We start from the raw sequence: 56,459 nt of genomic DNA on the forward strand, positions 1-56,459 counted from the left end.
GTCTCAGGCGCGGCGGCGCCGGCGGGAGCGGCGCTCGCCGCCCGGGTTTGCATCATCGCCGGTGCCGTCGCCGTCGGAGGTGAAGGGGCCCAGAACCTCAACGATCTGTTCCAGCGCCGGGCGGTCGCCGCGCGGACGGCTGTCGAGCGCTTCGCGCATGTGGCGCAGGTGGTCGGGCATGGTGCCGCAGCAGCCGCCGATGATCTTGGCGCCAGCGTTCCGGGCCATCACTGCATACTCGCCCATCAGTTCCGGGGTGCCGTCATAGTGGATGTGGCCGTCGACGTATTTCGGAATGCCGGCGTTGCCCTTGGAAATGATCGGGCGCTCGGTGCCTTGGGCGGCAAAACCCAGCACGGTGCGCAGGATGTCGGAGGCGCCGGTGCCGCAATTGGCGCCAAAGGCCAGCGGCGCGTTGTCGAACTCCTCCACCAGCTGCGCCAGATCTGACGAGGTCACACCCATCATTGTGCGGCCTGCGGTGTCAAAGCTCATGGTGCCGCACCAGGGCATATCCGCCAGTTTGAAGGCCTCAGCCGCGGCCCGGAATTCCTCCGGCGCGGAAATGGTTTCCAGCCACAGCACGTCGGCGCCGCCTTCCTTCAGGGCGTCGGCCTGCTCGTGGAACATCTCAACCGCGAGCGCATGGGACATGTCACCGACGGGTTCGAAGATTTCCCCGGTCGGGCCGACGGAGCCGGCCACGGCAATCTTGCGCTCTGCCTTGTCGGCCACCTCGCGGCCCAGTTCGGCTGCGGTGCGGTTCAGTTCGCGCACGCGGCCTTGCGCGTCGTGCAGCTTCAGACGTGCGGCGGTGCCGCCGAAGCTGTTGGTCAGGAACAGATCGCTGCCCGCATCGACGGAGCCCTGGTAGAGCGCCATGATCTTCTTGGGCTCATCCACGTTCCACAATTCCGGCGCGTCGCCGGACTGCAGCCCCATGGCAAACAGATTGGTGCCGGTCGCGCCATCCGCCAGCAGCACATCCCTGGTCTCCAGCAGCTGTTTGAAAGTATTTGTCATCAGTTTTGTCCCATGTCAGCGGGCCGCCCCGGCGGTGCGGACGGCAAAGTGGTCTGTTTCCCCTGTCTCACGCCCCGAGGGCAAGGGCAATTTCATTTTCTTCATCTTCATTATGAGTTCGCGCCGCGGAGGCCTGCTGCACCGGTGGCGGGCTGCGGTCCGCGCCCTAGGCTGTTCGGAAATCCGGCTCCGCGGCCAGAGGCAGGCCCGGGACCCCCCGCATCGCACTTGCCCCTTTCCAGGCCGGAAGGACGCAATTAATGCGCCACCCTAGGCGAGGGAAGACAGCCCCGATTGCGGCGGCAGCAGCTAGAAGCAGCCCGTGATGACTGCAAGCGCAGAGGCCGGCTGGGGCAGAAGGGCGGCCGTTCCGGGCGGCAGAGGAGATTGAAACCAGCATGACACTCCTGTGTGGCGCAACAGGCACCTCGCCCGGCAGGCTGGCGCATGCACTCGCCGGTTCGGTTAACCCGAAAATTCCAGAGTTGTCTGTCCGGCGGTGCCAGGCGGAAAGTGAACCAGGAGATCAGCACAGCACGCTCTTGCCACCGGCTGATGCCGCGCCAGGGTGCCAAACACAGGGCTAGCCGGGTTTCCGGCGGCCGGGCCTTGCGCCGCTGCAAAGCTGTTCAGTTGGATTCGCTGAGCATTTCTGCCTGCGCCTGCACCAGAAGCTCCTGCAGTTTCAGCCGTATCTGCTCCTCGCTGGCCCGGCTGCCCAGGTCGCCGGTAAGCTTGCGCACGACATCCTCATGGCTGGCTTCCTCCAGGTCCGCGGCAACAATGGACTGGGCGTAATCATTGGCCGAGGAGCCGGTTTTGCCCAGAAGCTCCGCCGCCCAAAGGCCCACCAGCTTGTTGCGGCGCGCCCGCGCTTTGAACTGCATTTCCTCATCATGCGCAAACTTGGCCTCAAAGGCCTGCTCGCGTTCGTCGAATGTTGTCATGGCTGATCCTCATTAACCTTGTGCACCTAAGATATGATAGGAGTATGATTGCCCCTCAGGGCAAGAAAAAACGGTTCCTGGCAAAGCCTTTGGGCGGTTTTGTCCTAGGCGTGGCAGCGGCTGGCCGTATCCGCTGTCCGTTCCGGAGGCTGGTGCCGCCGCTTCCGCGGCAGGGCAGCCCTGTGCAGCAAGCTTGCGGCTGAGAGCCCCTTGCACTATGAGAGCGGCACATCGCAGGGCCGGATTCCCGGCAATGACCCGAAAGGTTCCCAATGGCGCGCCGCAAGAAAATCTACGAAGGCAAGGCAAAGACACTGTATGAAGGCCCGGAACCGGGCACCATCGTGCAGTATTTCAAGGATGACGCCACCGCCTTCAACGCCGAAAAGCACGACGTGATCGAGGGTAAAGGGGTCCTGAACAACATCCTGAGCGAGTTCTTCATGCTGGGCCTGGCACAGATCGGCGTGCCGACCCATTTCCTGAAGCGGCTGAACATGCGAGAACAGCTGGTGCGCAGCTGCGAGATCATTCCGCTGGAAGTGATTGTGCGCAATTATGCGGCCGGCTCGATTTCCAAGCGCCTCGGGATCGACGAGGGCACCCAGCTGCCGCGACCGATTGTGGAATACTGCTACAAGGATGACTCCCTGGGCGACCCGCTGGTCACCGAAGAGCATATCGCCGCCTTCGGCTGGGCAAGCCAGCAGGACATGGACGACATCCTGAGCCTGGCGCTGCGCGTCAACGATTTCCTGTCCGGCGTGTTCCTGGCCGTGGGCATCCGTCTGGTCGACTTCAAGATCGAGATCGGCCGGATTTACGAGGGTGACTTCCAGCGCCTGGTGATCGCCGATGAAATCAGCCCGGACAGCTGCCGCCTGTGGGACATCAAGACCGGCCAGAAGCTGGACAAGGACGTGTTCCGGCGCGACCTGGGCAGCCTGACCGACGCCTACAGCGAAGTGGCGCGCCGTCTGGGTGTGATGCCGAACAACCCGCCTGCGCCGGGCAAGCCGACGCTGGTGAACTGACATAAGGACCCGCTGCGCCTGACCGCGCCGCGGGTCCTTGAGTATTTTTGCAAAGAAGAAGCCTGGATGGGGCTTCGCCATCGAAAACCTGAGGGATGATGCGATGAAGGCACGGGTGCATGTGATGCTGAAGAACGGGGTTCTGGATCCGCAGGGCGAGGCCGTGCGCCACGCGCTGGGAGCCTTGGGCTTTGAGAAGGTTGAAGGCGTGCGTCAGGGCAAGGTGATCGACCTGGATCTGGCCGAAGGCGCCACCGAGGCAGATGTGACCGCGATGTGCGAGAAGCTGCTGGCCAACACCGTGATCGAATCCTACAGCATCGAGATGCAGTGATGAAGGCGGCGGTAGTAGTCTTCCCCGGTTCGAACTGCGACCGCGATCTGGCGGTCGCGTTTGAGCAGGCCGGGTTCGATGTGTCGATGGTCTGGCACAAGGACAGCGCGCTGCCCGGCGGCGTCGATATCGTTGGGGTGCCGGGCGGCTTTTCCTATGGCGACTACCTGCGCTGCGGCGCCATTGCGGCGCAGTCGCCGATCTGCAAGGCGGTGATCGAACATGCCGACCGCGGCGGCTACGCCATCGGCGTCTGCAACGGCTTTCAGATCCTGACTGAGACCGGCGTGCTGCCGGGGGCGCTGCTGCGCAATGCAGGCCTGAAATACATCTGCCGCACTGTGAACCTGAAGGTCGCCACCTCCGATAGCGTCTTTACCCAGGGCTACAGCGCGGGCGATGTGATCGGGGTGCCGATCGCGCATCATGACGGCAACTATTTTGCCGACGCGGACACCGTCAAGGCGCTGCAGGACCAGGACCGTGTGGCCTTCACCTATGAAGATAACCCCAACGGCTCGGTCGCGGACATTGCTGGCATCCTTTCGGAAAACCGCCGTGTTCTCGGCATGATGCCGCACCCGGAACGGGCCGCGGATGAGGGCCATGGCGGCACCGATGGTGCGGCAGTGTTCCGCGCATTGGCGGGAATGGTCACCGCGGCGTGACTTGAGGATGCGGGGCGGCCGCAATAGGTATGAGTTATGACCGCCCCGCGCTCTGACACGACCAAAAGCAAAGCCAAGGCAGGTTCGCGCACGATTTCGTGGCGGGCGCGGCTGGCGCTTGTGCTGTTCATGGTGGTCGCGGCGGTCACCGTCTGGACCACCAACCGGGCGCTGACCCACCGGTTCACCGAAAGCACCCGCAACCGGGCGGAGCTGCGGCTGGCGCTTTATTCCGGCAACCTGCTCAGCGAGCTGCGCCAGCATGCCATCGTGCCGCAGCTTCTGGCGCGCGACCAGACCTTGATCTCGGCGCTTCAGTCCAGCGATTTCTCGCTGTCTACCCAGCGGCTTATCTCCTTTGTCGATGAGATCGGTGCGGCCTCGATCATGCTGCTGGCGCAGGACGGGCGCACGGTGGCGGCCACCGACCGCAACCGGCTGGGCTCTAACCACCGCAATGCAGCCTATTTTGTTGATGCGGTGCGGGCCAAGTCGACCGTATTCTCGGTCATCCCGCGCGAGGTGGGCGGCTACCGCTTTACCTACTCCCGCCGCATTATTGATGCGACCGGCGTTCTGGGCGCGATTGTGGTTGAGGTGGACCTGCAGAAATTCGAACGCGCCTGGGCGGGGATTTCCGACGCGGTGCTTGTGACCGACAGCACCGGCACCATCATCCTGGCCACCGAAGCGCGCTGGCGCGGCCTGAAGGAAGGCGATGCGCTGACGCTGCAGACGCCCGAAGGCGCGATCCAGCGGGCGATCCGCGCAACCACCGACTGGACCGCGCTGCCGCCCGATGCCTATCTGCAGGGCGAGGCGGTGATGCGGCTGGAAACGAGGGTGCCGTTCCAGGGCTGGCGGATGGCGTCCTTCACCACCTATTCGTCGGTGCGGGAGCGGGTAAATGCCGTGCTGGCGCTGGAAATCATGGGATTCGCGATCCTTTTGGCGCTCGCCTTCTATGCGCTGAGCCGCAAGACCGCGCTGCGGATGGCGCTGTTCCAGCGGGAGTCGGCAGAGCTTCGCGTATTGAACGCGCGCCTGCAGCGGGAAATCGCCGAGCGGGAACGGATGCAAAAGACCCTCGCCGTGGCCGAGCAGAGCCTGGCGCAAAGCTCCAAACTGGCTGCCCTGGGCGAGATGTCGGCCGCCGTCAGCCATGAGTTGAACCAGCCGCTGGCGGCGATGAAAACTTACCTGGCCGGCGCCCGCCTGCTGCTCAACCGCAACCGCCCGGATGAGGCGCTGGCCTCCTTCGGCCGCATCGACGACCTGATCGAGCGGATGGGCGCGATCACCCGCCAGCTCAAATCCTACGCGCGCAAGGGCGGCGACGCGTTCAGCCCTGTAAACTTGGGCGATGCGCTGGCCTCCAGCCTGTCGATGATGGAGCCGCAGCTGCGCCAGAGGCATGTGAAAATCACCCGGATTTTGCCCGAAGAACCTGTTATGGTGATGGGCGACCGGATGCGCCTGGAACAAGTTATGGTCAACCTCTTGCGCAACGCGCTGGACGCCACCAAATCCGTGGCGGACCCGGAGGTGGAAATCCTGCTGGCCGCCGGTGAGACGGCAACCCTGTCGGTGCGCGACAACGGGGTGGGAATCAAGGACTTCGACAACCTGTTCGAGCCTTTCTACACCACCAAGCAGCCCGGCGATGGGGTTGGTTTGGGTCTTGCCATCTCCTCGGGGATCGTCAACGACCTTGGGGGACGGCTGACCGCCCGCAACGGCCAGAGCGGCGGCGCGGTCTTTGAGATGCAATTGCCGGTCCTGGTGGACGGTATCGAAGCTGCTGAATAGGGCAGCCCGGAGTGATTAGGAGTGAACGCGCATGGCCCAGGCTATGAAAATCGCGATCGTCGATGATGAACAGGATATGCGGCAGTCGATCAGCCAGTGGCTGGCGCTGTCAGGGTATGACACAGAGACCTTCTCCAGCGCTGAGGAAGCGCTCAAGGTGCTGGGGCCGGATTACCCGGGGATCGTGATCTCCGACATTAAAATGCCGGGCATGGACGGCATGCAGTTCCTGAAAAAGCTGATGGGCACTGACAGCGCGCTGCCGGTGATTATGATCACCGGCCATGGCGATGTGCCGATGGCGGTTGAGGCGATGCGCGTCGGGGCCTTCGACTTCCTGGAAAAGCCCTTCAACCCGGACCGCATGTCGGAGCTGGCCAAGCGCGCCACCGGCGCCCGCCGCCTGACGCTCGACAACCGGGCGCTGCGGCGCGAGCTGTCGGACGGTTCGCAGATCATGAAGAAGCTGATCGGCCAAAGCCCGGTGATGGAGCGCCTGCGCGAGGATATTCTCGACCTCGGTCAGGCCGACGGCCATGTGCTGATCGACGGCGAGACCGGCACCGGCAAGACGCTGGTCGCCCATGCGCTGCATGCAGTCGGCAGCCGTGCGGGCAAGAAATTTGTGCTGGTCTCCTGTGCCGCTTTGGAAGAAGAGGCGCTGGCCAAACGCCTGTTCGGCCCGATGCAGCCAGAAGACAGCATGCTGCCTGCCATCGAGGAAGCCCGCGGCGGTACCCTGGTGCTGGAAGACATTGACGCGCTGTCGGAAACCCTGCAGGCCAAGCTCCTGAGCGTGATCAATGAGCAGGGGACGCCTGCCGAAACCCGGATCATCGCGATCTCCAACCTGCAGGAAGCCGGCAAGACCTGCGAAGACGCGCTGCGGCCGGACCTGTTCTACCGTCTGGCGGCGCTGCGCATCACCGTGCCGCCGCTGCGCCAGCGCGGCGAGGATATCCTGACGCTGTTCACCCGCCTCAGCGAGCAGTTTTCCGAGGAGTACGGCTGCGATGCGCCGCAGGTCAGCGCCCAGGAAGCGGCGCAGCTCTTGCAGGCGCCCTGGCCGGGCAACGTGCGCCAGCTGATCAACATCGCAGAACGCGCGGTGCTGCAGTCGCGCCGGGGCTCCGGCACCATCGCCTCGCTGCTGATGTCCGATCACGAGGAAATGCAGCCGGTGATGACCACCGAAGGCAAGCCGCTGAAAGAATATGTGGAAGCCTTTGAGCGCATGCTGATCGACAACACCATGCGCCGCCATAAGGGCTCCATTGCCAGCGTGATGGATGAACTGTGCCTGCCGCGCCGGACGCTGAACGAGAAAATGGCAAAATACGGCCTGCAGCGCTCGGATTACCTGGCCTAACCGCTCACCAGGGCCGTTTTCCAATGCGGGAAGCGGCCCGGAACACCTCTGTTTGTGGCGCCGGACTTCTAGCGGACCTCCGGCAGACCGCTGAATTTCAACGAAAAGTTAACCAATTTCCGGGTAACAGCAGGCGGATTTCATTTTCAGGTCCTGCCGTGACGAATGCCCATTGTCATTACCTATCCACAGGCCTTATGCTGTCCCAACGGGCTGGAAACCGGCAATTGCCTTCCCCCGTTCTGATGAGTTTCGCTGGCTTCGGCTTTTGTCCGGCACGACCCGAGAAAGCTGCAGCCAGACCGATTGGCCCCCTTGACTGAGGGGGCAGTTTAGCGCCCGAGCCGGAATTCAAGCCGGCGCAGGGATTATAGGGCAGGGAAGGCTACGGCCCGCCTGCCGGAGAAGAACCGCGATGACGCGCGTGAGAGCGAAGAGCACTGAGGCAGGAAGGCCGGGCACAGTCCCCGGGACCACCTGCTGCACCGCGCCGTCCCAGATCGCCCTGACAAGACACCACCCGAAACGCGCGCGGCCGCCTGGAAGCAGACAGCTTGCGGGCGCACAGGGCAGGTGCACCAAGGACACATGGCAAAGAAGATGCTTATTGACGCCACCCACGCGGAAGAAACCCGCGTTGTGGTGGTCGATGGAAACAAGGTTGAGGAGTTCGACTTTGAATCCGAAAACAAACGCCAGCTTGCTGGCAATATCTATCTCGCAAAGGTAACCCGGGTCGAACCGTCGCTTCAGGCGGCGTTTGTCGACTATGGCGGCAACCGCCACGGCTTCCTTGCGTTCTCGGAAATCCACCCGGATTATTACCAGATCCCCGTCGCGGACCGTGAGGCCCTGATGGAGGAAGAACGCGCCTATGCCGAGGCGATGCGCGCCCGCGACGAGGAAGAGGACGAAAAACCGTCCAAGCCGAAGCGCGCCCGCAAGTCCCGGTCTGCCGCCAAAGCGGCCAAGGCTGCTTCCGGTGACGCGGTGGAGACCAAGGAGGTTGACGCCTCGGAGGAAAAAACCGGTGAAATCGCCGGGATGGAAACCATCGACCTGAGCGACAGCGCCGAAGCCGCGGACGTGCCTGCGGAACTGGCCGAGGTGCCCGAAGGCTCCTCGCCGGTGGAACGTGTCGCGGAAACTCCGGTGGAAGAGCCGGAAGACGAAGGCGAAGCCCCGGCTGAGGCGGCGGCAGCGGAAGCTCCTGCCGAGGCAGGCGAAGAGACTGCGGCCGAGTCGGTTGAAGAGTCCGCTCCTGCTGAAGAGGCCGCCGCGGAAGAACCTGCAGAAGAGGCCGGTGACGCGCCTGCTGAAGCTGAAGCCGGAACGGGCGCAGAGGAAGCCAAGGCTGAAACCGCCAGCGATGACGCTGCCGGTGAGGAAGGCGAGGAAAACGGCGAACCCCGCCGGGCCGACGCCACATCCAAGGACGAGAACATCGAGTCCGTCGCTGACGAGGACGACAGCGAGGACATCCGCCCGCCGCGCAAGCCGCGCCCGCGCCGCTACAAGATCCAGGAAGTGATCAAGGTGCGCCAGGTGCTGCTGGTGCAGGTCGTCAAGGAAGAGCGCGGCAACAAGGGCGCGGCACTGACCACCTACCTGTCGCTGGCCGGCCGTTATTGCGTGCTGATGCCGAACACCGCCCGAGGCGGCGGCATCTCCCGCAAGATCACCAATGCTGCCGACCGCAAGAAGCTCAAGGACATTGCCTCCGAACTGGACGTGCCGACCGGCGCGGGCCTGATCGTGCGCACCGCCGGGGCCAAACGCACCAAGGCGGAGATCAAGCGCGATTACGAATACCTGCAGCGCCTGTGGGAACAGATCCGCGAGCTGACGCTGAAATCCATCGCGCCGGCCAAGATCTACGAAGAGGGCGACCTGATCAAACGCTCGATCCGCGACCTGTACAACCGCGAGATCGACGAGGTTCTGGTGGAAGGCGACCGCGGCTACCGCATCGCCAAGGACTTCATGAAGATGATCATGCCGTCCCACGCCAAGAACGTGAAGCATTACCAGGACGCGCTGCCGCTGTTCGCCCGCTACCAGGTCGAAAGCTACCTGGGCGGCATGTTCAACCCGGTGGTGCAGCTGAAGTCCGGCGGCTATATCGTGATCGGCGTGACCGAAGCGCTGGTGGCGATCGACGTGAACTCCGGCCGTGCGACCAAGGAAGCCTCGATCGAGGAAACCGCGCTCAAGACCAACCTGGAGGCTGCCGAAGAAGTGGCGCGCCAGCTGCGTCTGCGCGACCTTGCGGGCCTGATCGTGATTGACTTCATCGACATGGACGAGCGCAAGAACAACGCCGCCGTCGAAAAGCGCATGAAGGACAAGCTGAAGACAGACCGCGCCCGTATTCAGGTGGGCCGGATCTCGGGCTTCGGCCTGATGGAAATGTCGCGCCAGCGGCTGCGCCCCGGCATGATCGAGGCGACCACCGCGCCGTGTCCTCATTGCCATGGCACCGGCCTGATCCGTTCCGACGATTCGATGGCGCTGTCGATCCTGCGCCAGATTGAGGAAGAGGGCACCCGCCGCCGCTCCCGCGAGGTGCTGGTGCGCTGCCCGGTGTCCATTGCCAACTTCCTGATGAACCAGAAACGCGAGCATATCGCCCAGATCGAGGCGCGTTACGGCCTGTCCGTGCGCATCGAAGGCGACGCGCATCTGGTCAGCCCGGACTTTGTGCTGGAGAAGTTCAAGACCGCGTCCCGCACTGTGCCTGCGGCCACTGCTCCGGTTGTGTCGGTTGATACCTCGATCATGGATCAGGTGGACGCGGAGGAAGCCACGCAAGACGAGGACGAGGCACCTGCCGCCGCTGAGGCGCCTGAGACCGCCGAAGACACGGCACCGCAGGACGACAAGCCCAAGCGCAAGCGCCGCCGCCGCCGCCGCCGGAAGTCCGGCAACGGCGATCAGTCCCAGGCGGGCGAGAACGGAGAGGAGACGTCCGAAGATCAGGACCAGCCCAAGGAAGAGGCCGACGAAGCGCAGGAAGCTGCCTCTGAGGCGGAGGAGCCTGCCGCGGAAGAGGTGAAGGAGAAGAAACCGTCCCGCACCCGTACCCGGTCCCGTTCGCGCAAGCCGAAGGCCAAACAGGCCGAGGCGGACAGTGCCGAAGCGGACAATGCAGAGGCCGGTGCCGCTGTTGAGAGCTCCGATGCCGCTCAAGAGGATGCTCCGGCTGCGGCTGAAGTTGCCGAAGCGCCTGCCGCAGAAACAGCTGCGGACGTTCCGGCTGAGGAGACGGCAGAACACGCAGCTGCTGCGGTTGCGGACAGCGCGGGGGACACCGCCGCCGGGGACGCAGAACCTGCTGAGGCATCTGATCAGGCCGCTCCGGCAGAAGAACTGGCCGCTGCTGCAGACGCCGCGCCGTCTGAGGAGGCTGTGGAAGCGGTCGAAGAGCAGCCTGCTGAAGAAACCGCTGCAGAAGCCGCCGGGGAGCAGCCCGCTGTGAAAGAGGCAGCACAGCTGGAACCCGTTGCCGCGGAAGAGGAAAAGCAGCCGGAGCCTGCCATGGCCGGCGCCGGGTCAGAGCCGGAACCCGCAGCCCCGCCTAAACCGAAACGCCGCGGCTGGTGGTCGATGGGCGGTTGAGCCAGACACATGACTTAAGGAAAAGGCAGGCTTCCAAGCCTGCCTTTTTCATTTAAAGCTGCTGTCAGTTAAGGAACTGCAGGCCGCGCGCGAAACACCGTTTCCCGGCGCAGGAAACGGCCCGGAAAACGCGTGTTCTCCGAGCCGGAGTTTTCGCAGAATTCCGGCGCCGCCAGTTGCAGGCGCTGCAGAGATTTCCGGATTAGCCGCCTTTGCGGATCAGGTAGATCTGATGGCCCGCGCCTTCGCTGTGGCCCAGGAACTCATGCCCTGCCTCATTGCAGAAATGCGGCACGTCGATCACCGCCGCCGGGTCATCCGCCAGCAGCTGCAGCACGTGGCCAGGCTGCAGCGATTTCAGCCGCTTGCGCGCCTTCAGGACGGGCAGGGGGCACAGCAGCCCGATTGCATCAAGGGTCTCTTTGATCTCGCTCATGGTGTTCAGATAAGGGGGATGTTTCATGCTGTCCACAAGGATGTGACCAGCCGTCCCCGTGACGTTGGCCGCCCGCTGGCATAAGTGTTGGACCATGTTTGGAATCGAGATCATCGACGCAGGGCTGCTCCCTGCCATGCTGGTGGCGCTGCTGGGCGGCGTTATCAGTTTCCTGTCGCCCTGCGTGCTGCCGATTGTGCCGCCGTATCTGGCGTATATGAGCGGGGTCACCATCGGCGAGATGCAGGGCACGGTCGCCGCGCGGCGCAAGGCCATCATTGCGGCGCTGTTTTTTGTGCTGGGGTTGTCCACGGTGTTCCTGCTGCTGGGCTTCACGGCCTCGGCGTTTGGCGCCTTTGTGCTGCAAAATCAGGAGCTTTTCGCTCAGGTTTCAGGTGTTGTGGTGATCATCTTCGGTCTGCACTTCCTGTCGGTTTTCCGCATTCCGCTGCTGGACCGCGAGGCGCGGATGGAGGCCGGCGAATCCGGCGGTTCCGCGTTGGGGGCCTATGTGCTGGGGCTGGCCTTTGCCTTTGGCTGGACCCCCTGCATCGGGCCGCAGCTGGGCGCCATCCTGTCGCTGGCGGCATCCGAAGCTTCAGTCAGCCGCGGCACCATCCTGCTGGGCGTTTATGCCGCGGGTCTGGGCGTGCCCTTCCTGCTGGCCGCGATGTTCCTCAATCGCTCAATGACGCTGATGAACAAGATGAAGCGCCACATGGGCCTTATCGAAAAGGTGATGGGCGGCCTGTTGCTTTTTGTCGGCATCATGCTGGTCACCGGCCTGTTCACCACCTTCTCCTGGTGGCTGCTGGAGACCTTCCCGGCGCTGGCAACACTGGGCTGATCCGCGCGTTTCCAAGGGGGCCTCAGGGTCCCCGTTTTTCTTTGTCTCTCCCGGCCTTACTCTTGCCGGAAAGCGCTGTTAGTCTGCGCTTGAAACGTCAGAGCAGGACAGCGCGGATCAACAGCGTGGATCACATGGGTTCCAACCCCCAGCAGGTGCGCAAACGCCGGGTGTTCTATATTCCCGGCTATGATCCGATTCACCCGCGCCGCTACCGCGAGCTCTACCGCACGGAAGGCGCCGCGCAGGCCGGGATTTCCGGCTACAGCCTGACGCTCTCACCGAAGCAGACCAAGGGACTATACGGCTGGCATGTTGCAGCGGTGATGGACGGGCAGCGGACCGAGGCGGACATCGAAGTGCTGGTCTGGTCCGACATCGTGCGCGGCAGCATGGAGGCCACGATCCCGGGCACCTACTGGCAGCTGCTGCGGACAGCCTGGATCTACATCTCCACCGGCGCGCTCAGGCGGCTGATGCGGCTTCGCAAAGGGCCAGTAATTGCCGCGCTCTATCCGGTTGGGATGCTGCTTCTGCAGGCGCTGCTGGCGCTGCTGCTGGCATGGGGCGTGGCGCATGCCATTGGCCTTATTGCCGGTTCTGCCGGGCTGAACGGCCTTTCCGCCGCGCTGCCAGCCTGGCTGCTGGGTCTTGGCGCCGGCTATGCGCTGCTGCGCTGGTTCAAGAAACGCGATGGCAAGTTCTTCGCCTATTACCTGATGCACGACTACGCGCATTCGGCAGCCTCCCGCGGTGCGATCCCGCCGGAGATGGACGTGCGGATGGGCGAATTCCGCGCTCTGATTGCAGACGCCTTGCACGATAAAACCCTGGACGAGGTGCTGGTCGTCGGCCACTCCTCCGGTGCGCATCTGGGGGTGTCGGTTCTGGCGGACCTGATCCGGGACGGGCTGCCTGAGGACCGCCCCGCCCTTGGGTTTCTCACGCTGGGGCAGGTGGTGCCGATGGTTTCCTTCCTGCCTCAAGCCAAGCGGCTGCGGGCCGACTTGAAATACCTGTCCCAGCGCACCGAGCTTGCCTGGGTGGATGTGACCGCGCCGGGCGATGGCTGCGCCTTTGCGCTGTGTGATCCGGTCGCCGTCAGCGGCGTCGCGCCGGAGGGCAAGCGCTGGCCGCTGGTGTTCTCCGCCGCCTTCACCCAGACCCTCAGCCCGGAGCGCTGGCAGCAGCTGCGCTGGCGCTTCTTCCGGCTGCATTTCCAGTATCTTTGCGCCTTTGACCGGCCGGGCGACTACGACTATTTCCGGATTACAGCCGGGCCGCTGACGCTGGCAGAGCGCTACAGGAACCGGAAACCCTCGCAGTCGCGGATTGACGTGCCGGTGTCGAAGTTCACGTCGGTTGCCGCCGGATGACCCAAGTGATGCCGCCGAAACCGCCTGCGCGCCCCGACCGGGTGTCGCTGTGGCGCTATGCAAAACTGTTCCGCCAGGACATTCTGTCGGCCCAGCCCGCGCGCCTCTACCGCGCCTGGATGGCCGAGTTCCGGACGCCGTTTTTCCGCTCCTTTCTGGTCAATCAGCCGGATCTGGTGAAGCTGCTGCTGAAAGAGCGGCCTGAGGATTTCCCCAAGTCGGACCGCATTGCCGAAGGGCTGAAGCCCTTGCTGGGCAATTCCGTGTTTCTGACCAATGGCGAGGCCTGGAAGCGGCAGCGGCGGATCATTGATCCGGCGTTCGAGGGCGGACGGCTGAAGGATACCTACCCGGCGATGCGCGCCGCGGCAGAGGCGGCGGTCAAGCGGCTGGAAGGGCGGACGGGGCCAGTGGAGATCGAGGAGGAAACCTCGCACGCGGCGGCTGACGTCATCTTCCGCACGCTGTTTTCCATCCCGATCGATCATGAGGTGGCCGGCGAAGTCTTCACCCGGTTCCGCGACTATCAGCGCAGCCAGCCATTGCTGAACCTGGCCGCCTTCGTGCGGCTGCCGCGCTGGATGCCGCGGCTTTTCCGCGCCGGGACCCGGCAGAATGCAAAGACGATCCGGGCGCTGATCGCGCAACTGACCACCGAACGGATGGCTGCGATTAAGGCGGGCAGGGCGCCCGATGACCTGGCGACCAAGATCATGACCACCCGGGACCCGGAAACCGGCAGCACCTTCGACACCGCCGAGATGGTGGACCAGGTCGCGATATTCTTCCTGGCAGGACATGAAACCAGCGCCTCCGCTTTGGCCTGGGCGCTCTATTTGATGGCGCTCTACCCGGACTGGCAGGAGAAAGTGGCCGCAGAGGCGGCCGCGCTGGAGGATGAGAGCTTCGCTGCGGTCTCACGGCTTAAGATCAGCCGCGATGTGTTCCGCGAGACCCTGCGGCTGTATCCGCCGGTGCCCATGATGGTGCGGGAGGCCGTATGCCCCGAACGCTTCCGCAACCGTGCAGTGCCTAAAGGTGCGCAGATGGTGCTCAGCCCTTGGCACCTGCACCGGCATGAGCGGTTGTGGGAGAACCCGGACGGCTTTGATCCCGCGCGCTGGGGGACAGAGAACGGCAAGCAATGCCAGCGGGACGCCTACATCCCGTTCTCAGCCGGTGCCCGCGTGTGCACGGGGGCGGGGTTTGCGATGGTGGAGGGGCCGCTGGTCCTGTCGATGATCCTGCGCCGGTTCCGTATCGAACCGGCGGCGGGCAAGGCGCCGGTGCCTGTGGCGCATTTGACGGTGCGGTCGAAGAATGGAATATGGCTGCAACTGTCGCCGCGGCAGCCAAAACTATTTTGAAAAGTTTTGGCCAAAGTTTTCAGAAAACTTTGGCGTCAGCTCAACAAGTGAACGGGTTCATTGTTGCAGAAGATGACGACCTGATCGCCGTTCAACACCGCATGATAGCCGCGGCGTTTCACTTCGGCTTGCAGCCGGGGCAGGCCAACATTGCGTTCGGCATCGCGCAGTTTTCGCCGCACGACACCGCCTTGGCGGGCAGACTTCACAACGAAAATCTGCTGCATCCACAACTCAGGGGAAATTGTACGGAACACATGCGCCATGCGGTAAGTGTCCGGGAGCGTGGTTAACCCGCCCTTAACCGCCGCAGCACAAACAGCCGGATGGCAGATGCCAGCCCGCAGTCCTCGCCGCGGGTTTCATCGATTTCGGCTGCCAAGTCGTTAATTGCCCGGTCTTCGGCGGCTGCAATCTCGCGGAAGGCATCCCAGAAGTCATCCTCCAGCGACACCGAGGTCCGGTGCCCGCGCAGGGTCAGGGAATGCTTCTTGGGGCGGGAGCTCATTCGTCGCGCTTGTGCTCGTCCAGACGCTTGATCTCATGAGCGTTGCGCGCATTGTCCAGATCTTTTTCTGCCTTGGTGCGCCCAAAGGTCACGGCGTTCCGGTCAGCACGGGCCTTTTTCTCGGCCCGTGCTTTTTCTTTTCTGAACCGGTTCAGATTGACCGGTTTTCCCATCAGTCCTTCGGCCCGATCATCTGCTCAGGCCGCACCACGGCGTCAAAGGTGGCTTCATCCACGAAGCCCAGCTTGACAGCTTCTTCCTTCAGCGTGGTGCCGTTCTTATGCGCGGTTTTGGCCACGGTGGTCGCGTTGTCGTAGCCGATGGTCGGTGCCAGTGCCGTGACCAGCATCAGCGACTCTTTCATCAGCTTTTCGATGCGCGGCTCATTGGCCTTGATGCCGTTCAGCATCCGCTCAGTAAAGCTGTCCGCCGCATCGCCCAGCAGCTGGATCGACTGCAGCAGGTTGTAGGACATCATCGGATTGTAGACGTTCAGCTCAAAATGGCCCTGGGAGCCTGCGAACTTGATCGCCGCGTCATTGCCCATCACATGGGCTGCCACCTGGGTCAGCGCCTCTGCCTGGGTCGGGTTCACCTTGCCCGGCATGATCGAGGAGCCCGGCTCGTTCTCCGGCAGGATCAGCTCGCCGAGGCCGGAGCGCGGGCCGGAGCCCAGGAAGCGGATGTCGTTGGCGATCTTGTAGCAGCTGCCCGCAATGGTCGCGAGCGCGCCGGACAGGAATACCATGGCGTCATGGGCCGCCAGCGCCTCGAACTTGTTCGGGGCGGTGACAAAGGGCAGGCCGGTAATCTCTGCCATATTGGCAGCAACCTTCTCGCCCCAGCCCTTCTGGGTGTTCAGGCCGGTGCCCACGGCGGTGCCGCCCTGCGCCAGTTCGTAGATACCGGGCATGGCCGCCTCGACCCGCGCCAGGCCCTGGCGGATCTGATGCGCGTAACCGCCGAATTCCTGGCCCAGGGTCAGCGGCGTCGCGTCCTGGGTGTGGGTGCGGCCGATCTTGATGATGTCCTTGAACTCTTCGGACTTCTTTTCCAGCCCTTCGGCCAGCTTGGTCAGGCCCGGCACCAGCACGTCGCGCACCATCATCGCAGTGGCGATATGCATTGCGGTCGGAAAGGTGTCGTTGGAGGACTGGCCCATGTTGCAGTGATCGTTCGGGTGCACCGGATCCTTGGAACCGATGGTGCCGCCCAGAATCTCGATGGCGCGGTTTGCGATCACTTCGTTCGAATTCATGTTGGACTGGGTGCCCGATCCGGTCTGCCACACCACCAGCGGGAAGTTGTCGTCGAACTTGCCAGCCACAACTTCGCTGGCGGCCTGGATGACGGCATCGGCGATTTTCGCGTCCAGCTTGCCCGACTCCTTGTTGGCCATGGCGCAGGCCTGCTTAATCACCCCCAGCGCGCGCACGATGGCGACCGGCTGCTTTTCCCAGCCGATCGGGAAGTTCATGATCGACCGCTGGGTCTGGGCGCCCCAGTACTTGTCTGCGGGGACCTCAAGCGGGCCAAAGCTGTCGGTTTCGGTGCGGGTTTCGGACATCCGTCTTCTCTCCGTTGCGTATGCGATTGCATGCCGTTTAGCCTGCGGGTTGCTGCAGTGCAATTGGCCAGTTGCGCGCAGCATAGCCAATCACGCGGACAGGTATAGTGCCGAATTGGCGCATTCCAGGACATGCCATTGCCTGAAACCATGCTATGGTTACAGTGCAGGGGCAGGCTGGGACATCCGGAAGGAAATGCAACGTGCCGACGCTTATGCGAAACTTCACTTTCACGTTGAGCTTTGCCGCCGTGCTTGCGGCGGCGGTCCTCTTGCTGCTGCCGCATTGGGCGCGCGCGGATATTTCCCGTTTTGCGGGCGAATACGCCGGCAGCGTCGAGATCGTGAAGGAGGACGGTGACACCGATCCCCGGGATATGAGCGTGGTGATCCGCGAATTGAAGAAGGGATTCACCATCAAGTGGACGTCAACGACGGAAAAGGACGACGGGCGCCGGAAATCGAAAACCTATGAGATCGAGTTCCTGCCCAGCGCCCGCGACGGCGTGTTTTCCGCAGCGATGACCCGCAATGTGTTCGGCCATTCGGTGCCGCTCGACCCGATGAAAGGGGAGCCGTTTGTCTGGGGCCGCATCACTGATGACACACTGACGGTGTTCTCGCTGTATATCCATCCCAACGGCGATTATGAGATGCAGCAATACGACCGGACACTGGCCGAAGGCGGTCTGGATCTGGACTATACCTCACGCCTGAACGGTGAGCCGCGGCGGCAGCTCAGCACGTTCCTGTCGCGGCAGTGATACAAACAGAAAAAGGCGGCCTTCGCAGCCGCTTTTCGGGAACCGGGATGTCTGCGTGTGCTATTTGCGGAAGCTGTCCAGCGAAACGATGTCGGCGTTCTTCTTTTCCTCGGCCGGGACTTGCACGGTGTCCTGCTCCTCTTCTGCATCCGGCGCCGCTGCATAGCCTTCCGGCTCTTCATCGGCGCTTTCGAAGCGCAGTCCGAACTCCACCGACGGGTCGACAAAGGTGCGGATGGCGTCATAGGGGATATAAAGCGGTTCCGGCGAGTCGCCGAAATTCAGTGTGACGGCAAAACCTTCATCATCCACTGTCAGATTGTCGAACCAGTGCTGCATGACCACGGTCATCTCGCCCGGGTAGCGGTCGGACAGCCAATCGGCCAGTTCCACATCCGGGTGGGCCGTGTCGAATGTGATGAAAAAGTGGTGGTTACCGGGCAAGCCGTTCTCAGCGATATCCTGCAGCACGGTCCGGATCAGGCCGCGCATGGCTGAGTGCATCAGGTTGCCATAGTCGATTTCACGGGACATGCAGTCACCCTTTGTTCATTTGCCCTTAAGCATAAGAGATTCTGGCGGAAACAAAAGACCGCCCTTTTGTCCGGCAGAAATATTTTTGGCACGGAACCGCTCTCAGGAAACAGCCGCAGTCAACTGATCGCAAACGGGATTCCTGTCATGGCCAGCCCGGCGCAGGCCATGGCGGCCAGTAACAGCAGCATATTGCCGCGCACCATCCAGGCCGCCAGCGGCGCCAGCAGAACCAGCAGGACGGCGGTGGCGTTCATGCTGCTCCAGACTGGTACGGGGACATGCAGGATGCCTGCGTCAAAAACCTGGGTATTGGCAAAGGCCACATGCATCAGGAACCAGACCGACAGGTTCAGGATGACTCCCGCGACCGTGGCGGTTACTGCCTTCAGTGCCATGCCAAGCCGCGGATGCGCGGCGATGCGTTCCACATAAGGCGCAGCAGCAAATATCCACAGAAAGCAGGGCATGAAGGTTGCCCACAGCGCCACCGCGCCCGCCGCCAGAAACAGGCCCAATCCATCCTGCAGCAGCCCCGACAGCATGGCGACAAACTGGGTGACCAGGATCAGGGGGCCGGGGGTGGTCTCGGCCAGTCCCAGCGCGTCGATCATTTGCCCGGCGGTGATCCAGCCGAACTGGCTCACTACCGTCTGGCTGATGTAGGCCAGCACCGCGTAGGCACCGCCGAAGGTCACCACGGCAAGCTTGGAGAAGAACCAGCCCACGTCGGCCAGAAAGCCCGCGCCGGACAGGCCGAGCGCGATCAGCGGCAGCAGCCACAGGCTGCCCCAGACGGCGATGGTCCGCAATGTGCTGGCAGCCTGGAAGGGCGCGGCGGCGACTGGGAGATCCGGATCTGCTGCCTTGCGCAAGTATCCGGTAAGGGCGGCCGCCAGCACCACCAGCGGAAACGGCAGGTTCAGCAGGAACAGCGCGGCAAAACCAAACCCGGCCAGCATCCAGTCCGCCCTGTTGCGCAGCGCCTTGCCTGCCAGCCGCCGCAGCGCCTGCAGGATGATGACGACGACGGCGGCCTTGATGCCCAGAAAGGCCGATTGCACCGCGGGCAGGGTGCCGTATTGCACATAGAGCCAGGCCAGAAGGGCAATCACCGCAGCACCGGGCAGGACAAACAACAGCCCCGCCAGCAGCCCGCCGGCGGTGCCGCGCATCTTCCAGCCGGTGTAGGTGGCCAGCTGCATCGCTTCCGGCCCCGGCAGCAGCATGCAAAAGGACAGCCCCCGCAGGAAGCTCTCCTCGCTCAGCCAGGGGCGGTCCTCGACCAGTTCCTTGTGCATAACCGCAATCTGCGCCGCCGGGCCGCCGAAGCTCAGCACCCCGATGCGCCCGAAGACACGGAACATCTCCGTCCAGGCGGGAGGGTTCATGCCTTGCGGTCCGATGGCCAGTCGCGGCCAACGCACTGGCTGCCAAGGGCCCAGCGGTACAGCGCGTCACAATGGGTCATGCCTGCCTCAAGCTGCTGATGGTCCTTCATTGACCGGCGCGACAGCTCCTCCGCCATGCGGAGCGGCAAGCCGTGCCACTTGGTACCGGCGCCTCTCACACACCTGGCCAGCCTGTCAAGCACCGCAAGGCTTGGGCGCGGCCGCTCCGGCAGGGGGCAATGATCAGAACTCTCTATGACGCCGCCGAAATGCGACCGTTAGCGGAGCCGTTCTCCCGTCAGGCAGATTGCCAAGGCCTCTGGCGGCAGCTGGCCCAGCATTTCAAACATCCGGAAATAATCCATGTTGGAGTGCAATTCGGCAATTCTGCCGTCTTCCACGCGCGCCATGACCTGGCCGGTGATCTCAAAAGGTTCGCCATCGCGGGGATTGCTGGTCGCGACCACCAGCCGCACTGACACCCATTCGTCCGTCTCCATCACATGAGTGAAGGTCACTTTGATCGGGCCCACAAGGTTGCGCAGCGCAGCAACCACTTCGCTATAATCGCTTTCCGGTTCCGCCAGCGCGGAAACTGACCCCGAAATCAGCGTATTGCGATGCATGATTTCGGAGACGGCACCCAGATTGCCTCTGCTCCAGACCTCTTCGAACCAGTAGTGCAGCAGCCGGGCCAAGGGCATGTCTGCCATGCTCGCCGGATCGAATGGCGCCGCCATGGCAGTGCGGACGCCGGATGCGGCAGCCCGGCGCGTGGAGAAGGGTTCAGTTGCGGAATTGGTGAGTGTCTGAGTCATTATTTCGTTACCTAAAGCCATGCCGCTCAGGCAGGCATCAGAGGGGGCTGTCAGTCGGCCGCGGTGATCCTGGCGGCAGGCCTCAAAGCAAAGGGCTCTTCCCGCTCCGGCACTGCCGGGCTGGAAACGCAGGACGTTAGTTTTTCAGCATCGGGCGGGTAAAGGCATACACAGCTTTCTAAGGGCGCAGTTCCGGTACAGACCCGGCATCCTAGCCGCTGGCGGCTGGCATTGCAGCTTTAACTTAAGGTTTTAAGCATTCCCTGCAGGCAGCGGAGCTGGTTTCCATGGGTGGTGAAAGTGCAGGTTTCTGTTGCCAGGTACCTGCGAACCCCGCCTTACGCGGCTAGGCGCAAGGACTTAGATTTCGATTCCTCGAACTGCTTACGCAGCCAGAGCAACCGGAGCACGATTGTCGTTTGCAATTGTACTGTTCGGGCCGGTACGGTGGCACCCCGCCGAGACAAAGCATACCCCTTTAGACGTCCGTCGATCCTGTTTCGGCCCCATGATCCCCAAACGAAGGATTTTGGTGGAGCCGCCGGGTACCGCCCCCGGGTCCGATCCGCTTATTACGAGCGCGTTTATGTCCATAGTTCCACAAGGGAACAGCAGCTATATAGTGTGCTTCGTTGCGGTTGCAAAGGGGTCAACCGGAATCCTGCGAGGATTCCGGCTAGTTTTCCGGTGCGAAAAACGGCGCCGTCACACCAGTCTGCGGATCGGGGCGGAGTTGCAGAACACGACCACCTGCCCGCGGTTCTGAACCGCCTGAAATCCACGGGCCGGACCTCGGCCAAGAAGGCCTCCATCCCGGCGTAACGCTAAATATCGCGGATCTTGCGGCGCAGGACCTGGCCGTTTTGCACCGCCTTGCAGGCGAAGATATCGCGCAGCCAGATATCGGGGAGAGGGCGGAGCCGGGTTTGACCATGTTCCCAACGTCCCGGCTCTTGGTTAGCAAAGTGTTGAGCGGCTACTTCTGGGCCCGGGCGGCAAAGACGTCGGAGGCCAGTTTGCGGGTCTCGCTTTCCAGGTCCTGCAGGCCGGAAACGGCTGCACTGCCGTCGCCAGCCTCGATGGCGTCGGCGATACTGGAGTGCAGGCCGGTGATCACCTCGCGGTCGCGGGCGGTGAAGGTGATCATGTTCATCAGCGGCTGCATCGCCTCCACCGCGCCGGCCAGCTGGTAGGACAGCACCGGATTGCCCGCGCCATCCACCAGCGCCCGGTGAAACGCCACGTCGGAGGCGCAGAAGGCCTCATCGGTCAGGCCCGGCTGCCCCTGGCGGAAGATCTCCGCCCGCATGGTGGCCAGGTGATCCGCGCTGCGGCGCTCGGACGACAGCGGCGCACAGGCGCGTTCCAGCGCATATCGCGCTTCGCAGGCGGTATCGAAACTCACCGCGTTCATGCTCAGCAGCAGCGTAGAAGTGGTGATCTGCTGCGAATAAGCGTCCTCAAAGCTCAGCCGGTTCACAAAGGCCCCGCCGGAAGCGCCGCGCTGGGTGCGGATCAGCGATTGCGCCGCCAGTCGCTTCAGCGCTTCGCGCACGGTCGGGCGGGACACCTGGAAATGATCCGACAGCTCCGCCTCGGAGGGCAGCCGCTCATCGACAATCAGCTCGCCGGAAATGATGGCATCCTTGATCGCCTGGGCTATCTGAACCGAAAGATCGGCGGAGCTGTTGGGGTCAATCTTCATGCTCAGGGTCCTGACGCTGCGTTACGCCGGAGTTGGCCCGGCAAGAAATCATTTGTCTGACATTTAAAAGTCTGACATTTAAAACTCAAGACGTGAGTCGCTAACCCTCATACCCGGAGCGCGCCATGAAAGCCATTCTGGCACAACGGATCAGAACCATGGGAGGCTGGCATTGGCTGGGCCTGTTCGGGCTGATCCTGGGGGCGTGGGGGCTGCTCTATGCGATGTCCGTGCCGGCTGAGCTGCGCGCGGCGGGGGCCATATACGGGCCTGATTTCTGGCGCGACTTCTGCACGCTGACGCCGGATGCGGCGGGCTTTGGCAAGATGCTGATGATGTGGGCGCTGATGTCGGCGGCGATGATGGCGCCGACCGCGCTGCCTGCCTTTGCCACTTACGAGGATCTGTCCCACACCGCGCCGGACACAAGCTTCACCTGGCTGGTGGGCGGCTATCTGGCAGTGTGGCTGGGCTTTTCGGCGCTGGCCGCCGTGCTGCAGCTGGGGCTGTTCCAGGCAGAGCTGCTCACCGCTTTCGGCGACAGCAACTCGCGCTACCTGTCGGCGGGTCTGCTGCTGGTCGCGGGCGGCTATCAGTTCTCGCCGGTGAAGGAAGCCTGCCTCAGCAAATGCCGCCGCCCGCTGGTGTTCTTTATGCAGCACTGGGACGAGGGTCCGCTGCGCAACGGGCTGCGGCTGGGGCTGGTGTGCCTGGGCTGCTGCTGGGCGCTGATGCTGCTGGCCTTTGCGGGCGGCACCATGAACATCGCTTTCATGGGGCTGGCGACCGTGATCATGATTTTGGAAAAGCTGCCGGAGCTGGGCCGCTACATCACCAAACCGCTGGGTGCGGGGCTGGTGGGAGCGGCGCTGGCGCTGGCGGCAGGGATTATCTGAGAGGGAGACTAAGATATGGCCTTGGACGCCGCAACGGGCACCGTGCCCTGGACAATCAAAGGGGAACTGATCCTCAACTGCAACTGCACCGTGTTCTGCCCCTGCGTGGTGTCGCTGGGCAAGCACCCGCCGACCGAGGGCCACTGCCAGGCCTGGGCCGGGGTGCGCATCGACGCGGGCGACTACGGCGGGGTTGACCTGTCGGGCCTGAACGTCGGCCTGTTCCTGGAGATCCCCGGCAACATGGGCCGCGGCAACTGGAAAGCGGCGGCCTATATCGACGACCGCGCCTCGGATGACGCCTATGATGCGCTGGTCGCGATCTTCTCCGGCGCGGCGCGCGGCACCACCGGGCTGTTCTCCATGCTGGTAGGCGAGTTCCTGGGCGCTGAACGCGCACCGGTCACGTTCGAGACCGAAGGCAAGGAGCGCCGCCTGATGGTCGGCAAGAAGATCCAGGGCGCGGTGGTCCCGGTCGAGGGCAAGGACGGCAAGGAGATCGTCGTCACCAACACCGAATACTGGATGGGTCCCGACATCACCGTCGCCACCGCAACCAAGGGCCGCGTGCGCGCCTTTGGCAGGGTCTGGGATTTCGACGGCCGCTCTGCCGAGATCTGCCAGATCGACTGGCACGGCCCGAAGTAAACGGCTTTTCCGGCGGCGGCGCCTGCGCGGCCGCCGGGCATCCTGCGCATGGTTCTGGGAGGATACGCCATGGCCCTGATTTCCCCGTCGCGCCGCCTTCGGCGCACCCCGTTCTCCGATGGCGTCGAAGCCGCCGGCGTCAAGGCCTATACGGTCTACAACCGGATGCTGCTGCCCACTGTTTTTGACAGCGTGGAAGCCGACTACCGCCACCTGAAACAGCATGTGCAAGTCTGGGACGTGGCCTGCGAGCGCCAGGTGGAGCTGCGCGGCCCAGACGCCGGACGGCTGATGCAGATGCTGACGCCCCGCGATCTGCGCGGCATGACGGCAGGGCAGTGTTTCTACGTGCCCATCGTCGACGAGACCGGCGGCATGCTGAACGATCCTGTGGCGGTCAAGCTGAGCGACGACCGCTGGTGGATTTCGATTGCCGACAGCGATCTGCTGTTGTGGGTCAAGGGCATCGCCAACGGCTGGCGGCTGGATGTGCTGGTGGACGAGCCCGACGTCTCGCCGCTCGCCATTCAAGGCCCCCGCGCGGACGACCTGATGGACCGCGTCTTTGGCGAGGACGTGCGCAAGATCCGCTTCTTCCGCTTCGGCATCTTCCAGTTCGAGGGCCGCGACATGGTGATCGCGCGCTCAGGCTATTCCAAACAGGGCGGCTATGAGATCTACCTTGAAGGCGGCGACCTTGGGATGCCGCTGTGGAACCGGCTGTTCGAAGCGGGCGAGGATCTGCAGGTCCGGGCCGGCTGCCCCAACCTGATCGAGCGGATCGAGGGCGGGCTGCTGAGCTACGGCAACGACATGACCGACGACAATACCCCGCATGAATGCGGGCTTGGCAAGTTCTGCAATACTCACACGGCAATTGGCTGCATTGGCCGCGACGCCCTGCTGCGGGTGGCCAAGGAGGGCCCGGTGCAGCAGATCCGCCCGATTGCGATCGACGGCGATGCGGTGCCGGGCTGCGACCGGCCCTGGCCGGTCTTTGCAAATGGCAAGCGGGCGGGGCAGGTGACGTCCGCCGCCTGGTCACCGGACTTTGAGACCAACGTTTCGATCGGCATGATCCGCATGACCCATTGGGATGCGGGCACGAAACTTGAGGTGGAGACACCTGACGGTATGCGCACAGCCACCGTGCGCGACACATTCTGGATTTAAGGAGAAGGCAGATGTTCAACGCTTTGGTTGTGAACAAGGACGAAGAGAGCGGCAAGACCTCCGCCGCGGTCGAGCAGATCAGCCTCGATCAGCTGCCCGAGGGCGAGGTGACCGTAGCGGTGGAATATTCCACCGTGAACTACAAAGACGGGCTCTGCATCGGGCCGGGCGGCGGTCTGGTGCGCAAGTATCCGCATGTGCCGGGCATTGATTTTGCCGGCACGGTCGAGGCGTCCTCAGACGACCGTTACAAGCCCGGCGACAAGGTGGTGCTGACCGGCTGGCGTGTGGGCGAGGCCCATTGGGGCGGCTACAGCCAAAAGGCCAACGTGCGCGCCGACTGGCTGGTGCCGCTGCCAGAGGGGCTGGACAGCCGCCAGGCAATGGCTGTGGGCACCGCGGGCTTTACTGCGATGCTGGCGGTGATGGCGCTGGAGGACCACGGGCTGGAGCCGGGCCACGGGCCGGTGCTGGTGACGGGCGCAGCAGGCGGCGTCGGGTCTGTGGCCACTGCAATCCTGGCCAATCTCGGCTATGAGGTGGCTGGTGTCACCGGCCGCCCGGAAACCGCGGACTACCTGAAGTCCCTCGGCGCCACCCAGATCGTGGCCCGCGAGGACATCAACGAAACCACCAAGCGGCCGCTGGAAAGCGAAACCTGGGCGGGCTGCGTGGACGCCGTTGGCGGCGCCATGCTGGCGCGTGTGCTGGGGCAGATGAAGTACGGCGCCTCAGTCGCAGCTGTTGGTCTGGCGGGCGGCGCCGCGCTGCCGGCCACCGTTGTTCCGTTCCTGCTGCGCGGTGTGAACCTGCTGGGCATCGACTCCGTCATGCAGCCCTATGACAACCGCGTCCGCGCCTGGCAGCGGATCGCCAAGGACCTGCCGATGGACAAGCTGGAAGCGATGATCCATCCCGCCACGCTGGGCGATCTGCCGCAACTGGGGGCGGATATCCTCAAGGGCCAGGTCAAGGGCCGCGTCGTGGTGGACGTCAACGCCTAAATCATTATAATACATTCGTATCTGTCGGATGAACGCGCGGCGATGTCCGCGCGTTTTTCATGCGTACCGCGGCCCTGCCGCGGTCCTAGGGTGGGTGCAGCGCCGCGATTATGCGGCCCCGGTACCGCCCCGCCCGGTGCGCTGTTGGCGACTGTGCCGCAGACGCATTGAATTTGAAGCAAGAGGAGGGAGACCGTGTATTCCAAAATCATGGTGCCCGTCGATCTGACCCACGCCGACCGCCTGGAACGGGCGCTGCAATTGGCATCGGATCTCGCGCATCTTTACAAAGCAGAAGTGATTTTCGTGGGGGTGACCTCACCCCAGCCCAGCAAGGTGGCGCATAACCCGCAGGAGTTCTCCGCAAAACTCGATGAGTTCGCGTCCGGCCAGGCAGCCAAGCATAGCATTACCGCTTCGGGCCATGCGGTGATCAGCCACGATCCGGCGGTGGATCTTGATAAGACGCTGATCAAGGCCTGCAGCGATACCGGGGCAGAGCTTATCGTGATGGCAAGCCACGTCCCGAGCGTGAGCGACTACCTGTTCCACGCCCATGGCGGACGGGTCGCAGAAAAGGCGCCAGTATCGGTGCTGGTCGTGCGCGAGAACTGACCGGCGGGGCCCGTTGAACGCGCAAGCGCCAGTTTGCGGGGCCAATGTTTGCAAGGCCAAAGGATAATGGGCCGGAGTTTACAGGGAAGGAGGCCGCAATGGCTGACGAAACCACAAATCAGGGTATCCCCGCGCCTGAAGGCGAAGCGGATATCATCGATACCGAATACGAGATCGGTCAAGACAATATCGAAACCCAGATCGGCCCGTTCGGGGTCGACATTCACAACCCGGTGTTCCTGGTCTCAGGCCTGGTGATCGTAGCCTTCGTGTTCTACGCGCTGGCGCTGCCGGAGCAGGCGGCAACATTTTTTAACTGGCTGCGCCCCGCGGTCACCAGCAGTTTTGACTGGTTCTTCTTTGGCGCCGCGGATTTGTTTGTCCTGTTCTGCCTGTTTTTGATCGTTTCCCCCTGGGGCAGCGTTCGCCTGGGCGGCAATGAGGCAACGCCGGACTACAGCTACATGGGCTGGTTTGCGATGCTGTTTGCCGCGGGCATGGGCATTGGCCTTATGTTCTATGGCGTCAGCGAACCGATGAGCCATTTCTCCACCGCCTTTGGCGGGACTGCTGTGCCGGAAGGCGGCGGTGCCCGCACCGACTGGGCACCGCTGGGGGCTGCTGCGGGGGATGAGGCCGCGGCGGTGCGCCTGGGTATGGCGGCGACAATCTTCCATTGGGGGCTGCACCCCTGGGCAATCTACGCCATCGTGGCTTTGGCGCTGGCGCTGTTCACCTACAATAAGGGCCTGCCGCTCACCATCCGCTCTGCCTTCTACCCGATCTTCGGGGAGCGTATCTGGGGCTGGACAGGCCATATTATCGACATCCTGGCGGTCTTTGCCACGCTGTTCGGCCTTGCCACCTCGCTGGGGTTCGGCGCGACCCAGGCAAATGCCGGCCTGAATGAGCTGTTCGGCGTGCCAACGGGCGCAACCACCGAGGTAATCCTGATATCCGCGATCACCGCAGTGGCCCTGATTTCGGTGCTGCGCGGCCTGGACGGCGGCGTCAAGGTGCTGTCGGAGATCAACATGGGGCTGGCGTTCCTGCTGCTGGTTTTTGTGCTGCTGGTGGGGCCGACCATGGCGATCCTGACCGGGTTTGCCTCCAGCCTGATGGCCTATATCGAGTATCTGCCGGCACTGTCGAACCCGATCGGGCGCGAGGATGTGAACTTCAGCCAGGGCTGGACCGCTTTCTATTGGGCGTGGTGGATCAGCTGGTCGCCGTTTGTCGGCATGTTCATCGCCCGCGTCAGCCGCGGCCGCAGCGTGCGGGAATTCGTGATCTGCGTGCTGCTGATCCCCAGCCTGGTCTGCGTGCTGTGGATGAGCGTCTTTGGCGGCACCGCGATCCACCAGGTGGTCGCTGACGGGTTCACCGGGGCGCAGGACGCATCGCTTGAACTCAAGCTGTTCAAGATGCTGGGCGAGTTGCCGCTGGCTGGGATCACCTCCTTTGTGGGGATCGTGCTGGTGGTCGTGTTCTTCGTGACCTCGTCCGACTCCGGCTCGCTGGTGATCGACACCATCACCGCAGGCGGCAAGGTCGATGCGCCGGTGCCGCAGCGGGTGTTCTGGTGCATCTTCGAGGGTGCCGTTGCCATCGTGCTGCTGCTGGGCGGCGGGCTGGCGGCGCTGCAGGCGATGGTGATCTCCACCGGTCTGCCGTTCACCGTGGTTCTGCTGCTGATGTGCTGGGCCATCTTCCGCGGGCTGCAGACCGAAGCGCGCTGAGGCTTCTGGCAAAGTAAACAGGAACGCCCCGGCTGCAGAGCCGGGGCGTTTTTTAGTGTCAGTCGTTGTATTTGAAGAACCCCAGCGAATTGCCATCCGGGTCGGTCGCGTAAAAGAACCGCCCCGGCGGGATGGCGATGGTTTCCGACACCACCTTGCCGCCCGCGTCCGCGACCCGCTCCATCACGTCCTCCAGCGCGCCCTCTGCCGTCAGGTGCAGTGTCGGGCCGCGGCCGTCGCCTGCGGGTTTGCCGGGGTAAAGATGCAACGCGATCCCCGCCGCCTGATCAGCGGGCTTGAACATCGCTATAGGGTTGGGCCCGCTGGTGTCGATGCTCAGCTCCGCACCGGTGACCTTGGAATAAAACGTTACCGCCGCGTCCAGATCGCTCACGGGCAGCTCGCCCCAGACCAGGAAATCCTTGGGAGTAAAGGCCATGTCAAATCCTCCATGTTTGCCTGGGGGCAAGGTCTCATGCCCTGATGACAGTTTCCGGCATCAGCCTTGCCGCTTGACCGGACCGCCGGTGCTACGCTACGACCCTTGCGTCCTGCCCGGCCTTTTGCGCCTTGCAGGGCTGCCTGCATTCCCTCAATCCTTGTGCGGGAGCGCGGCTCGGCTGGAAGACCTGCCATGTTCGGGGAGATCCCTGGCATGTGCCGGCCTTCCCATCGGACCGCAGCGATTGAGGAGAGATTTGCAATGACTGCATTGGATATTGAATTCGTCCGGGCCCAGTTTCCGGCCTTTGCCGAACCCAGCCTTCAGGGCCAAGCGTTTTTTGAGAACGCGGGCGGCTCTTACACCTGCCGGCAGGTGATTGACCGGCTGATCCGGTTCTACACCCAGCGCAAGGTTCAGCCCTATGCCGCCTATGAGGCCTCGCGCCTGGGCGGGGAAGAGATGGATGAGGCCCGCGCCCGCCTCGCGGCCCTTATGGGCGTTGCCACGGATGAGCTGAGCTTCGGCCCCTCGACCACCCAGAACACCTATGTTCTGGCCCAGGCCTTCCGCAAGTTCATGAAACCGGGCGAGGCCATCATCGTCACCAACCAGGACCACGAGGCCAACAGCGGCCCCTGGCGGCGGCTGGCAGAGGAGGGGATTGAGGTCCGCGAATGGCAGATCGACCCGCAGACCGGTCATTTGGACGTGGCGCAGCTGGAAACCCTGCTGGACGAGAAGGTGCGCCTCGTCTGCTTCCCGCATTGCTCCAACGTGGTGGGCGAAATCAACCCGGTGGCAGAGATCACCGCGATGGCGCACGCCGCGGGAGCTTTTGTCTGCGTCGACGGCGTTTCCTACGCGCCGCACGGGCTGCCCAATGTGGATGAACTGGGGGCCGACATCTACCTGTTCTCCGCCTATAAGACCTATGGTCCGCATCAGGGCATCATGGTGATCCGCAAGGCGCTGGGCGAACTGCTCCCGAACCAGGCGCATTACTTCAACGCTGACAGCCTCTACAAACGCTTCACCCCGGCAGGTCCGGACCACGCCCAGGTGGCAGCCTCGGCCGGCATGGCGGATTACTTCGAGGCGCTGGCCGCCCATCATGGCCACGCGGGCACCGCGGCAGAGACCGGTGCCTTCGTCCACGATTTGATGCGCGCGCATGAGGTCAAGCTGCTGCAGCCGCTGCTGGACGCGGTCAGCGACCGCAACGACGTGCGCCTCCTGGGGCCGTCCCGGGCCGAAAACCGCGCGCCGACGGTGGCCCTGTCCCTGAACCGTGCCGCGGAACCGGTTGCGGCGCAGCTGGCAGAATTTGGCATCATGGCCGGGGGCGGCGATTTCTATGCCGTCCGCGCGCTGGAGGCGATGGGCATTGATCCGGCCGAGGGCGTGCTGCGTATCAGCTTTACCCACTACACGTCCGAGGCAGAGGTCGCGAAGCTGATCGAGGCCCTTGACCGGGTTGTGTGACAGGGTGCTGTAACGCGAACAGGACAAGGAAAACGACATGAGCAGCCGTGCCCCGGTGATTTGGTGGATCAGGCGGGATCTCCGCCTCTGCGACAACCCGGCGCTGACGGCTGCCGTGAACAGCGGCGCCCCGGTTCTGACGGTCTATATCCTGGACGAGCAGGACGAGGCGCTGGGCGCCGCCCCCAAATTCCGCCTTGGCCTGGGGCTGGAACATTTCGGGCAGCAACTGGCCAAGGCAGGCTCCCGTCTGATCCTGCGCCGGGGCAAGGCGCTGGAGGTGTTGCAGGACCTGATCGCAGAAACCGGGGCAGGGGCCGTGCACTGGTCCCGCCTCTACGATCCCCAGGCCATCACACGCGACAGCGAAATCAAGCAGCAGCTGAAGGAGCAGGGCGTCGAGGTGAAGTCCCACGGCGGCCGGCTTCTGTTCGAACCCTGGACGGTGGAGACCAAGGCCGGCGGCATGTACAAGGTCTACACCCCGTTCTGGAAGGCAGTGCGGAGCCGCGATGTTGACAGCCTGCTGCCCGCCCCTGGGAACCTGGCCGCACCGGACAGCTGGCCTGCCAGCGAGGTTCTGGCGGATTGGCATATGGGGGCCGCCATGCGCCGCGGGGCGGATGTGGTGGCCCGCTATTGCCGGGTGGGCGAAGCCTCAGCGCAGGCACGGCTGGAGGCGTTTCTGGAAGACAGCGTTGAGGACTACAAGGCCCGCCGTGACTATCCGGCTGAGGACGCGACCTCAGGCCTCTCGGAAAACCTTGCCTGGGGCGAGATCAGCCCGCACCGGATGTGGCACCAGGGCAGCGCAGCGATGGAGCGCGGCGGCAAGGGCGCAGAACACTTCCTGAAGGAAATTGTCTGGCGCGAGTTCGCCTACCACCTGATGTACAACTCGCCCCGCATTCTGACCAAAAGCTGGCGCGAGGAGTGGCAGGAGTTCCCATGGTCCGAAAAGATCACCCCGCAGGTGCAGGCCTGGCAGCGCGGGCAGACCGGTTACGGCTTTGTCGATGCCGCCATGCGGGAGCTGTATGTGACTGGCAAGATGCACAATCGGGCCCGGATGATCGTCGCAAGTTTCCTGACCAAACATTTGATGACGCATTGGAAAATCGGCATGGACTGGTTTGCGGAAACGCTTGTGGACTGGGACCCGGCCTCCAACGCCCTGGGCTGGCAATGGGTGGCGGGCTCCGGCCCTGACGCAGCCCCTTTCTTCCGCGTCTTCAATCCCAGCGGCCAGCTGGACAAATTCGACCCCGAAGGCGCCTACACCGGCCGCTGGATCGCCGAAGGCCAGGACAAGCCGCCGCAGACCGCGCTGGACTTCTTCGACGCTGCGCCGCTGTCGTGGGGTCTGGCTGCTGGCATGCCGCCAGCGGAGCCGGTTGTCAGCCTGCAGGCAGGCCGGGACCGCGCGCTCACGGCTTATCAAGAGGCCCGTGAAAACCGCTAACGCACAGTTTTCTTGCCAGAAAGCCCTCTGCGGCCTAGCTTTTCCCTGTAGCACTTCCGTATTTTGTACAGGGGGAAGCGTATGAAGCTCACGTCCGCTGAGGGCCAAGAAAACCTGCCGCGCTACTTTGCGCCGGTGTTTGCAAGGATCAAGGCAATGGAGGTCGGGCAGCTGGATATCCACCTGCCGGACGGGCGCGTATTCTCGGCCAAGGGGCGCAACCCTGGCCCGGTGGCCGATCTGCACATCCATAACCCGGACTGCTTTGCCCGGCTGATCCGCGAAGGCGATCTGGGCTTTTCCGACGCTTACCTGGAAGGCTGGTGGAGCACCTCGGACCTGCAGGCTTTTATGGATCTGGTGCATATGGGCGCCAACACCGTTTATGACGGCTTCCCGGGCCGGGGCCTGGCACGCGCTTATGAACGGTTCCGCTTCTGGCTCCACCGCAACCACCGCCGCCAGGCGAAAAAGAATATCTCCTACCACTACGATCTGGGCAATGATTTCTACGGTCTGTGGCTGGACGACACGATGACCTATTCCAGCGCCCTGTTCCAAAGCGGCCAGGACAGCCTGGAAAAGGCGCAGACCGCCAAATACGCCTCGATGGTGGACCAGATGGGGGTCAAGCCCGGCGACCACGTGCTGGAGATCGGCTGCGGCTGGGGCGGCTTTGCCGAATACGCCGCTGGTCAGCGCGGGCTGCGGGTCACCGGCCTGACAATCAGTAAGGAACAGTTAAGGTTTGCCCGCGAAAGGCTTGAAAAGGCAGGGCTTTCGGACCGGGTGGAGCTGCGGTTGCAGGACTACCGCGACTGCCGCGGCCAGTTCGACGGTATCGCCTCTATCGAAATGTTCGAGGCGGTGGGCGAGAAATACTGGCCCGCCTATTTCAGCACCATCCGCGACCGGCTGAAGCCCGGCGGCCAGGCCACCTTGCAGATCATCACCGTCGCAGACCGGCGCTGGGAGGTGTACCGCAAGGGCGTCGACTTCATCCAGAAGCACATCTTCCCGGGCGGTATGCTGCCGTCCCCGAAAGTACTGCGCGACCAGGTGGAGAAGGCGGGCCTTGGCGTCGTGTGCTCAATCGAATTCGGCGACAGCTACAACCAGACCCTGCGGCGCTGGCATGACACATTCAATGCCCGCTGGGACCAGATTTCCAGCATGGGCTTTGACGAGCGCTTCCACAAGATGTGGAACTTTTACCTCACCTCCTGCGCGGCAGCCTTTAAGACTGGAAATTGCGACGTAACGCAGATTACAGTTGCGCATCGCTGAGTGAACTGCCGCACGGATCTGACCAAACATGCCCACCGGAGCCCGACTGACCGCCGCAATCTGCCTGGGCCTGGTGGCGTTTTTCGTATCCTTCCTTGTCATGCCGCTGATGCCAGAGGGCACCGATTTCGGCTATTTCGTGCATGTGAATGTGGCGCTGGGGCTGCTCTGCGGCTGGATCTTCATGGGCAAGCGGGTCGGCCGCGGCCTGGTGCCTGCCATCAACAACGGCATCACCGGCATGGCCGTGATGGTGCTGTGGGCGCTGTTCATCCAGGGCGCCTGGGAGATGTTCCGCCTCGCCATGCGCCACCGCTATGACGGCCCGTTTGAGGCGCTGTCGGCGATCTTTGTCATTGCGCTGGACTATTTCTTTGTTATCGCTGTGCCATCTGTGCTGGTGCCGTTGGCTGTGGGCGGGGTCCTGGCCGGGCTTGCGGCCGAAAACGCCTCCCGCCGCTGGCGCTGATAGGGCTTTCTTAACAACAGGTTACCAACCGTGGCTAATCTCTTTTTCTTTGGCACGCTGCGCCATCTCCCTCTGCTCGAACTGGTGCTGGGCCGCAGCGGTACGGCGCTCAATGCCCAGGCAGCGCAACTACTGGGTCATGGGGTCTACCAGGTCGCGGGGCAGCCGTTTCCGGCGATCGAGGAACGGGCGGATGCGACTGCCGAGGGCGTTCTGGTGCAAAACCTTTCGCCCGACGACCTGGATGCGCTCAACTTCTACGAAGGCGGCTTTGGCTATACGCTGAAACCGGTCAACGTGCAGCTGGAGGACGGCAGCACCGCCGCGGCGGAGGTTTATTTCCCCGAACCCGGCCTGTGGCAGACGGCAGGGCCCTGGGACCTGGCGGCCTGGGTGCAGGAATGGGGCGCGCTGTCGATGCGCGCCGCCGAGGAAGTGATGGCCTATCACGGCCGCATGACCGCCGAGGAGGTGGCCCGCTGCTTCCCCTCGGTGCGCCGCCGCGCGGCTGCCTGGCTGGCCGCGCAGGCCCGCCCGGGCGATCCGGAACATGACCTGTCCAAGGACGTGATCGTCCACAGCCACACCCGCGCCTATCTGAACTTCTTTGCGATGGAAGAGATGGAGCTGCAGTTCCGCCGCTATGACGGCAGCATGAGCCCGGTGATGCACCGCTGTGCTTCGATGGCGGGCCATGCGGCGGTGGTGCTGCCCTATGACCCGGTCCGCGACCAGGTTCTGCTGGTGGAGCAATTCCGCGCACCCCCCTTTATGATGGGCGAAGCCAGCCCCTGGATGTGGGAGCCGGTGGCGGGTGTGATCGACCCGGGCGAAACACCCGAGGAGACCGCCATCCGCGAGGCGCAGGAAGAAGCAGGCGTCACGGTGCAACGGCTTGAGCCTGTGGCGCAGGTCTATCCCTCAAGCGGCGCGCTGGCGGAATTGATACATGTTTTCATTGGCATATCGGACCTTTCTGACCTTAATGGCGGCGGCGGCGGCGGGGTCGCAGGTGAAGGCGAGGATATCCGCAGCAAGATCCTCAGCTATGATGAGCTGATGCTGGGGGTGGACGGCCAGATCTATCAGGACATGCCGCTGGTCACTGCGGCGCTGTGGCTGGCACGCCACCGCAGCCGGCTGCGGATCGCGTCCAGCTGAGCCGCTTCGCGCCTTGTGAACGCCGGGGCGCTTGGTTACATCTTGGGGAACAGATCGAAAGGGATACCATGCGCATTGCACGTGATCTGGCTGATGCCATCGGCCACACACCTCTTATCCGCCTGAACCGCGTCAGCGAAGAGACCGGCTGCGAGATCCTGGGCAAGGCCGAATTCATGAACCCGGGCCAGTCGGTCAAGGACCGCGCCGCGCTCTACATTATCAAAGATGCAGTGGCCCGCGGCGAGCTCAAGCCCGGCGGCACCATTGTCGAAGGCACTGCCGGCAACACCGGCATCGGCCTGGCGCTGGTCGGTGCGTCGATGGGGTTCAAGACGGTGATCGTGATCCCGGAAACCCAGTCCGAAGAAAAGAAGGACATGCTGCGCCTGGCGGGTGCCCAGCTGGTCCAGGTGCCTGCTGCGCCTTACAAAAACCCCAACAACTATGTGCGCTATTCCCAGCGCCTGGCGGAAAAACTGGCCCAGACAGAGCCGAACGGCGCGATCTGGGCCAACCAGTTCGACAATGTTGCCAACCGCCAGGCCCATGTGGAAACCACCGGCCCGGAGATCTGGGAACAGACCGGCGGCAAGGTCGACGGCTTTGTCTGCGCCGTGGGCTCCGGCGGAACACTGGCGGGCGTGGCCGAGGCGCTTCAGCCGAAGGGCGTGAAGGTCGGCCTGGCCGATCCGATGGGCGCGGCGCTGTATTCCTATTACACCACTGGCGAGCTGGCCGCTGAGGGCAGCTCAATCACCGAGGGCATCGGCCAGGGCCGGATCACCAGGAACCTGGAAGGCTTCACCCCTGATTACAGCTATCAGGTGCCGGACAGCGAGGCACTGCCGTATGTCTTTGACCTGCTGCATGAGGAAGGCCTGGTGCTGGGCGGCTCCTCCGGCATCAACATTGCAGGCGCTGTGCGCATGGCCAAGGACATGGGCCCGGGCAAAACCATCGTCACCGTTCTGTGCGACTATGGCACCCGCTACCAGTCCAAGCTGTTCAATCCGGATTTCCTGCGGGAGAAAGACCTGCCGGTGCCGGAATGGATGACCCATACGCCCGCGTCGATTCCCGGCGTATTTGAGGACGTATGACACCTATCATAACCGCTTTGCGGACTGTTTTGCTGGGGCTGGCCCTTGTGGCCGGCCTCGCTGTGCCTGCCCTGGCGCAGCTGAATGCTGAATCCCGGGCCGTTTATCAGGACTGGCTCAAGACCGCCAACCGCGCGGAGGAGGTGATTGACGCCAGGCGGGCCTCCAGCGCCGCGCTGGAAACCCTGCGCACGGAGCTGGCCGGATACCGTCAGAATTTCCTCGACGCGCGCACCGATAACGGCGACCGCATTAAGACGCTGGAAGGCCAGCTTGCCGCCTTGGGCGAGCCGCCCGCCGAGGGCGAGAGCGAACCCGAGGACATCGCCCAGCTGCGCAGCTCGCTGGAGCAGCAGCTTAAGGACCTGAAGGTCCCGCGCATCGTGGCCGAAGAGGCCTTCAGCCGCGCCAATGGCCTGATCACCGAAATCGACAAGATCATCCGCGAACGCCGCACCCGGAAATTGCTGGAGCGCGGCCCGTCGCCGCTCAATCCGGAAAACTGGCCGGGCGCGTGGCGCACCTTGTCGCGGTCTGCCGGATCGCTTCTGAATGAAACGGCCACCCGCATCGGCAGCGCCACCACCGCAGAGCGGATCCAGAACAGCCTGCCTGCCTTGCTTCTGCTGCTGGTGATTTCCGCGCTGCTGCTGCTGCGCGGCCGGCCCTGGGCCCATGCGGCGGGCGATTACCTGCGCCAGTTCGGCAGCAGCGGCCGCGGTGTCTGGGGGTTTGTGGTTTCGCTGCTGGAGGTGATCCTGCCTTTTGTGGGCATCCTCCTCCTGACGGCAGCCATTGACCTGTCCGGCATCCTCGGGTTCCGCGGCGCGGTTCTGCTGGACCATATCCCCGGCTGGGCTCTGCTGATCCTGTCCTTCCACTGGCTGGGCAACCAGCTGTTTTCCGGCCGGATCGATAACGACCTGGTGCCGGTGCAGGACGGGCGCCTGAACGAAACCCGGCTGATGGTCGATATCCTGGCGGTGATCCTGGTTCTGCAGGATGCGCTTAGCCTGATGGAAAACATCGACAACATCCCGGCAGAGGCCCATGCGGTCGCCAGTTTCCCGCTGATCATGGGTGCGGCGCTGGTGCTGCTGCGCTTGCACAGGATCGGCGCAAAGCGCCGCCAGCAGCAAAGCGAGGATGACACCGACGAGGACGGCGCGATTGCCGCCGGTGCCAACCGGGTCATGACGCTGGTGCGCCGCGCCACCTACCTCCTGGGGTTCGTGTCGCCGGTGCTGGCCGCCTTCGGCTATGTCAACGCGGCAGAGGCGCTGATCTACCCGGCGGCTTCCACCTTGGCGCTGCTGGCGGCCCTTTTGGTGCTGCAGCGCTTCCTGGGCGATGTCTACGGCTGGCTGTCCGGCAAGGGTTCCGAGGCGCGGGATTCGCTGTTTGCGGTGCTGATCGGTTTCCTGCTGGTCACCCTCGCGCTGCCGCTTCTGGCGCTGATCTGGGGCGCGCGGGTGGCCGACCTGACAGAGCTGTGGTCGCGGTTCCTCGAAGGCTTCCAGATCGGCGGCACCCGGATTTCGCCCACCGCCTTTCTGACGTTCGCCATTGTTTTCGCCATCGGCTACGCCCTGACGCGGCTGGTGCAGGGGTCCCTGCGCAACTCGCTGCTGCCCAAGACCAAGATCGACCCGGGCGGCCAGAACGCGATCACCTCCGGGCTTGGCTATGTCGGTATCTTCCTGGCGGCGGTGGTGGCCATCTCCATGGCGGGGCTCGATCTGTCCTCGCTGGCCATCGTTGCCGGTGCGCTGTCGGTCGGTATCGGCTTCGGCCTGCAGACCATCGTGTCCAACTTCGTCTCCGGCATCATCCTGCTGATCGAGCGTCCGGTCTCCAAGGGCGACTGGATCGAAGTCGGCGGGCTGATGGGATACGTCCGCGACATCTCGGTGCGCTCCACCCGGATCGAAACGTTTGACCGCACCGATGTGATCGTGCCGAACTCGGACCTGATTTCGGGCACCGTCACCAACTACACCCGCGGCAACACCGTGGGCCGGGTAATCGTGCCGGTGGGCGTCGCCTATGGCACCGACCCGCGCAAGGTGGAGGCGGTCCTGAACGAGATCGCCAAGGCCCATCCGATGGTGCTGCTCAATCCTGCGCCCACAGTGGTGTTCCAGGGCTTCGGCGCCGATTCCCTTGACTTCGAGATCCGCGCCATCCTGCGCGACGTGAACTGGGTCCTGTCGGTGAAATCCGACTTGAACTATGAAATTGCCAAGCGGTTTGAGGAAGAAGGGATCGAGATCCCCTTCATGCAGCGCGACATCTGGATCCGCAATCCGGAAGCGCTGGCCCAGGCCAAAGCTGCAAGCTCTGCTGAAGCACCGGCTGCCGCCCCCGCGACCGCTCCGCCAAAGCCGGATCTGGACGATCTGCAGCACGATCCCGACAACGATGCCGAAGGAGAGGCAGATGCCGACAAGTGAGCTGCTGTACCGCAAGGACGCTTACGCCCGGATGACCGAAGCCGAGGTTCTGGCGCACACAAAGCAGGGCGGGATCATCCTGGACCGCACTTTGTTTTACGCCACCGGCGGCGGCCAGCCCGACGACAGCGGCAAGCTGCTGTGGGCGGAGGGGCAATGCAGCATCGCCACCACCGTCAAGGGTGAGGATGGCGCCGTCGTGCTGGTGCCGGAGGAGGGCTCGGCCCTGCCGCCAGTGGGTGCCACGGTGACCCAGGTCCTTAATTGGGACCGCCGTTATGGCCATATGCGGGTGCACACCGCGCTGCATCTGCTGTCGGTGGTGATCCCGCTGGAGGTCACCGGCGGCTCCATCAGCGATGGCAAGGGGCGGCTCGATTTCAACATGCCCGAAGCGCCGGAGGACAAACAGGCGCTGCAGGACCGGCTGCAGGCGCTCATTGACCGCGATCTGGAGGTGACAGAGGACTGGATCACAGACGCCGAACTGGACGCCAATCCGCAGCTGGTCAAAACCATGTCGGTTTCGCCGCCGCGCGGGGCAGGGCAGGTGCGGCTGGTGCGGATCGGCACCGCGGATGAGCAGATCGACCTGCAGCCCTGCGGCGGCACCCACGTCAGGCGCACCGCTGAAATCGGCAGAATCCGCCTCGGCAAGGTGGAAAAAAAGGGCAAGCAGAACCGCCGCGTCTACCTGCATCTGGAGGCCTGAAAAAGAATGCGGGGGAAGGCGCATTTTTTGCCATTTCGGCTCTTGCAATTCCCCTGCCGATCCTTCAAAAGCCCCCTCAACGGAGAGGTGGCCGAGTGGTCGAAGGCGCACGCCTGGAAAGTGTGTAGGCGGGAAACCGTCTCCAGGGTTCGAATCCCTGTCTCTCCGCCATAACCCCCAGTTAGATGCAATCAGTTGCCCGGATGCGCGGCCGGTGCTAGTGCCGTGCGGCTGTGCTCGCGGCTTGTGCAGCTAAGTCCTGCGGTTTGAATCAGTTGGGCCGGACCGCCACCAGAACGACGCCCAGTTCCTCTTCCAGCTCCTGCAGCTTCTTGAGCTGATCTTCCGGCAGCGCCGCGGTATCCGCCTCGACCTCGGCCAGCGCCACCACAGGGCTGCCGATATCCTTCTCGAGATCCTGGATCGCGTTGAGCTTCTCGGTTTCGAGCGTGGCGAGCGGGTATAGCATTGTGGTCTCCTGTCTGTTGATGAAGCCAAGTATACCCGGATTTTCCAGGTGCGGGATTATTGATTTTTGGCCGGGCCGCGCAGTGGCTCTACGTCGGGCTGGGCTGCGGGCTGGCGGCGGCTGAGTGCTGGAGGGTTCGCTAAATTTTTTAGCGTTATTCGCTTTCGGGTCTGGCCGCGCTGACCCTTCGGTTAGGGGCTTTGATTCGAAAGAGAGGCGGGCGGGATTGCGCGTTTCGGGAAACAAACTCAGTATTTCCGGTGAATTGAAACCAATAACAGTCCATTTCCCGAAGTGCCGCCAGGCGGTCCTGGCGGGTTTCCGGGGCAGTCTGATCGTTGGATTGTGTTTCGAAAATGGAAACGAATGCCACCCTGGGACCTCTGTTGCATGCGGCGCTGTGCATATTTCGGCAGGTTGCGGAGCGTGCTTCCCGCTTCGGTGGAAACAATGCGCGGCGGGACGCTGCTGCTGCCGGCCAGATGGCGAGGACAATGCGAGGAATTTTAGGCAATTTTTCGGCTTTGAGGGCGCAGGTGCCTAAAGTATGCATGGTCTAGCCCATTTTGGGGGGCGAGTTCTGCGAGCTGCTGGACTGTGGTGGACTGCTAAATTTTAAGACAAATCCCGATGCTGATTTTTCGGGCGCACCACTGATTAAAAAGCTGCTGCTATCCGCTTGCGCGTCATTCAGGCGCGCAATCCGGTGCGTGCGCGCATTGGCTCTCTACCCGCGTGGGCTGGTGTTTTGACTGCGGCAGACCGCATGGCTGTCCGGCGGGCCCGGCAGTTGGGTTTTCACCCGACCGGTGAGGAGAGGGTAATGACAAAGAACGACGAGCAGCCGAACCCGGCACGGGACGGGATTGTCGAGGGCACTTCGGGCGATGACCTGATTGATGCCGCCTACACCGGCGATCCGGACGGTGACATGGTGGACAACGCCGACGCCACCGGCCCGGCGGCAGGGTCGGATGATGATGTCATTCTGGGCGGCGCGGGTGATGACAGCATCTATGCCGACGCAGGTGATGACACCGTCGAGGGCGGCAGCGGCGGCGACCTGATCCTGGGCGACGGTGTGTCCGGCGCCACTGCGGCAGTTACCATTACAATCGACCGCACCACCGCGGGCATCGCAAACCAGCTTTTCGCCTATACCATCGACCCGGAGACCGGTGAGATCAGCAACGTGGTGGTGCTGACCGAAAACGCCAACGAGAGCGTTGGCGGCAGCTTCACCTACGTCGCCCCCGAAGGCGCCATTGTCGGGGTCGGCATCTCCAACGCCAAGGGCACGTATTACTCCTCCGGATATGGCGGCAATGCCGGTTTGAATTCCGATGGGCTGGTCCACACTCATGGCTTTGGCCAGAACCCGGACGGCTCCGTGCAGATCGGTTTCGAGGATCTGCCCGGCCTTGGAGACAGGGACTTCGACGACGTCCTGCTGACTGTCGATCTGGGCACCTCGGGCACGAGCTTTGATAACACCCATTTCGATTACTCATCGGATCCGCTGGACCCGGTGGTGCCGGGCGACGACCTGCTGACCGGCGGCGAGGGCGATGACACCATCCTGGGCGGCGGCGGAAACGACACCATTGACGGCGGCGACGGCTCCGACTCCGTGGACGGCGGCACCGGCGACGATGTCATCGACACCTCCAGGGACAGCGGTGTGCCGCTGCCGGACCGCGGTTTCCCGGGCTACACCGGCACCGACCCGGACATCCCCTTCATCCCCGCGGATCCGGACCCGGCGGACGATATGGACACGGTGCTGGGCGGTGCCGGAAACGATACCATCTCGACAGGGGACGATGCCGACCTGATTAACGGCGGCACCGGCATGGATGTGATCGACGGCGGTATCGACGACGACACCATCGACGGCGGCGCGGGTGATGACTTTCTGGCCGGCAATGAAGGCTCCGATATCCTTTACGGGCGCGGCGGCGATGATACCATCTTTGGCGGGCTGGACCCGGCGTTCCCCGACGGGCTGAACATCACCGATGACGGCAGCGACGGCCGCCCGGCTGACCCGGACCCCGCCAATGGGATGGACACCATCCACGGCGGCGGCGGCAACGACCTGATCTATGGCCAGGATGATGACGATTATATCACCGGCGGGTCGGGCGATGACACAATTGACGCCGGCATCGACGACGACGTGGTCAGGGGCGGGGCGGGCAACGATCTGATCACCGGCGGCCACGGGGCGGACACCCTGTCGGGTGGCGGGGGCCGCGACACCTTCCTGGGCGGCACTGCCGGTGACGTCGTGAACGGCGGCTCGGGCGGCGATGATTTCGATTCCTTGGATCTGCGCGGCTCCGGCCCGTTTGAGCTGACTGGCGTGACCGAGGATGCGGATGGCAACAGCATCTCGGGCACTGTCAATTTCCTGGACGGCGACGGCGCTGTGACCGGCTCGATGACCTTTGGAGAGATCGAGCAGATCATTCCTTGCTTTACACCGGGCACGCTGATCGCCACTCCGCTGGGCGAGCGCCGGGTCGAGGATCTGAAGGCCGGCGACCGGGTGATCACCCGCGACAACGGCATCCAGGAAATCCGCTGGATCGCGGCGCGCACGCTGGAAGGCCGGGACCTGGCCGGCGCGTCGCATCTGCAGCCGGTGCTGATCCGCAGGGGCGCCCTGGGCAACGGCCTGCCGGAGCGCGACATGATGGTCAGCCCCAACCACCGCGTGCTGGTCGCCAACGACAAGACCGCGCTGTATTTCGAGGACCGTGAGGTTCTGGTGGCAGCCAAGCATCTGACTGGCTTGCGCGGTGTCGACCGGGTGGAGGTGTCCAAGATCACCTATATTCACTTCATGTTCGATCAGCATGAAGTGGTGCTGTCCGATGGCGCCTGGACCGAGAGCTTCCAGCCCGGCGACCAGTCCTTGCGCGGCCTGGACAATGCACAGCGCAATGAACTGTTCGAGCTGTTCCCGGAGCTGAAATCGCTAAAAGGCCGCGAGGGTTATACCGCGGCGCGCCGGTCCTTGCGTAAACACGAGGCGCATCTGCTTGTGCACTGAAAGGTGCAGCTGCCGCTTTGGGGGAAGCGGTGGATAAGAGCGTAGCGCAGGAAGGCAGGGCCTTGTGCCCTGCCTTCTCTGCATTAGCGGCGCGGGTCAGCGGCGGCGGCGCCAGGCGGCCCAGTCTTCGGGTGTGTCCAGGTCGGTCAGCGCGTGGCGGCCGGGCAGGGAAACAGGCTGGACCGTTTCGGCTTTCAGGATGCTGCGGGCGCCTTGGTCGCCGCGCAGGGATTTCAGGGCCGCAAAGCAGCGCCGCGGGAACAGCACCGGATGGCCTGGTGTGCCGTCCTGTCCCGTGGCGCGCAGGATGGGGCTGTCTGGTCCGCGGTAATGCGCGGCGAGGTGCAGTATGTCCTGCGCCGTGATCTCCGGCATGTCGGCGGGCAGAATCATCACCGCCTCCGTCTCAGCAGGCAGCGCCGCGGTGCCGCGGCGGATGGAGGCGGCCATGCCCTCAGCTGCGTCAGGCACCGGTACCTGGGTTGCATCGCCTGTTGCGTCCGCCCGCGGATGGGACAGGCTGGGCAGGGTGACAAAGACCGGCAGCCCGGACAGCGCGGCGCGGCGGCACATCAGGGTCAGCAGGGGCTGGCCCTCCACCTCCTCCATCAGCTTGTCGCGGCCCTGCATCCGGGACGACGCGCCGGCGGCGAGCAGGAGAATGGCGATGGCGGTCATGACTGTTCAAACCTCGGCGCTGTGCCGGGCTGATGGATGCCTCCGGCGGGGATATTTTTAGCCAGATGAAGAGACGGATCCAGTGAAAGCCGCATAGGTCAGCAGGGGTGACCGAATGTTTCGCGCGCGAAACATTCGGGTGCGGCCGCTGACCTATGTGTTGCGCGGGTTTCGCGGCGTCAGCGTGCGCTGCCTTCGCAACAGCGCGGAGTCAGGTCAGGCGGGCTGACCTGACTCCGGTGCTTTTGGGCCTCAGCCGCGCATCCGGGCGCCGTCGGCGTCGAACAGCGGCTGGGTGATCAGCCGGGCCTTGTACATCTTGCCGAGGATTTCGATTTCCACTTCCAGGCCTTCAACGGCTTTCCCCGTGGGGACAAACCCCAGCGCGATGGATTTCTGCGCATAGTGCGAGTAGCCGCCAGAGGTGCAGAAGCCCACGACCCCCCCGTCCAGCCAGATCGGCTCATAGGCCACCACATCGGCGTCGTCCGCTTCGACTTCAAAGGCGCAGAGCTGGCGGGCGGGGCCTGCAGCGCGTTCGGCCTCGGCCGCGGCGCGGCCGACGAAATCAACGGGTTTCTTGAAGGAGATGAAGCGGTCCAGCCCGGTTTCCGCGGCGGTGTAGTCTGGCGAGAACTCCCGCAGCCAGGAGCCGAAGAACTTGTCGAGGCGCAGCGACATCATCGCCCGCATGCCGAAAGGTTTCATGCCCATCGGCTGACCTGCATTCCACAGCGCATCCCAGAGGGCGCGCTGGCTGGGCAGATCGCAGTAGATCTCATAACCCAGATCGCCAGTGTAGCTGACGCGCTGCACGATGCAGTCGGCCATGCCCACGGTCAGGCGGCGCACGTCCATGAAGCGCATGTCCGAGATGTCTTGACGAGTGCAGGCCTGCAGCACCTCGCGCGCCTTGGGGCCTGCGATCTGAAAGCCGTTGCGGGTGTCAGAGATATTCTCAAGGCTGACGCCGTCGTCCAGGTTCTGCAGGAACCAGCGCATGTGATAGGCTTGTGAGCCGTAGGAGGCGGTGAGCTGGAATTCTTCCTCCGACAGGCAGGAAATGGTGAAATCACCGATCAGGCGGCCCTTGGGCGACAGCATCGGGGTCAGCGACAGGCGGCCCGGCTGCGGCACCCGGCCCGCCATAATGCGGTCGAGCCAGGCGCGGGCGCCGGCGCCCTTGACCAGGTGCTTGCCGAAGTTGTGGACCTCGTTGATGCCGACGTTTTCACGCACTGCCTTGACCTCGCGCGCGGCGGCCTCGAACGCGTTGGAGCGGCGGAAGGAGGGGGTTTCATAGCGCGGCTCGTCCCCTTCGGCGAAGTAGTTCGGGACCTCCATGCCGTACTGCGCGCCCCAGACCGCGCCCATGCCATCGAAGATGTCGTACATCGGGGTGGTGCGGAACGGGCGGGCGGCAGGCAGCTCCTCGTTCGGGTAGGCGATGGAGAAGCGTTTCTGATAGTTTTCAATGACTTTCGGCCGGGTGTAGCCCGGGGTGATCCAGTCGCCGAAGCGGGCGCAGTCCATCGCAAAGGTGTCGCGCTCGCATTCGCCCTCGACCATCCACTGGGCCAGCATCAGGCCGACGCCGCCGCCCTGACTGAACCCGGCCATGACGGCACAGGCGGACCAGTAGTTGCGCATACCGGGCACCGGGCCGACCAGCGGGTTGCCGTCCGGGGCAAAGGTGAAGGGGCCGTGGATCACCGATTTGACGCCTGCGGCCTCCAGCGCCGGGAAGCGGTTGTAGGCGAAGGCGATGGAATCCTCGATCTTGTCGAAATCGTCGGGCAGCAGCTCGTGGCCGAAGTCCCAGGGGGTGCCGTCGACCGCCCAAGGTTTGCAGGGCTGTTCATAGAAACCGATGCAGAGGCCGGGGCCCTCTTGCCGGAGGTAGCTTTCGCCGGCCGGGTCCATCACATGCGGATGCTCGCCGCCGCCATCAATGATTTCGGCGATCATCGGCACCTCGTCGGTGACGATATACTGGTGCTCCATCGGGTGGAGGGGGAAGTAGACGCCCGCCATGGCGCCGACCTCGCGCGCCCACAGGCCGCCTGCGTTGACCACATGCTCTGCGTGGATGGTGCCCTTGCTTGTGACCACATCCCAGGTGCCGTCGGGGCGCTGGTTGGTTTCGATCACCTTGCAGTGGGTCTCAATCGTGGCGCCGCCCATGCGCGCGGCCTTGGCATAGGCGTGGGTGGTGCCGGAAGGGTCGAGGTGGCCGTCGAGCGGGTCATACAGACCGCCGATGATGCCGTCCACGTTGGTGACGGGGGCGATTTTCTTGATCTCTTCGGGGGAGACGATTTCGGTCTCCAGCCCCATGAAGCGGTGCTTGGCGCGCTCGGCCTTCAGCATGTCGAAGCGTTCCTGGGTCTCGGCCAGGGTGACGCCGCCGACGTGGTGCAACCCGCAGGACATGCCGGTGATCTCTTCCAGCTCTTTATACAGCTTGATGGTGTAGCCCTGCAGCGCGGCCATGTTGGTATCGCCGTTCAGGGTGTGGAACCCGCCCGCCGCGTGCCAAGTGGAGCCGCTGGTCAGCTCGGAGCGTTCGATCAGCATGACGTCGGACCAACCGAGCTTGGTCAGGTGGTAGAGGACAGAGCAGCCGACGACGCCGCCGCCGATCACTGCCACGCGGGTGGTGGTTTTCATTCGGGCCTCCCTGAATAGGCGTTTCCTGCATTCTGTACAGAAGTGAACAGTAGTCCAGAAGAAAAACGGCGCGGAATGCCGCTAACGGACCGCCGGAGGCTGACGGGGTTATTCAGAGGTGCGGAAACGGCTGTTCTGGATGAGGAAAATGGCAGTCAGCGGTGCGGCCAGAAGAATGACACCAACCGTGATCAGGAGCATGCCCAGCTGGGAATAATCCGCAGGGGTGGTGATGCTGCCAGCCGAATCTGTGACCTCGCGCGTCACCACAAAGATCTCGTTCAGGTATTTGGTGCCCAGGCTGGAGGCCGAGAGCGCCAGGTTGGTGAAGGAGGCCATGACCGCAAAGAAGGTCGCCTTGAGCCCCGACGGCGCGTTGCGGGCGATCCAGGCGAGCATCGGGATCATCGCAACCTGGCCCAACGGGGATTCCACCGCGGTGTCGACGATGGCGATAAAGCGGGCGTCGACCACGCCACCGGTCATCGCGGCGGTCCAGTGGTGAACACCGTAGTAAAGCGCGATGTTGGGCAGGCTGAGGACGGCCTCGGTGATCGCCAGGAAGGCGACAATCCAGGCAATCGGGCGGCTGGCCATCATCGGGCGGAAGATCAGCATGCCCGCCAGCGTCAGCAGCGAGGTGATGAGGGACAGGACCGACAGGAACTGCTGGTCGAACCCCAGCACGTCGATTTCAAACCAGGTGGCGCCGGGGCCGCGCAAGGGGGTGGCGCGGTAGACAAAGATGATGATGGCAGTGCCGATCAGGGTGCGGGCCTGATCTGCGGGCAGTACCGCCACCAGCTGGCGCATCAGGAACAGCACGATGGCCATGGAGCCTGCAAAGACGATTTCCTGCGAATAGGGTACATCGCCCAGACCCACGGCCAGCGACAGCGCGACAAAGGCGCCGCCGCCGATGAAGTACCAGTGGTTCGGGGCGACCGGCTCACGCGGGAGGTCAATGCGGCTGCGGATATCGGCCTCCGCCACGCCCGCGCGTCGCAGCCGGTTGGCCTTGCGCCACTTTTGCCAGATCGCCAGCGCCACACCGGAGAGCGAAATCACCGGGATCAGCAGGGCGAGAGTGAAGACAAAGCCGTAAAGCGCGCCCTTTTCCGGTTGCGGCAGCGCGTCGGCGCCGTCGAACAGGGCAACGTTCAAGGCCGCGGCGGCGCTGGAGCCGCCGATCAGCGCGATGCGGCCGAAGGTCTGCATGGTGGTGTGCAGGGATTTGGTCTCAGCCTCGGGCAGGGGATTGCCGCGGGCGTCGGTGTGGGGCACCGCCTCCACCGACATGGCGTCCGCCACCACGTCCTGCAGCACGAAACCGCAAGGCGCCAGCAGCGCGGCGGTGACGTACCAGGCGCTGACGGGCATCACCGCATCCATCAGCGCCGGTTCCAGCACGATGGCGGCCAGGATGCCGTAGCTGCCGGCCATCAGCCCGGCCCCCACTAGGATCAGCAGGTATTTCCAGCGCCAGATCAGGTCAACCAGATGTCCCAGCGGCATCTTCAACGCCCAGGGCAGCCCGACCCAGAATGCCAGCCCCGCCAGAAAGGCGGCGGACAAGTCCAGGTATTCCTTGACAAAAAATGAGGCGGCGACGGTGGTGATGCCCTGCGCGCCATAGGCGAAATAGATCAGCAGCGGCGGCAGGAAAGACCAGCGGAGCTGGCGGAACAAGTCCAGCACAACCCTGTCAAAGCCATCCCAGGCCAGCGCAGCCGCGCGTGTCACGGCTGCACCTGCCGGCTGTCAGGGCACTTCGCGGGCCTCATGACAGGGGCCGGATCCTGAGGCCGGTCACCCGGTTGCCTTCCCGTTCGGTGACCTCAAAACGGAACCCGTGGAACGAGAACACCTGGCCCTTGGTCGGGATCATCTGCGCCTCGTGGATCACCAGGCCGGCAATCGTGTTGGCCTCGTCGTCCGGCAGGTTCCATTCGGTGGCGCGGTTCACGTCGCGGATGGTGGCGGCGCCGTCGACCAGATAGGAGCCCTCGGGCGTCTTCTTGACGATGATTTCCTCGTCAGGGTCGAATTCGTCGGTGATTTCGCCGACGATCTCTTCCAGGATATCCTCCAGCGTGATCAGGCCCTGCAGGGCGCCGTATTCATCCACCACCAGCGCAAAATGCGAGTGCATCCGCAGGAACTGCCGCATCTGCTCGTCCAGGGTTGTGGTTTCGGGCACGAAATACGGGGCCTTGGCGACCTCGGTGATGTCGAAGGCTTTCAGCCGTTCGGAATCGCCTTCGGCGCCGCCGGCCTGGGTGTACATGGTTCGGAACAGATCCTTGGCGTGGACCACGCCGATGATGTTTTCCTGCTCGCCGCGGAACACCGGCAGGCGGGTGTGCTGGCTTTGCAGGCACTGTTCCAGAATGGTTTCGGGCTCTGCGTCCGCGTCGATCATCTCGATGTTGGAGCGGTGCAGCATGATTTCCTCTACAAAGCGGTCGGACAGGTCCAGCGCGCCCAGGATGCGGTCGCGGTCCTCTTTTTCGACCACGCCTTCGGAATGGCCCAGGTGCAGGGCGCCGGCAATCTCCTCGCGCACCGCCATGATGTGGCTGTCCGGGTCGATGCGGACGCCAAAGACACGCAGCACGCCGCGCACGAAAAGCCGCACCGCGCCCACCACCGGCGACAGAACCTTGACGATGAGACCGATCGGCGCCGAGACGGCGGAGGCGGCCTTTTCGGCGTTGGAAATGGCGTAGGTCTTGGGCAAAACCTCGGCAAAGATCAGCACCAGCAGGGTCATCACCAGCGTGGCCATCGCAACGCCGCCTTCACCGAAGATACGGGTGAAAAGCGCGGTGGCGAGCGAAGCCGCGAGGATGTTTACGACGTTGTTGCCCAGCAGGACCGAGCCGATCAGCCGTTCGTTGTCTTCGGTGATCTGGAGCGCGCGTCTGGCCCCCGCCGAGCCTTTGTCGGCCTGGCTGCGCAGCTTACCGCGAGAGGCGGCCGTCAGCGCGGTCTCGGAGCCGGAGAAAAAGCCGGAGCACACAAGCAGCAGTGCAATCGAGCCGGCAGTGATCCAGAAGTCGCTGTCAAAAACAGGTGTGGCGGGGTCCATTTGGAGTCCGTTGTTGAGAATGTCTGCACAGTTATGGGGTCTTAGGGCCTGCGCTTCAAGTTCTGCAGGCGCCGTCAGCCGTCCTTGGCCAGCGGGTGATGCTCCAGCACCAGTTCCTGCAGCCGGGCGTCCAGCACGTGGGTGTAGATCTCGGTGGTGGCAATGTCGGCATGCCCCAGCAATGCCTGGATGGCGCGCAGGTCGGCGCCATTGGCCAGCAAGTGGGTGGCAAACGCATGGCGCAGGGTGTGGGGTGTGACCTTGTCCGGTGAAACGCCTCCGGTCACCGCCAGTTCCTTGATCAGCAGATAGAATCTGTGCCGGGTCAGGTGGCCGGATCTGCCGCGCGAGGGGAACAGGAACCGGGAGGCCGGAGTGCCCTTCTGCTCGCGCTCGTCCTCCGCCGCGTCGCGGACCAGCAGCCAGGCCGCCAGCGCTTCGCGCGCGGGCGGCGACAGCGGCACCATGCGCTCCTTGCCGCCTTTGCCGAGAATCAAGAGCATCCTGGGATCGCCGCGGGCGGCGGAGACCGGCAGCGAGACCAGCTCCGTCACCCGCATTCCGGTGGCATAGAGAAGTTCCATAAGGCAGGTGTTGCGCAGCCGGTCGGCCTCGCTGCGGCCGGTCTTGCGGGCGGCCTCCAGCAGGCGGTCGACCTCGATCACCTCCAGCGTTTTCGGCAGCCGTTTCTCGCGGCCCGGACCGCGGATCTGAATTGCCGGGTTGTCCTCGCGCCAGCCTTCCTCGAACGCAAACCGGTAGATCTGCTTGACCGCCGACAGCCGCCGCGCCCGGGTGGAGCGGGCCAGTCCTTGCGCGTCGCAGTTGATCAGGTAGGCCTCGATATCATCCTGGGAAGCGGTATGAAAATCCAGAGAGCGGTGCTCCAGCCAGGCAGTCAGGTCCTTGAGATCGCGGCCATAGGCCAGCAATGTGTTCTGCGAGGCGCCGGTCTCTGCCGCCTGGGCGTCGAGAAAGGTGGAAATCCATTGAAAGTTCGCGGCGGGGGCAGCCATGTCACTGCCGCTCCAGCAGCATCAGCTGCAGGGAGGCCCGCCGGGCGGTGTCCTCCAGCCCGACGGCGCGGAAGGCGGCCAGAGCGGCGGTCAGATCGCCCAGATTGCCGTCGGCGCCCTGAGCAAACAGCACCATGCTGCGCAGGATCGCCTCGCCCAGCTGGCCGTTGTCCAGCAGCTGCCGGATCCGGGCGGGAACGGGCCGTTCCGGTTCGAACCCCAGCGCGATGGCTTCCGCCAGCGGCGACGGGGCCGGGGCATCGCCGGGACGTCCCTGGGCAAGCCCTGCCAGGAACTGCTCCTCGGCGCCGGCGGCAGGGGCGGCGTGCGCGGCGAGCTCATAGAGCGGTGACAGCAAGCGGATGCGCCAGGCCAATGCCTTTTCCGGGCCGTTCAGGTCTGCCCGGGCAAGCGGCTCGGCAAAAAGATCGGCGAAAACGGTTTCGGTGCCTGCCTGCTGCATCGCCGCCCAGGCGCGGGGCAGGGAGGCAGCGAGTGCGTCAGCACTGCCCGAGTTCAGGTCATGCTCAAGCTGCTGCACGGCAGCAACCCGGTCCCAAATGCCGCCTGAGGCGGCCGGTTTGCGGTCGCTGAACAAGCCAAGGTACTGGTTGGGGTTGAGCGCACCGCCGCGCGCCAGCCGCTCAGCTGCCTCCAGCTGGGCTTTCCAGCCGGCAATGTCGCGCAGGTCCGCCGCGGCAAAGGCCGGCGGCAGCGGCGCCGTGGGCATCGGTTCGCCAATGGTTTCAAACAGGCGGAAGGTCAGCGGATCCGGATCCGCCGGATGGGGCAGCGGCGGTGCCATCTCAAACAGGTCGGGGTTGAGGAACCGGTCCAGCAGGTCCATCCGCTCCTTGGGCAGCAGCTCCAGCGCGTGGGCGGTTTCCAGCATCAGCGCTGCGGTCGGCCAGTCGCTGCGCCGCGCTGCGCAGAAGATCCTGGCGCCATAGCTGTCCGACAGGTGCGGGGCCGCGGCGAGCGCTTCGCAGGAAGCATCCTCGCTGCCGGTCAGCAGGGTGGTATCGAACCAGCGGGCAAAGCGCTCTTTGCTGCTGATGGGGCCTGCGTGTTCCGCCAGCGCCTGCGACGGGTCGGCGGCCCCCAAGGCCAGCAGCCGGTCGAGCCGGGCCAGCAGGATCCGGTCCTTGGAGTTGGCGGGCGGGCGGCTTTCCGACAGCAGCAGGGTGAACAGCAGCGCCTGCATCGCCGGGCTGCCGCGCACGGGCACGGTTTCGATCAGTCGGGCGATATCCTCCGCACTGCTGCCGCGCCACATGTCGGGCGGCAGCCCGGTTGCGGCTGCGGGCACCAGACCCACAGGCGGCTGAAGCGTCTCCAGCGGGGTGACAGCCACGGGCGGCACGGCGGCGGTGCCGGTAACCGGCGGCTCCAGCAGCACGGTGCCGGGCAGGCCGCTGCGCGGCGGCGGCCGGTTCAGCCAGTCGATCGCTGCCAGGGGCTCATTGGCGAGGGCGCTGCCTGCCATCATGACCCCTGCGGCAGCTGCCTTAATCCGCATTCAGGACCACCGGCTTGCGCACTTCGGTGCTGGGCGCGCGGAAATCGGCGCCGAACCACGGCCCCACATAGGCATAGCCCACCAGCCCGATCCCGGCGAGAACTACCAAATAGACCAGATACTTAATCAAACGCCCCATATCGTGTCCAATGCCTGTTTCCTGCTCTTTTGCCCAAGTTATATATTCCCTTTTCCGCAAGATCACGTCATTCACTGAAGAATGAGCGAAAAAGAGCAAATCAGCGGCCAGAAGGCAGCAGGCCCGGTGCCTGGGAAGTTGAAGAAAACCATCGTGATGGTGGGGATGATGGGGGCTGGCAAAACCGCTGTGGGGCGGGCGCTGGCGGCTCGACTGGATGTGCCCTTTCTGGACAGCGACCACGAGATCGAGGCCGCAGCCAATATGACCATCCCGGAAATTTTCGCCCGCGACGGTGAGCCGTTTTTCCGCCAGAAGGAGCGGCAGGTGATTGCCCGCCTGCTGGAGGAGGAGCGCGGTATTCTGTCGACCGGCGGCGGGGCGTTTCTGGCGCAGGAAAACCGCGAGGTGATCACCGCCAAAGGGGTCTCTGTCTGGCTGGACGCGGGCCTGGATGTTCTGTGGAACCGGGTCCGCCACCGCGACACCCGGCCGCTGCTGCGCACAGCCGATCCCTATGCGACGCTTAGGGGCCTGTACGAGCAGCGGGTGCCGCTTTATGCGAAGGCCGACCTGACCGTCGCCTCCGATGGCCAGGCCGCGATTGAAACCATGGTTGACCGTGTGCTGGACGCGTTGAAGGCACGCCCCGATGTACTGGAGTGGAAATGATGGAACGCACGGTTCACGTGCCGCTGGGTGAGCGCGCCTATGACGTGGTGATCGGCCCCGGGCTGCTGGCGCAGGCGGGCGAGCGGATCAAGCCGCTGCTGAAACGCCCGCAGGTGGCAGTGCTGACCGACGAGACCGTGGCGGAGGAGCATCTGGACGCCTTGCGCGCCGGGCTGGCGGCTGCCGGGGTGGAAATGACCGCTCTGGCACTGCCGCCGGGCGAGGCAACCAAGGGCTGGCCGCAGTTCACCCGGTCGGTGGAGTGGCTGTTGGAGCAGAAGGTGGAGCGCGGCGACGTGGTCATCGCCTTTGGCGGCGGGGTGATCGGCGACCTGGCGGGGTTTGCCGCCGCCGTGCTGCGCCGTGGGGTGCGGTTCGTGCAGATCCCGACCTCTCTCTTGGCGCAGGTCGACAGCTCTGTCGGTGGCAAGACCGGCATCAACGCGCCGCAGGGGAAAAACCTGATCGGCGCCTTCCATCAGCCCTCGCTGGTGCTGGCCGATACCTCGGTGCTGGAAACGCTGCAGCCGCGCGATTTCCTGTCCGGCTATGGCGAAGTGGTGAAATACGGGCTGCTGGGCGATGCGGCGTTTTTTGCCTGGCTTGAGGAAAACGGCCCCGCCCTGGCCGCCGGCGATGTGGCCGCGCGGGTCGAGGCGGTGGCGCGCTCGGTGCAGATGAAGGCGGATATCGTCGTGCGCGACGAGACCGAGCAGGGCGACCGGGCGCTGCTGAACCTGGGCCACACCTTTTGCCATGCGCTGGAAGCGGCGACCGGATATTCGGACCGGCTGCTGCATGGCGAGGGGGTTGCGATCGGTTGCGCGCTGGCGTTTGAGCTGTCGGCGAAACTGGGCCTGTGCTCCCAGGAGGATCCGAGCCGGGTGCGGGCGCATCTGAAGGCGATGGGCATGAAGACCGATCTGGCGGACATCCCGGGTGAACTGCCCGGGGCGGAGGCGCTGCTGGAGCTGATGGGGCAGGACAAAAAGGTTGTTGCCGGCCAGCTGCGGTTCATTCTGGCGCGCGGCATCGGCGAGGCCTTTGTGACCGGCGATGTGCCGCCGGAGCAGGTCCTGTCAGTGCTGCGCAGCGCCGGGGCCTGACTGGCAGGATGGACCGGCTGAGACCGGAAACGCAAAAAAGGGCAGCCGCAACGGCTGCCCTTTTTAGCTGAGTGCCCGCGGCGGCGGCCGGTCTCAGGCCGCAGCGCTGCCTGTGTCATAGCCGGGCTGATCGGCGTCGAAGTCGACTGTCATGTGCGGCTCGCCCCCGTTAACCGGGCCGGAGAGCGCTGGCAGAGAGCCGGAGGCCTGAGGAACGGTGAACTGCGTGACCAGCTCCCGCAGCTCCTGCGCTTGCTCAGACAGGGAGGTGGTGGCGGCGGTGGTCTGCTCGGCCATGGCGGCGTTTTGCTGCGCCATCACTTCCAGCTCGCCCACGGCGGTGTTCACATCGCCCATTTGCACCGACTGTTCCTTGATATTTCCGGCGATTTCAACGACCAGCGTGGAAATCTCTCCCACCTGCTCATTCACGTTGGACATCGCCTGGCCGGCCTGATCGACCAGAGTGGCGCCGTTTTTGACCTGCTCGGAACTGCGGGCGGTCAGCTCGTCGATCTGCTGCACCGCATCGGCACAGCGCTGCGCCAGCATCCGCACTTCGCTGGCGACCACCGCAAAGCCGCGGCCCGCTTCGCCGGCCCGGGCGGCCTCCACGCCGGCATTCAGCGCCAGCAGGTTGGTCTGGAAGGCGATATCCTGAATCACCTTGGTGATCTGCGAGATCTCCTGCGAGGATTCCTGGAGCTTGTCCATCGCAACAATGGTGTTCTTCACCACCTGGTCACAGGAGGCGACGCCGGTCTGGGCGCTGTCGGCCAGCCGTTCCGCACGGCCTGCATTCTCCGCCGACTGCTGAACATTGGAAGTCAGTTCGCGCATTGCATGGGTGGTTTTCTCCAGCGTTGCCGATTCCGCTTCGGTGCGGTGCGCCAGATCCATCGAAGCTTCCGCAATCGACCGGGTGCTTTCATCGACGCTGCTGGTCAGCTCACCAATGGAGGAGACCGCCTCGCTCAGCGCTTTCAGGGAGTCGTTGAAATCCATCCGGATCGACTTGAACTCGACGGGGAAAAACTCCGTGATAGGGTTGTCCAGCCGCTTGTTCTGCAGATCCATCAGGGCAGCGCCGATGCGGCGGGCGACTGACAGGATTTCCTCGCGGCGCTCTTGCTCGGCCCGGGTTTCCTCTTCTTGCTTCTGCTGGGTAACGGAGCGCAGCTCGACGACATTGCGAGCGACCGCGCCGATCTCGTCCCGGCGGCTGGCACCGGTAACTTCGGCATTGGCGTCACCGCTGGCGAGCTGTTTCAGCGCCTTGTTCAGGATCGACAGACCGCTGGTCATGTCGCGCGCAATCACCAGGCTCAGGAACAGGACACCGGCCAGGAGAACCGCCGTGAAGATGGCCATCTCAGTCAGCAGCAGTTTGTTCTGCGCATCGAAAGCGGCCATGTCCTCTTCGAGGTGCTGTATGAGGAGCGACTCCTTGCCGCGCAGGACTTTCAGCATATCTGTGGCGGCTGCAAACCATGAGTCGGCGGTAAAGCCCGAGAGATCCCCGCCGCTCAGGATGGCTTGCCGGATGTCCTCAAACTTCTTCATTTCAGGTGTGGACTTCAGGCTGGCAACGGCGTTGCGGTCCTCCACTGTCGCAAAGTCAAGAAAGCGGTCCAGGCGTTCCTTGAAGCGTTCATGCGTTGCGACGAAAATCTGAAAATCGGTTGGCGTCCAGCCATTGGCAAATCCCACCGCTCCGGCCGCGCGCTCCAGCCCGGCCGCGTCCTTGGCCCGCAGGAACATTGACAGGGCGACAGCTTCCTGGGAGATCCGGGGGTTGTCGATTTGCTGAGCGACAGAAAGCCCGGTCTGGATCAGCGCCGTGTTCAGATCAGTGTAATACTCAACTGCAGCGCGAACCGGCATCGCGCGGCTGGCGATCTGCTGGCGGACTTCCTTTTTCCGGCCCAGTTCAGTTTGCGCGACGCGGAATGACTGCAGGGCTTCGGTGCTGAGCCCATCACGGTCCACCTGCTCCAGCTTGGAAAGAAAACCGGCCATTGCAGCGTCATTTGTCTGCCGGATCTTCACAAGCGCCTCCGGCATCACAGACGACTCGCTGCCCAGGTAAGCGGCGCTCATCCCGCGTTCGACCTGCAGCGAATGCACCAGGCTGCTGGTCCCTTCGAGAAGCTCCCCGGCGAGGGCTGTGTTGATCTGTGCCCGTTCATACAGCTCTATCAGCTTATTGCCTATGAACCACAGGCTGAGAAGCAGCGGCGCCGCCAGCAGCATGGTGATCTTCACCTTAATCGAGAGATGCTGCAGAAATCGCATACCCATAATCTGAACCCTTGTTGAACATTTATCGCATCAGTTGCATCCACAATGCGGAATGTGTCTTAATATTCGGCTACCCTGAAGGAAGGGGATGACTGTGCAGCAAGGCCGCCTTCATATGCGAGTGGAAGCCGTTAGCAGAGGGCAGGTGTGGGTCAGGTAAATTGTTGAAATTGATTGGATAACTTAGTGCGCTTGGCCGGTTCCATGCGCAAGCACGGGGTGCGGTGCGAAAGGGTGCCGGCCCGGTTTTTCCGAGGGAAGGGCCGCTGCGCGAGCCGTTAAATCTTCGAAAAAGCACGGCGGAATTTGAAAAGCCCCCGCGGCACGGGGCCTGGGGGCTTTCCGGAACATTTTCTGCGGCAGCCGGGCCGCAGCCGCTGGTTCAGAACGGGATTTCGTCGTCGTCGATATTATGCGAGGCACCGCCGCCGTACCCGCCGCCGCTGCCGCCGCCTTGGGAACCGCTGTCATAGCCGCCGCCGTACCCGCCGCCGCCCTGGCTGCCGCCGCCATAGCCGCCGCCGCTCTGGCCGCCGCCGCCGCCCTCGCCACGGCCGTCAAGCATGGTCAGGGTGGAGCCGAAGCCCTGCAGCACCACCTCAGTGGAATAGCGGTCCTGGCCGCTTTGATCCTGCCATTTGCGGGTCTGCAGCTGGCCTTCGACGTAAACCTTGGAACCTTTGCGCAGATACTGTTCGCAAACCCGGACCAGACCTTCGCTGAAGACCGCCACGGAATGCCATTCAGTCTTTTCGCGGCGCTCGCCGGTGTTGCGGTCCTTCCAGGTTTCCGACGTGGCGATGCGCAGGTTGCAGACCTTGCCGCCGTTCTGAAAACTGCGCACCTCGGGGTCGCGGCCCAGGTTGCCGATGAGCATGACTTTGTTGAGTGAGCCGGCCATAGGGATCCGTCCTTTAGTTTCTGTTCGTCTTGTCCAGCAGCGGCAGGGCTCGAATCCGGCCCCGCTGCGTTCCGG

The 56,459-nt window shown here is 63.9% G+C and carries 50 protein-coding genes, 1 tRNA gene and 1 other RNA gene; 29 read left to right on the forward strand and 23 right to left on the reverse strand.

Annotation, left to right across the window (positions count from 1 at the left end; all coding sequences use genetic code 11):
• Positions 1-3: 3 nt before the first annotated feature.
• Positions 4-1,023, reverse strand: coding sequence for a betaine--homocysteine S-methyltransferase (gene bmt, locus ACTRWG_RS13070; protein WP_462829407.1), 1,020 nt, complete (start codon positions 1,021-1,023; stop codon positions 4-6).
• 629 nt (positions 1,024-1,652) lie between these two features.
• Complete coding sequence (locus ACTRWG_RS13075; RefSeq protein ID WP_027237391.1) at positions 1,653-1,970, reverse strand: DUF1476 domain-containing protein; 318 nt, start codon at positions 1,968-1,970, stop codon at positions 1,653-1,655.
• 272 nt (positions 1,971-2,242) lie between these two features.
• On the opposite strand from ACTRWG_RS13075, the gene purC reads away from it, so the two are divergent.
• From purC to ACTRWG_RS13105, 6 genes are all read left to right on the forward strand, one after another.
• Entirely contained in the window at positions 2,243-3,004 is a 762-nt protein-coding gene (gene purC / locus ACTRWG_RS13080; protein ID WP_027237392.1) for a phosphoribosylaminoimidazolesuccinocarboxamide synthase, read from the forward strand.
• A gap of 103 nt (positions 3,005-3,107) precedes the next feature.
• Positions 3,108-3,338 (forward strand): phosphoribosylformylglycinamidine synthase subunit PurS, encoded by a 231-nt coding sequence (gene purS, locus ACTRWG_RS13085; protein ID WP_027237393.1) that lies wholly within the window; start codon positions 3,108-3,110, stop codon positions 3,336-3,338.
• Positions 3,338-4,006: a phosphoribosylformylglycinamidine synthase subunit PurQ gene (purQ, locus tag ACTRWG_RS13090; protein ID WP_027237394.1), complete on the forward strand. Its 669-nt coding sequence runs from the start codon at positions 3,338-3,340 to the stop codon at positions 4,004-4,006. Before purS ends, purQ begins: the two co-directional genes overlap by 1 nt.
• A gap of 36 nt (positions 4,007-4,042) precedes the next feature.
• Positions 4,043-5,815, forward strand: a complete 1,773-nt coding sequence (locus ACTRWG_RS13095; protein ID WP_027237395.1) for an ATP-binding protein — start codon at positions 4,043-4,045, stop codon at positions 5,813-5,815.
• Positions 5,816-5,846: 31 nt separating this feature from the next.
• Positions 5,847-7,184: a sigma-54-dependent transcriptional regulator gene (locus ACTRWG_RS13100; RefSeq protein ID WP_027237396.1), complete on the forward strand. Its 1,338-nt coding sequence runs from the start codon at positions 5,847-5,849 to the stop codon at positions 7,182-7,184.
• A 588-nt stretch (positions 7,185-7,772) separates the two neighbouring features.
• Positions 7,773-10,802 carry an Rne/Rng family ribonuclease gene (locus ACTRWG_RS13105; protein ID WP_462829409.1) on the forward strand — a complete coding sequence of 1,010 codons (3,030 nt, stop codon included), beginning with the start codon at positions 7,773-7,775 and terminating at the stop codon, positions 10,800-10,802.
• Between the two features lie 202 nt (positions 10,803-11,004).
• On the opposite strand, the gene ACTRWG_RS13110 is transcribed toward ACTRWG_RS13105, so the two are convergent.
• Positions 11,005-11,238 (reverse strand): sulfurtransferase TusA family protein, encoded by a 234-nt coding sequence (locus tag ACTRWG_RS13110; protein WP_027237398.1) that lies wholly within the window; start codon positions 11,236-11,238, stop codon positions 11,005-11,007.
• Positions 11,239-11,332: 94 nt separating this feature from the next.
• Between ACTRWG_RS13110 and ACTRWG_RS13115 the strand changes: the two genes are divergently transcribed.
• From ACTRWG_RS13115 to ACTRWG_RS13130, 4 genes are all read left to right on the forward strand, one after another.
• Complete coding sequence (locus tag ACTRWG_RS13115; RefSeq protein WP_027237399.1) at positions 11,333-12,085, forward strand: cytochrome c biogenesis CcdA family protein; 753 nt, start codon at positions 11,333-11,335, stop codon at positions 12,083-12,085.
• A 134-nt stretch (positions 12,086-12,219) separates the two neighbouring features.
• Positions 12,220-13,461 (forward strand): hypothetical protein, encoded by a 1,242-nt coding sequence (locus tag ACTRWG_RS13120; protein WP_027237400.1) that lies wholly within the window; start codon positions 12,220-12,222, stop codon positions 13,459-13,461.
• On the forward strand, positions 13,458-14,828 hold the full coding sequence (locus ACTRWG_RS13125) for a cytochrome P450 (RefSeq protein WP_027237401.1): 1,371 nt from the start codon (positions 13,458-13,460) through the stop codon (positions 14,826-14,828). The genes ACTRWG_RS13120 and ACTRWG_RS13125 overlap by 4 nt, the downstream gene beginning before the upstream one ends.
• On the forward strand, positions 14,789-15,121 hold the full coding sequence (locus ACTRWG_RS13130) for a hypothetical protein (protein WP_154667818.1): 333 nt from the start codon (positions 14,789-14,791) through the stop codon (positions 15,119-15,121). The genes ACTRWG_RS13125 and ACTRWG_RS13130 overlap by 40 nt, the downstream gene beginning before the upstream one ends.
• Here the strand turns inward: ACTRWG_RS13130 and ACTRWG_RS13135 are convergent.
• The 3 genes from ACTRWG_RS13135 to fumC are packed head-to-tail and all read right to left on the reverse strand — an operon-like array spanning position 15,118 to position 16,903.
• Positions 15,118-15,336: a ribbon-helix-helix domain-containing protein gene (locus tag ACTRWG_RS13135; RefSeq protein ID WP_027237403.1), complete on the reverse strand. Its 219-nt coding sequence runs from the start codon at positions 15,334-15,336 to the stop codon at positions 15,118-15,120. The genes ACTRWG_RS13130 and ACTRWG_RS13135 overlap by 4 nt on opposite strands.
• Positions 15,333-15,509, reverse strand: a complete 177-nt coding sequence (locus ACTRWG_RS13140) for a DUF4169 family protein (protein WP_027237404.1) — start codon at positions 15,507-15,509, stop codon at positions 15,333-15,335. The genes ACTRWG_RS13135 and ACTRWG_RS13140 overlap by 4 nt, the downstream gene beginning before the upstream one ends.
• Positions 15,509-16,903, reverse strand: coding sequence for a class II fumarate hydratase (gene fumC / locus ACTRWG_RS13145; RefSeq protein WP_462829410.1), 1,395 nt, complete (start codon positions 16,901-16,903; stop codon positions 15,509-15,511). The genes ACTRWG_RS13140 and fumC overlap by 1 nt, the downstream gene beginning before the upstream one ends.
• Before the next feature lie 215 nt (positions 16,904-17,118).
• On the opposite strand from fumC, the gene ACTRWG_RS13150 reads away from it, so the two are divergent.
• Positions 17,119-17,667: a hypothetical protein gene (locus ACTRWG_RS13150; RefSeq protein WP_462829428.1), complete on the forward strand. Its 549-nt coding sequence runs from the start codon at positions 17,119-17,121 to the stop codon at positions 17,665-17,667.
• A 60-nt stretch (positions 17,668-17,727) separates the two neighbouring features.
• Here ACTRWG_RS13150 and ACTRWG_RS13155 read toward each other — a convergent pair whose 3' ends face one another.
• From ACTRWG_RS13155 to ACTRWG_RS13180, 6 genes are all read right to left on the reverse strand, one after another.
• Positions 17,728-18,201, reverse strand: a complete 474-nt coding sequence (locus tag ACTRWG_RS13155) for an SspB family protein (protein WP_259956599.1) — start codon at positions 18,199-18,201, stop codon at positions 17,728-17,730.
• A gap of 119 nt (positions 18,202-18,320) precedes the next feature.
• Positions 18,321-19,592 carry a chromate efflux transporter gene (chrA, locus tag ACTRWG_RS13160; RefSeq protein ID WP_462829411.1) on the reverse strand — a complete coding sequence of 424 codons (1,272 nt, stop codon included), beginning with the start codon at positions 19,590-19,592 and terminating at the stop codon, positions 18,321-18,323.
• Complete coding sequence (locus tag ACTRWG_RS13165) at positions 19,589-19,729, reverse strand: hypothetical protein (protein ID WP_154667819.1); 141 nt, start codon at positions 19,727-19,729, stop codon at positions 19,589-19,591. Before ACTRWG_RS13165 ends, chrA begins: the two co-directional genes overlap by 4 nt.
• Before the next feature lie 141 nt (positions 19,730-19,870).
• Positions 19,871-20,410 (reverse strand): nuclear transport factor 2 family protein, encoded by a 540-nt coding sequence (locus ACTRWG_RS13170; protein ID WP_259966600.1) that lies wholly within the window; start codon positions 20,408-20,410, stop codon positions 19,871-19,873.
• A gap of 299 nt (positions 20,411-20,709) precedes the next feature.
• Positions 20,710-21,059: a transfer-messenger RNA gene (gene ssrA, locus ACTRWG_RS13175) on the reverse strand.
• Between the two features lie 327 nt (positions 21,060-21,386).
• Positions 21,387-22,115 carry a FadR/GntR family transcriptional regulator gene (locus ACTRWG_RS13180; RefSeq protein ID WP_462829413.1) on the reverse strand — a complete coding sequence of 243 codons (729 nt, stop codon included), beginning with the start codon at positions 22,113-22,115 and terminating at the stop codon, positions 21,387-21,389.
• 125 nt (positions 22,116-22,240) lie between these two features.
• On the opposite strand from ACTRWG_RS13180, the gene ACTRWG_RS13185 reads away from it, so the two are divergent.
• The 6 genes from ACTRWG_RS13185 to ACTRWG_RS13210 all read left to right on the forward strand — a co-directional run bounded on the left by ACTRWG_RS13185 (position 22,241) and on the right by ACTRWG_RS13210 (position 28,190).
• The gene (locus ACTRWG_RS13185) at positions 22,241-23,011 is read left to right on the forward strand and encodes a DUF2182 domain-containing protein (RefSeq protein WP_462829414.1); all 771 of its coding nucleotides are present in this window, start codon (positions 22,241-22,243) and stop codon (positions 23,009-23,011) included.
• 15 nt (positions 23,012-23,026) lie between these two features.
• Positions 23,027-23,659 carry a DUF1326 domain-containing protein gene (locus ACTRWG_RS13190; protein WP_027237413.1) on the forward strand — a complete coding sequence of 211 codons (633 nt, stop codon included), beginning with the start codon at positions 23,027-23,029 and terminating at the stop codon, positions 23,657-23,659.
• Between the two features lie 69 nt (positions 23,660-23,728).
• On the forward strand, positions 23,729-24,832 hold the full coding sequence (locus ACTRWG_RS13195; RefSeq protein ID WP_027237414.1) for a dimethylsulfoniopropionate demethylase: 1,104 nt from the start codon (positions 23,729-23,731) through the stop codon (positions 24,830-24,832).
• An 11-nt stretch (positions 24,833-24,843) separates the two neighbouring features.
• The gene (gene acuI / locus ACTRWG_RS13200; protein WP_259966592.1) at positions 24,844-25,836 is read left to right on the forward strand and encodes an acryloyl-CoA reductase; all 993 of its coding nucleotides are present in this window, start codon (positions 24,844-24,846) and stop codon (positions 25,834-25,836) included.
• Between the two features lie 195 nt (positions 25,837-26,031).
• Complete coding sequence (locus ACTRWG_RS13205; protein ID WP_462829415.1) at positions 26,032-26,451, forward strand: universal stress protein; 420 nt, start codon at positions 26,032-26,034, stop codon at positions 26,449-26,451.
• Between the two features lie 98 nt (positions 26,452-26,549).
• Positions 26,550-28,190: a BCCT family transporter gene (locus ACTRWG_RS13210; protein ID WP_027237417.1), complete on the forward strand. Its 1,641-nt coding sequence runs from the start codon at positions 26,550-26,552 to the stop codon at positions 28,188-28,190.
• Between the two features lie 58 nt (positions 28,191-28,248).
• Here the strand turns inward: ACTRWG_RS13210 and ACTRWG_RS13215 are convergent, their stop codons facing one another.
• Positions 28,249-28,629 (reverse strand): VOC family protein, encoded by a 381-nt coding sequence (locus ACTRWG_RS13215; protein WP_260027554.1) that lies wholly within the window; start codon positions 28,627-28,629, stop codon positions 28,249-28,251.
• 264 nt (positions 28,630-28,893) lie between these two features.
• On the opposite strand from ACTRWG_RS13215, the gene ACTRWG_RS13220 reads away from it, so the two are divergent.
• From ACTRWG_RS13220 to ACTRWG_RS13260, 9 genes are all read left to right on the forward strand, one after another.
• Positions 28,894-30,117 (forward strand): aminotransferase class V-fold PLP-dependent enzyme, encoded by a 1,224-nt coding sequence (locus ACTRWG_RS13220; RefSeq protein WP_462829416.1) that lies wholly within the window; start codon positions 28,894-28,896, stop codon positions 30,115-30,117.
• A gap of 37 nt (positions 30,118-30,154) precedes the next feature.
• Positions 30,155-31,579: a cryptochrome/photolyase family protein gene (locus tag ACTRWG_RS13225; RefSeq protein ID WP_462829418.1), complete on the forward strand. Its 1,425-nt coding sequence runs from the start codon at positions 30,155-30,157 to the stop codon at positions 31,577-31,579.
• An 81-nt stretch (positions 31,580-31,660) separates the two neighbouring features.
• Positions 31,661-32,866: a class I SAM-dependent methyltransferase gene (locus tag ACTRWG_RS13230; RefSeq protein WP_462829419.1), complete on the forward strand. Its 1,206-nt coding sequence runs from the start codon at positions 31,661-31,663 to the stop codon at positions 32,864-32,866.
• Positions 32,867-32,894: 28 nt separating this feature from the next.
• Complete coding sequence (locus ACTRWG_RS13235; protein ID WP_027237422.1) at positions 32,895-33,335, forward strand: TrgA family protein; 441 nt, start codon at positions 32,895-32,897, stop codon at positions 33,333-33,335.
• Between the two features lie 30 nt (positions 33,336-33,365).
• Positions 33,366-34,496, forward strand: coding sequence for an NUDIX domain-containing protein (locus ACTRWG_RS13240; RefSeq protein ID WP_462829420.1), 1,131 nt, complete (start codon positions 33,366-33,368; stop codon positions 34,494-34,496).
• Between the two features lie 68 nt (positions 34,497-34,564).
• A complete protein-coding gene (locus tag ACTRWG_RS13245) occupies positions 34,565-35,599 on the forward strand; it encodes a cysteine synthase A (RefSeq protein WP_027237424.1) in 1,035 nt (344 codons plus the stop codon).
• Positions 35,596-38,052, forward strand: a complete 2,457-nt coding sequence (locus ACTRWG_RS13250) for a DUF3772 domain-containing protein (protein WP_462829422.1) — start codon at positions 35,596-35,598, stop codon at positions 38,050-38,052. The genes ACTRWG_RS13245 and ACTRWG_RS13250 overlap by 4 nt, the downstream gene beginning before the upstream one ends.
• On the forward strand, positions 38,039-38,764 hold the full coding sequence (locus ACTRWG_RS13255; protein WP_462829423.1) for an alanyl-tRNA editing protein: 726 nt from the start codon (positions 38,039-38,041) through the stop codon (positions 38,762-38,764). The genes ACTRWG_RS13250 and ACTRWG_RS13255 overlap by 14 nt, the downstream gene beginning before the upstream one ends.
• Positions 38,765-38,845: 81 nt before the next feature.
• A tRNA-Ser gene (locus ACTRWG_RS13260) sits at positions 38,846-38,935 on the forward strand.
• A gap of 100 nt (positions 38,936-39,035) precedes the next feature.
• On the opposite strand, the gene ACTRWG_RS13265 is transcribed toward ACTRWG_RS13260, so the two are convergent.
• Positions 39,036-39,233 (reverse strand): hypothetical protein, encoded by a 198-nt coding sequence (locus ACTRWG_RS13265; protein WP_027237427.1) that lies wholly within the window; start codon positions 39,231-39,233, stop codon positions 39,036-39,038.
• An 823-nt stretch (positions 39,234-40,056) separates the two neighbouring features.
• Here ACTRWG_RS13265 and ACTRWG_RS13270 point away from each other — a divergent pair.
• Complete coding sequence (locus tag ACTRWG_RS13270; protein ID WP_462829424.1) at positions 40,057-42,291, forward strand: Hint domain-containing protein; 2,235 nt, start codon at positions 40,057-40,059, stop codon at positions 42,289-42,291.
• A gap of 96 nt (positions 42,292-42,387) precedes the next feature.
• Here the strand turns inward: ACTRWG_RS13270 and ACTRWG_RS13275 are convergent, their stop codons facing one another.
• The 7 genes from ACTRWG_RS13275 to ACTRWG_RS13305 form a co-directional block, all read right to left on the reverse strand.
• On the reverse strand, positions 42,388-42,969 hold the full coding sequence (locus tag ACTRWG_RS13275; protein ID WP_462829425.1) for a nucleotidyltransferase family protein: 582 nt from the start codon (positions 42,967-42,969) through the stop codon (positions 42,388-42,390).
• 252 nt (positions 42,970-43,221) lie between these two features.
• Positions 43,222-45,639 (reverse strand): GcvT family protein, encoded by a 2,418-nt coding sequence (locus ACTRWG_RS13280; RefSeq protein ID WP_462829426.1) that lies wholly within the window; start codon positions 45,637-45,639, stop codon positions 43,222-43,224.
• A 108-nt stretch (positions 45,640-45,747) separates the two neighbouring features.
• Complete coding sequence (locus ACTRWG_RS13285) at positions 45,748-47,382, reverse strand: MFS transporter (RefSeq protein ID WP_259956577.1); 1,635 nt, start codon at positions 47,380-47,382, stop codon at positions 45,748-45,750.
• A gap of 37 nt (positions 47,383-47,419) precedes the next feature.
• On the reverse strand, positions 47,420-48,730 hold the full coding sequence (locus tag ACTRWG_RS13290; RefSeq protein ID WP_027237432.1) for an HlyC/CorC family transporter: 1,311 nt from the start codon (positions 48,728-48,730) through the stop codon (positions 47,420-47,422).
• Between the two features lie 74 nt (positions 48,731-48,804).
• Positions 48,805-49,746, reverse strand: coding sequence for a site-specific tyrosine recombinase XerD (locus ACTRWG_RS13295; RefSeq protein ID WP_027237433.1), 942 nt, complete (start codon positions 49,744-49,746; stop codon positions 48,805-48,807).
• A 1-nt stretch (position 49,747) separates the two neighbouring features.
• Complete coding sequence (locus ACTRWG_RS13300) at positions 49,748-51,265, reverse strand: hypothetical protein (protein ID WP_027237434.1); 1,518 nt, start codon at positions 51,263-51,265, stop codon at positions 49,748-49,750.
• On the reverse strand, positions 51,255-51,404 hold the full coding sequence (locus tag ACTRWG_RS13305) for a hypothetical protein (protein WP_167332331.1): 150 nt from the start codon (positions 51,402-51,404) through the stop codon (positions 51,255-51,257). Before ACTRWG_RS13305 ends, ACTRWG_RS13300 begins: the two co-directional genes overlap by 11 nt.
• Before the next feature lie 81 nt (positions 51,405-51,485).
• On the opposite strand from ACTRWG_RS13305, the gene ACTRWG_RS13310 reads away from it, so the two are divergent.
• Both ACTRWG_RS13310 and aroB read left to right on the forward strand, forming a co-directional pair.
• A complete protein-coding gene (locus ACTRWG_RS13310) occupies positions 51,486-52,076 on the forward strand; it encodes a shikimate kinase (protein ID WP_027237435.1) in 591 nt (196 codons plus the stop codon).
• Positions 52,076-53,182 (forward strand): 3-dehydroquinate synthase, encoded by a 1,107-nt coding sequence (aroB, locus tag ACTRWG_RS13315; protein ID WP_027237436.1) that lies wholly within the window; start codon positions 52,076-52,078, stop codon positions 53,180-53,182. Before ACTRWG_RS13310 ends, aroB begins: the two co-directional genes overlap by 1 nt.
• Before the next feature lie 93 nt (positions 53,183-53,275).
• On the opposite strand, the gene ACTRWG_RS13320 is transcribed toward aroB, so the two are convergent.
• Both ACTRWG_RS13320 and ssb read right to left on the reverse strand, forming a co-directional pair.
• Complete coding sequence (locus ACTRWG_RS13320) at positions 53,276-55,483, reverse strand: methyl-accepting chemotaxis protein (protein WP_462829427.1); 2,208 nt, start codon at positions 55,481-55,483, stop codon at positions 53,276-53,278.
• 382 nt (positions 55,484-55,865) lie between these two features.
• On the reverse strand, positions 55,866-56,384 hold the full coding sequence (gene ssb / locus ACTRWG_RS13325; RefSeq protein ID WP_435659444.1) for a single-stranded DNA-binding protein: 519 nt from the start codon (positions 56,382-56,384) through the stop codon (positions 55,866-55,868).
• Positions 56,385-56,459 lie beyond the last annotated feature (75 nt).

The sequence above is a fragment of the Leisingera sp. G5_S3_59_S7 genome, from assembly GCF_054968485.1.

Coding starts and splice junctions, on each gene's coding strand:
- ACTRWG_RS13155 (WP_259956599.1), bottom strand. CDS start 18,201: ATGTCCCGTGAAATCGACTATGGCAACCTGATGCACTCAGCCATGCGC.
- aroB (WP_027237436.1), top strand. CDS start 52,076: ATGGAACGCACGGTTCACGTGCCGCTGGGTGAGCGCGCCTATGACGTG.
- ACTRWG_RS13100 (WP_027237396.1), top strand. CDS start 5,847: ATGGCCCAGGCTATGAAAATCGCGATCGTCGATGATGAACAGGATATG.
- ACTRWG_RS13310 (WP_027237435.1), top strand. CDS start 51,486: ATGAGCGAAAAAGAGCAAATCAGCGGCCAGAAGGCAGCAGGCCCGGTG.
- fumC (WP_462829410.1), bottom strand. CDS start 16,903: ATGTCCGAAACCCGCACCGAAACCGACAGCTTTGGCCCGCTTGAGGTC.
- ACTRWG_RS13180 (WP_462829413.1), bottom strand. CDS start 22,115: ATGAAGATTGACCCCAACAGCTCCGCCGATCTTTCGGTTCAGATAGCC.
- ACTRWG_RS13255 (WP_462829423.1), top strand. CDS start 38,039: ATGCCGACAAGTGAGCTGCTGTACCGCAAGGACGCTTACGCCCGGATG.
- ACTRWG_RS13095 (WP_027237395.1), top strand. CDS start 4,043: ATGACCGCCCCGCGCTCTGACACGACCAAAAGCAAAGCCAAGGCAGGT.
- ACTRWG_RS13185 (WP_462829414.1), top strand. CDS start 22,241: ATGAAAGCCATTCTGGCACAACGGATCAGAACCATGGGAGGCTGGCAT.
- ACTRWG_RS13110 (WP_027237398.1), bottom strand. CDS start 11,238: ATGAGCGAGATCAAAGAGACCCTTGATGCAATCGGGCTGCTGTGCCCC.
- ACTRWG_RS13320 (WP_462829427.1), bottom strand. CDS start 55,483: ATGGGTATGCGATTTCTGCAGCATCTCTCGATTAAGGTGAAGATCACC.
- ACTRWG_RS13300 (WP_027237434.1), bottom strand. CDS start 51,265: ATGCGGATTAAGGCAGCTGCCGCAGGGGTCATGATGGCAGGCAGCGCC.
- ACTRWG_RS13190 (WP_027237413.1), top strand. CDS start 23,027: ATGGCCTTGGACGCCGCAACGGGCACCGTGCCCTGGACAATCAAAGGG.
- ACTRWG_RS13140 (WP_027237404.1), bottom strand. CDS start 15,509: ATGGGAAAACCGGTCAATCTGAACCGGTTCAGAAAAGAAAAAGCACGG.
- chrA (WP_462829411.1), bottom strand. CDS start 19,592: ATGAACCCTCCCGCCTGGACGGAGATGTTCCGTGTCTTCGGGCGCATC.
- ACTRWG_RS13295 (WP_027237433.1), bottom strand. CDS start 49,746: ATGGCTGCCCCCGCCGCGAACTTTCAATGGATTTCCACCTTTCTCGAC.
- ACTRWG_RS13165 (WP_154667819.1), bottom strand. CDS start 19,729: ATGGCGGAGGAGCTGTCGCGCCGGTCAATGAAGGACCATCAGCAGCTT.
- ACTRWG_RS13250 (WP_462829422.1), top strand. CDS start 35,596: ATGACACCTATCATAACCGCTTTGCGGACTGTTTTGCTGGGGCTGGCC.
- bmt (WP_462829407.1), bottom strand. CDS start 1,023: ATGACAAATACTTTCAAACAGCTGCTGGAGACCAGGGATGTGCTGCTG.
- ACTRWG_RS13115 (WP_027237399.1), top strand. CDS start 11,333: ATGTTTGGAATCGAGATCATCGACGCAGGGCTGCTCCCTGCCATGCTG.
- ACTRWG_RS13290 (WP_027237432.1), bottom strand. CDS start 48,730: ATGGACCCCGCCACACCTGTTTTTGACAGCGACTTCTGGATCACTGCC.
- ACTRWG_RS13275 (WP_462829425.1), bottom strand. CDS start 42,969: ATGACCGCCATCGCCATTCTCCTGCTCGCCGCCGGCGCGTCGTCCCGG.
- purC (WP_027237392.1), top strand. CDS start 2,243: ATGGCGCGCCGCAAGAAAATCTACGAAGGCAAGGCAAAGACACTGTAT.
- ACTRWG_RS13150 (WP_462829428.1), top strand. CDS start 17,119: ATGCGAAACTTCACTTTCACGTTGAGCTTTGCCGCCGTGCTTGCGGCG.
- ACTRWG_RS13235 (WP_027237422.1), top strand. CDS start 32,895: ATGCCCACCGGAGCCCGACTGACCGCCGCAATCTGCCTGGGCCTGGTG.
- ACTRWG_RS13245 (WP_027237424.1), top strand. CDS start 34,565: ATGCGCATTGCACGTGATCTGGCTGATGCCATCGGCCACACACCTCTT.
- ACTRWG_RS13130 (WP_154667818.1), top strand. CDS start 14,789: ATGGCTGCAACTGTCGCCGCGGCAGCCAAAACTATTTTGAAAAGTTTT.
- ACTRWG_RS13170 (WP_259966600.1), bottom strand. CDS start 20,410: ATGACTCAGACACTCACCAATTCCGCAACTGAACCCTTCTCCACGCGC.
- ssb (WP_435659444.1), bottom strand. CDS start 56,384: ATGGCCGGCTCACTCAACAAAGTCATGCTCATCGGCAACCTGGGCCGC.
- ACTRWG_RS13125 (WP_027237401.1), top strand. CDS start 13,458: ATGACCCAAGTGATGCCGCCGAAACCGCCTGCGCGCCCCGACCGGGTG.
- ACTRWG_RS13120 (WP_027237400.1), top strand. CDS start 12,220: ATGGGTTCCAACCCCCAGCAGGTGCGCAAACGCCGGGTGTTCTATATT.
- ACTRWG_RS13230 (WP_462829419.1), top strand. CDS start 31,661: ATGAAGCTCACGTCCGCTGAGGGCCAAGAAAACCTGCCGCGCTACTTT.
- ACTRWG_RS13280 (WP_462829426.1), bottom strand. CDS start 45,639: ATGAAAACCACCACCCGCGTGGCAGTGATCGGCGGCGGCGTCGTCGGC.
- ACTRWG_RS13075 (WP_027237391.1), bottom strand. CDS start 1,970: ATGACAACATTCGACGAACGCGAGCAGGCCTTTGAGGCCAAGTTTGCG.
- ACTRWG_RS13265 (WP_027237427.1), bottom strand. CDS start 39,233: ATGCTATACCCGCTCGCCACGCTCGAAACCGAGAAGCTCAACGCGATC.
- ACTRWG_RS13105 (WP_462829409.1), top strand. CDS start 7,773: ATGGCAAAGAAGATGCTTATTGACGCCACCCACGCGGAAGAAACCCGC.
- ACTRWG_RS13215 (WP_260027554.1), bottom strand. CDS start 28,629: ATGGCCTTTACTCCCAAGGATTTCCTGGTCTGGGGCGAGCTGCCCGTG.
- ACTRWG_RS13210 (WP_027237417.1), top strand. CDS start 26,550: ATGGCTGACGAAACCACAAATCAGGGTATCCCCGCGCCTGAAGGCGAA.
- acuI (WP_259966592.1), top strand. CDS start 24,844: ATGTTCAACGCTTTGGTTGTGAACAAGGACGAAGAGAGCGGCAAGACC.
- ACTRWG_RS13135 (WP_027237403.1), bottom strand. CDS start 15,336: ATGAGCTCCCGCCCCAAGAAGCATTCCCTGACCCTGCGCGGGCACCGG.
- ACTRWG_RS13270 (WP_462829424.1), top strand. CDS start 40,057: ATGACAAAGAACGACGAGCAGCCGAACCCGGCACGGGACGGGATTGTC.
- ACTRWG_RS13305 (WP_167332331.1), bottom strand. CDS start 51,404: ATGGGGCGTTTGATTAAGTATCTGGTCTATTTGGTAGTTCTCGCCGGG.
- purQ (WP_027237394.1), top strand. CDS start 3,338: ATGAAGGCGGCGGTAGTAGTCTTCCCCGGTTCGAACTGCGACCGCGAT.
- ACTRWG_RS13220 (WP_462829416.1), top strand. CDS start 28,894: ATGACTGCATTGGATATTGAATTCGTCCGGGCCCAGTTTCCGGCCTTT.
- purS (WP_027237393.1), top strand. CDS start 3,108: ATGAAGGCACGGGTGCATGTGATGCTGAAGAACGGGGTTCTGGATCCG.
- ACTRWG_RS13225 (WP_462829418.1), top strand. CDS start 30,155: ATGAGCAGCCGTGCCCCGGTGATTTGGTGGATCAGGCGGGATCTCCGC.
- ACTRWG_RS13195 (WP_027237414.1), top strand. CDS start 23,729: ATGGCCCTGATTTCCCCGTCGCGCCGCCTTCGGCGCACCCCGTTCTCC.